At 40.6% G+C, this 41056-nt stretch carries 28 protein-coding genes, 1 tRNA gene and 4 pseudogenes; 27 read left to right on the top strand and 6 right to left on the bottom strand.

What is annotated here, in order from left to right:
* Both HMPREF9007_RS12955 and HMPREF9007_RS12960 read left to right on the top strand, forming a co-directional pair.
* Positions 1-611, top strand: a 611-nt coding sequence (locus HMPREF9007_RS12955; protein ID WP_008761589.1) for a response regulator transcription factor, incomplete at its 5' end; no start/stop codon positions are given.
* Positions 612-633: 22 nt separating this feature from the next.
* A complete protein-coding gene (locus tag HMPREF9007_RS12960) occupies positions 634-1917 on the top strand; it encodes a HAMP domain-containing sensor histidine kinase (RefSeq protein ID WP_008761588.1) in 1284 nt (427 codons plus the stop codon).
* Positions 1918-2036: 119 nt separating this feature from the next.
* Here the strand turns inward: HMPREF9007_RS12960 and HMPREF9007_RS12965 are convergent, their stop codons facing one another.
* The 3 genes and pseudogenes from HMPREF9007_RS12965 to HMPREF9007_RS12975 form a co-directional block, all read right to left on the bottom strand.
* Entirely contained in the window at positions 2037-2993 is a 957-nt protein-coding gene (locus HMPREF9007_RS12965; protein ID WP_008761587.1) for an ABC transporter permease, read from the bottom strand.
* Complete coding sequence (locus HMPREF9007_RS12970; protein WP_008761586.1) at positions 2986-3729, bottom strand: ABC transporter ATP-binding protein; 744 nt, start codon at positions 3727-3729, stop codon at positions 2986-2988. The genes HMPREF9007_RS12965 and HMPREF9007_RS12970 overlap by 8 nt, the downstream gene beginning before the upstream one ends.
* A 3-nt stretch (positions 3730-3732) precedes the next feature.
* Positions 3733-4885, bottom strand: a pseudogene (locus HMPREF9007_RS12975) (NEW3 domain-containing protein).
* A 230-nt stretch (positions 4886-5115) separates the two neighbouring features.
* Between HMPREF9007_RS12975 and HMPREF9007_RS12980 the strand changes: the two are divergent.
* Both HMPREF9007_RS12980 and HMPREF9007_RS12985 read left to right on the top strand, forming a co-directional pair.
* Positions 5116-5553: a PepSY-like domain-containing protein gene (locus HMPREF9007_RS12980; protein ID WP_008761585.1), complete on the top strand. Its 438-nt coding sequence runs from the start codon at positions 5116-5118 to the stop codon at positions 5551-5553.
* 23 nt (positions 5554-5576) lie between these two features.
* Complete coding sequence (locus HMPREF9007_RS12985; protein WP_008761584.1) at positions 5577-6458, top strand: PepSY-like domain-containing protein; 882 nt, start codon at positions 5577-5579, stop codon at positions 6456-6458.
* Positions 6459-6505: 47 nt separating this feature from the next.
* Here the strand turns inward: HMPREF9007_RS12985 and HMPREF9007_RS12990 are convergent, their stop codons facing one another.
* Positions 6506-10960: a translocation/assembly module TamB domain-containing protein gene (locus HMPREF9007_RS12990; RefSeq protein ID WP_008761583.1), complete on the bottom strand. Its 4455-nt coding sequence runs from the start codon at positions 10958-10960 to the stop codon at positions 6506-6508.
* A 200-nt stretch (positions 10961-11160) separates the two neighbouring features.
* Between HMPREF9007_RS12990 and tsaD the strand changes: the two genes are divergently transcribed.
* The 19 genes and pseudogenes from tsaD to HMPREF9007_RS13080 all read left to right on the top strand — a co-directional run bounded on the left by tsaD (position 11161) and on the right by HMPREF9007_RS13080 (position 29189).
* The gene (gene tsaD, locus HMPREF9007_RS12995; RefSeq protein WP_008761582.1) at positions 11161-12180 is read left to right on the top strand and encodes a tRNA (adenosine(37)-N6)-threonylcarbamoyltransferase complex transferase subunit TsaD; all 1020 of its coding nucleotides are present in this window, start codon (positions 11161-11163) and stop codon (positions 12178-12180) included.
* A 422-nt stretch (positions 12181-12602) separates the two neighbouring features.
* Positions 12603-13835 (top strand): competence/damage-inducible protein A, encoded by a 1233-nt coding sequence (locus tag HMPREF9007_RS13000; RefSeq protein ID WP_008761581.1) that lies wholly within the window; start codon positions 12603-12605, stop codon positions 13833-13835.
* Between the two features lie 122 nt (positions 13836-13957).
* A complete protein-coding gene (gene rpmB, locus HMPREF9007_RS13005; protein ID WP_008761580.1) occupies positions 13958-14218 on the top strand; it encodes a 50S ribosomal protein L28 in 261 nt (86 codons plus the stop codon).
* 21 nt (positions 14219-14239) lie between these two features.
* Positions 14240-14428, top strand: coding sequence for a 50S ribosomal protein L33 (gene rpmG, locus HMPREF9007_RS13010; RefSeq protein WP_008761579.1), 189 nt, complete (start codon positions 14240-14242; stop codon positions 14426-14428).
* A 14-nt stretch (positions 14429-14442) separates the two neighbouring features.
* Entirely contained in the window at positions 14443-14601 is a 159-nt protein-coding gene (locus tag HMPREF9007_RS26155; RefSeq protein WP_008761578.1) for a DUF4295 domain-containing protein, read from the top strand.
* A gap of 140 nt (positions 14602-14741) precedes the next feature.
* Complete coding sequence (ftsY, locus tag HMPREF9007_RS13015; protein WP_008761577.1) at positions 14742-15701, top strand: signal recognition particle-docking protein FtsY; 960 nt, start codon at positions 14742-14744, stop codon at positions 15699-15701.
* The gene (gene rimO, locus HMPREF9007_RS13020) at positions 15698-17008 is read left to right on the top strand and encodes a 30S ribosomal protein S12 methylthiotransferase RimO (protein ID WP_008761576.1); all 1311 of its coding nucleotides are present in this window, start codon (positions 15698-15700) and stop codon (positions 17006-17008) included. The genes ftsY and rimO overlap by 4 nt, the downstream gene beginning before the upstream one ends.
* Complete coding sequence (locus HMPREF9007_RS13025; RefSeq protein ID WP_008761575.1) at positions 17001-17273, top strand: HU family DNA-binding protein; 273 nt, start codon at positions 17001-17003, stop codon at positions 17271-17273. Before rimO ends, HMPREF9007_RS13025 begins: the two co-directional genes overlap by 8 nt.
* 15 nt (positions 17274-17288) lie before the next feature.
* Positions 17289-18746 carry an HU family DNA-binding protein gene (locus tag HMPREF9007_RS13030; protein ID WP_032850369.1) on the top strand — a complete coding sequence of 486 codons (1458 nt, stop codon included), beginning with the start codon at positions 17289-17291 and terminating at the stop codon, positions 18744-18746.
* Positions 18747-18983: 237 nt separating this feature from the next.
* Positions 18984-19979, top strand: coding sequence for an AAA family ATPase (locus HMPREF9007_RS13035; RefSeq protein WP_008761573.1), 996 nt, complete (start codon positions 18984-18986; stop codon positions 19977-19979).
* An 87-nt stretch (positions 19980-20066) separates the two neighbouring features.
* Complete coding sequence (locus HMPREF9007_RS13040) at positions 20067-20936, top strand: DUF58 domain-containing protein (RefSeq protein ID WP_008761572.1); 870 nt, start codon at positions 20067-20069, stop codon at positions 20934-20936.
* Positions 20936-22024 carry a BatD family protein gene (locus HMPREF9007_RS13045; RefSeq protein ID WP_008761571.1) on the top strand — a complete coding sequence of 363 codons (1089 nt, stop codon included), beginning with the start codon at positions 20936-20938 and terminating at the stop codon, positions 22022-22024. Before HMPREF9007_RS13040 ends, HMPREF9007_RS13045 begins: the two co-directional genes overlap by 1 nt.
* A gap of 44 nt (positions 22025-22068) precedes the next feature.
* Positions 22069-23052 (top strand): VWA domain-containing protein, encoded by a 984-nt coding sequence (locus tag HMPREF9007_RS13050; protein WP_008761570.1) that lies wholly within the window; start codon positions 22069-22071, stop codon positions 23050-23052.
* A gap of 44 nt (positions 23053-23096) precedes the next feature.
* A complete protein-coding gene (locus HMPREF9007_RS13055; RefSeq protein WP_008761569.1) occupies positions 23097-24125 on the top strand; it encodes a VWA domain-containing protein in 1029 nt (342 codons plus the stop codon).
* A gap of 9 nt (positions 24126-24134) precedes the next feature.
* Positions 24135-24857: a tetratricopeptide repeat protein gene (locus tag HMPREF9007_RS13060; protein WP_172685117.1), complete on the top strand. Its 723-nt coding sequence runs from the start codon at positions 24135-24137 to the stop codon at positions 24855-24857.
* A 34-nt stretch (positions 24858-24891) separates the two neighbouring features.
* The gene (locus HMPREF9007_RS13065; RefSeq protein WP_008761567.1) at positions 24892-26718 is read left to right on the top strand and encodes a BatD family protein; all 1827 of its coding nucleotides are present in this window, start codon (positions 24892-24894) and stop codon (positions 26716-26718) included.
* An 18-nt stretch (positions 26719-26736) separates the two neighbouring features.
* Positions 26737-27571, top strand: a pseudogene (locus HMPREF9007_RS13070) (tetratricopeptide repeat protein).
* Positions 27572-27703: 132 nt separating this feature from the next.
* Entirely contained in the window at positions 27704-27994 is a 291-nt protein-coding gene (locus HMPREF9007_RS13075; protein ID WP_008761566.1) for a hypothetical protein, read from the top strand.
* A gap of 73 nt (positions 27995-28067) precedes the next feature.
* A complete protein-coding gene (locus tag HMPREF9007_RS13080) occupies positions 28068-29189 on the top strand; it encodes a universal stress protein (protein ID WP_008761565.1) in 1122 nt (373 codons plus the stop codon).
* A gap of 296 nt (positions 29190-29485) precedes the next feature.
* Here HMPREF9007_RS13080 and HMPREF9007_RS13085 read toward each other — a convergent pair whose 3' ends face one another.
* A complete protein-coding gene (locus HMPREF9007_RS13085; RefSeq protein WP_008761564.1) occupies positions 29486-30703 on the bottom strand; it encodes a tetratricopeptide repeat protein in 1218 nt (405 codons plus the stop codon).
* Between the two features lie 32 nt (positions 30704-30735).
* Positions 30736-33312, bottom strand: coding sequence for a DNA gyrase subunit A (gyrA, locus tag HMPREF9007_RS13090; RefSeq protein WP_008761563.1), 2577 nt, complete (start codon positions 33310-33312; stop codon positions 30736-30738).
* Between the two features lie 406 nt (positions 33313-33718).
* Between gyrA and HMPREF9007_RS13095 the strand changes: the two are divergent.
* From HMPREF9007_RS13095 to HMPREF9007_RS13110, 4 genes and pseudogenes are all read left to right on the top strand, one after another.
* A pseudogene (locus HMPREF9007_RS13095) lies at positions 33719-36244 on the top strand (ATP-dependent Clp protease ATP-binding subunit).
* A gap of 138 nt (positions 36245-36382) precedes the next feature.
* On the top strand, positions 36383-38428 hold the full coding sequence (gene htpG / locus HMPREF9007_RS13100; protein ID WP_008761562.1) for a molecular chaperone HtpG: 2046 nt from the start codon (positions 36383-36385) through the stop codon (positions 38426-38428).
* A gap of 169 nt (positions 38429-38597) precedes the next feature.
* Positions 38598-40900 (top strand): annotated as a pseudogene (locus HMPREF9007_RS13105) (patatin-like phospholipase family protein).
* A gap of 78 nt (positions 40901-40978) precedes the next feature.
* Positions 40979-41052 (top strand) — tRNA-Arg (locus HMPREF9007_RS13110).
* Positions 41053-41056: the final 4 nt, after the last annotated feature.

The raw sequence follows: 41056 nt of genomic DNA, 5'->3' as shown, positions 1-41056 counted from the left end.
AACGTTATGTCGTAGAAACGGCTGGAGACTTCAACAGTGCATTATACAAAATAGAAGATTACGACTATGATTGTGTCTTACTGGATATTATGCTGCCGGACGGGAGCGGTCTTGACCTTCTCGAACGTTTGAAAGCTCTCCACAAACGGGAAAATGTGATTATTATCTCTGCCAAAGATTCGCTGGAAGACAAAGTACTGGGACTGGAATTAGGAGCTGACGATTATTTGCCGAAACCATTTCATCTGGCAGAATTAAATGCACGGATCAAAAGTGTGATCCGTCGGAATCAACATGATGGAGAAATCTATATCCGTCAGGGAAATGTAAGGATAGAACCCGACAAATACCGGGTGTTTGTCAACGAACAGGAGCTGGAACTGAACAGAAAAGAATATGATATCCTGCTTTATTTCATAAATCGTCCCGGCCGTCTGGTCAATAAAAACACACTGGCAGAATCGGTATGGGGAGACCACATCGATCAAGTGGATAACTTTGACTTCATTTATGCACAAATCAAAAATCTTCGCAAAAAATTGAAGGATGCAGAAGCAAATATTGAAATCAAAGCCGTTTACGGATTCGGCTATAAACTGATTGTAGAATAATAGAAACCAGAAAGGACCATCCATGAAACTTATATATTATATCATTCTTCGCATCACCATCGCCCTAACTCTTATCCTGACTGTCTGGGCAGTCTTTTTCTATGTTACGATGATTGACGAAGTCAACGATGAAGTGGATGATTCACTGGAAGATTATTCGGAAACAATCATTATCCGCGCATTGGCAGGAGAGGAGCTTCCTTCCCAAAATAATGGTTCCAATAATCAATATTACCTGAAAGAAATAACCAAAGAATATGCAAAGAGCCAGGAAGATATCCAATATAAAGACTCCATGGTATACATTGTAGAAAAAGAGGAAACAGAACCGGCACGTATCCTGACCACTATCTTTAAAGATGACGAAGACCGTTATTACGAATTGACCGTATCCACTCCCAGCATCGAAAAAGATGATTTGAAAAGTGCGATTCAAGTCTGGATTATTTTCCTGTATGTAGCTCTGTTACTTTGTATCATCATCATATCCGTATGGGTATTTTATCGTAATATGCGACCGCTGTATATACTACTTCATTGGTTGGACAGCTATCAGACCGGAAAGAAAAACAAACCTCTGAAAAACGATACACGGATCACGGAATTCCGCAAACTGAATGATGCGGCCACCCGTTACGTAGAGCGGACAGAACAAATGTTCGAACAGCAGAAGCAGTTCATTGGAAACGCCTCACATGAAATTCAGACACCGCTTGCCATCTGCCGCAATCGGTTGGAAATGCTGATGGAAGACGATTCTTTGTCCGAGAAACAGCTTGAAGAGTTGATGAAAACCCATCAGACACTAGAATATATCACCAAACTAAACAAATCCCTATTGCTACTATCAAAAATAGATAACGGTCAGTTCACTGACACCAAAGAGGTAGACTTAAACGTACTCCTCAGGCAATATCTGGAAGACTATAAAGAAGTCTACAGCTACAAGAACATAGAAGTAAGTATAACAGAACAGGCTAATTTCCATATAACCATGAACGAATCTCTGGCTATTGCTTTACTAACAAACCTGTTAAAGAACGCGTTTGTACATAACGTAGACGAAGGACATATCCGGATTATCATAACCAAACATAGCATCACCTTCCGAAATTCCGGAGAGAAGCAACCATTGGATGAGACTCACATCTTTGAACGTTTCTATCAAGGGCACAAGAAAGAAGGATCTACCGGATTAGGATTGGCAATAACCGATTCCATCTGTCGTCTGCAACAGCTGAACTTGCGATATTACTTCGAACAAGGAGAACATTGTTTCGAAATCTCCAGTAAGAACCAGAGATAAAACAATTAATAAAACATCTGCCATCCAGAGCAAGACAATGTGCTGGATGGCAGAATTAATAGGGTACTACCTAAGATTACACCTTATGACAGTACCTGATTTGGATTCCGCATATATGATTATCGGGATCGGATTTCCCTTCTCATAAACATAATATACGAGATTGCAAAGCAGATAACAGTCGCTGCAATCAGCCCCGTGAGCTGTGGCCAAACAACAAGCAGACTCTGTCCCAACGGCAGCGGACTCGGAATAGCCCCTTGTACCTGTTCCATCGTAAGCGGTCCGATACTTCTGACAGAAGGCATCAGCAGCGTTGTAGTAGCTTCATTAAACAATTCACTGGGTGCCAGACGCATTAATCCAAGAATAAATTTCTGATAACTGATAATCTGATAAGGAGACGCCATCTGCGACGGACTTAATCCTTTTGCCACCAAATTGACAATCATCGTATAGAATACGCTGAAAAACAGCCAAACGGCTACGGAAGCCAGCGCAGAAGTAGCAGCCTGACGGAAACGGAGTGAGAATAAGATGGCCAGGTTCAACCAAAAGGCTACATAAAAGATACTCGTTATAAGAAAGAAAACGATTCTCCAGAATTCTTCAGCCGTAGGAGGAATGCCAATGGCAATCAATCCGAATCCCATCACCAAAAAGCCCAGTACAAACAGCATAATACCTATCACGATCAAAGCAGCCACAAACTTCGCATTAATGATACAATCACGATGAATGGGCTGAGACAGCATACGGCTCAATGTCCCCTTATTCTGCTCCGAATTGACAGCATCGAATCCCAAAGCAATTCCTAATAAAGGACCTAAAAAGTTAATAAACAGTACAAAGGAGGGGAGAGTCCCATCCGAAGCTGTGAATAACTTCAAGAAGAGGAACGAACTGTCCGGATCATCCGGTTTGATAGCCGCACCGATATTAGTAAGCGCCGTGTATAGCGATCCCATACAAGTAAGCGCTATGATACCGATCAGAATAAGAAAACGCCAGCTTTTGACATGATCGGATATTTCCTTATGTACGATAACCCAAAAAGGATGATTGACTTTACTCATGTCTTTCGCCTCCTTCCTCAAAATAATGGTTATAAATATCAGACAATTCCTGTTTCTTTTCTTTCAGTTCTGCCATATCAATCAGAGCAAGTATTTTGCCGTTACTGAACAATCCCACTCTGTCGCATACTTTCTGTGCCTGGTCCAGATGGTGGGAAGAAAACAAAACCGTCAGCCCTTCCTCCTTGCTCAGCCAGCGAATCAGTTCGATAAATTCCTGAACACCCGCAGGGTCAATTCCCGAAGTCGGCTCATCCAGAATAATGATTTCGGGATTTTTAATAAGCACATCGGCCAGCCCAAGACGTTGTCTCATACCGCGGGAATACTTTCCGGTTTTCTTTTTCAGCTGATCTTCAAGCCCTACGCGCTTCATCAGCTCCAGTGCTTTTACTTTCGCCTCCTTGTCAGGGATACCATTCAGCCGTGCCGTATACATCAGATTTTCCGGACCTGTCATGTCATCATAGAATCCCACATCTTCGGGCAGATAGCCGATTTTCCTTTTCACTTCAATAGGATGAGTGGTAGAATTAATTCCACAAATCTCGACAATTCCCGATGTGGGCTCCGTTAATCCCAGCATCATCAAAATAGTAGTTGACTTTCCGGCACCGTTCGGACCCAGCAAACCGAAGATTTCTCCTTTCCGGATACTCAGGCGAATATGATCTACAGCAGTAAATTTACCGTATTGTTTGGTTAATTCGGTAAGTACGATCACTTGTTCGCCCATAATTTACCTCCTTCCATATTTACGGAACAGATAGTAGACAACACCGATAGTAGCCAGAATAATCAGAACACCTACCCATCCCCAAATCATCGGAGTCTTTACGGCAATTCTGAATTGAGCGTCCGCATTCACTTCCGGAGTTTTGGCCATCATCGTAGTTACATAATCACCCGGAAGCGCTTTCTTAGATGCTTTCAAGATGGCTACAGCAGTAGCCGTTTCTCCGGCTTTCAGCATTTCTATCTTTGACGGTTCGAAAGCTACATCCCAGTCGACCGGCTTGTTGGCAGACAGTTGGATATCTTTCAATAAGGAAGAACCTGTATTTTTAATTTCCAGTTCGATCCGTTTGGTATCACCGGCAGTCACGTCAGAACTTAATAATCCTCTCGGGGTGGTCAGTTCCATCTGATAAGAACCGGTGACAACTACTTCCAGTTCCAGTTCAGCCGAAGTATTGCCCGTAGCGGCACGTACGGGAATTTTATAACTGCCAGCTTCCACATTGGCAGGAGGAGTGATGTCTATACTTACATTCTGACTGCTGTTGGCTTCTACTTGCGCGGAAGTTGCCTGCTTATAATTAGGTTTGAAAAATAACATTCCAGCCTCTGGGTGCTTTAGCCATCAACGCATACAGCTGCTGATCGGCAGTCTGATTCTTTAGTGTGGCATTAAAGGTGAAAGTTGATTTGGAATTTCCCTGCATATTGGGCTGGTCGGTGGTAAACTCCGTCTGATAAGTACCTTGTTGTGCCACAACGACATTCAAAGGGAGTTGCGTTTCTCCGGCAGACACTACAAAATGGTAGCTGCCTCTGCTTACTTTTAAAGGAACATCTACTTTTAAATTAAAAGTCTTCTTTTCTTTAGGGAGTACGGCCAACTGACTGAGATTCCAACCACCGGATTTCATTTCATGTTTCCAGCTGCTTGATAGGCCACTGACGGAAAGATTGGCATTCACCAACTTGTCTGTGTTGTTAATCAGGTCGATGCTGTAGTCAATAGACGCCCCCGGTGAAACGGAGATTTTAGTGTAAGGTGTGTACAAAATCACGCTTTTAGGTATAGAGTCGTTAGCGTGTGTGTTACTCATGGGGAGTATTCCCAGCAAAACAGTTAATAATAAAAAACAATTTGTTCTCATAGTCATACGAAAGTTCTTATGGTTGATTTTAATATGAATATTGTCAAATTTGTGCCTGCAAAAATAAGCGATGAATTTATTAGTTGCTGTTAAAAGAAACAAAAGAATACAATAAGAAAGATTTCCTTTGTTTTTTCGGATTTTGCCCAAAATTCCCAAATCTTTTCAGATTCTCCTCTCATCTTTGCATTATAAATTAAATGATAACAGTAAAACCAATTAAAAAAACAATGATTATGAAAAAGTTAGTATTCTTATTAGTATGCTTGTTCACTTTACAGACAGTAGCACGTGCAGATGACGATAAACCTATCCAGGTGACTCAAATGCCACAATTAGCACAACAGTTTATCAAACAGCATTTCTCTGACAGCAAAGTGGCACTGGCAAAAATGGAAAGTGACTTCCTTTACAAAAGCTATGAAGTGATTTTTACGAATGGTAACAAAGTGGAATTTGACAAGAAGGGAAACTGGGAGGAAGTAGATTACAAGCACACCTCCGTACCTGTTGCCATTATTCCTGCCGCCATCCAGAAATATGTAACAACTAATTATCCGGATGCAAAAGTGCTGAAGATAGAACGTGATAAAAAAGATTACGAAGTAAAACTATCCAACCGTACAGAACTGAAATTTGACCTGAAGTTTAATCTGATTGATATTGATAATTAACTTTCTTAAAATCTATGACAACAATGAAACTCAAAATTTATACACTACTGATAGCATTCTGTGCAGCATGGAGCCTGCACAGCTGCGATAACGATGACGATGAATCAATCGCTGTTCCTACCGCATTGCAAGAAGCATTCTCGACCAAGTATCCTAACGTCAAGAACGTAAAGTGGGAAACAAAGGCAGGATATTATGTAGCGGACTTCTATGATGGATATGAGGCATCCGCATGGTTCACAACGGATGGCAACTGGCATATGACTGAAACGGATATCCCGTACACCGCATTGCCCGATCCGGTAAAGAGTGCATTCGAAGCAAGTGACTATAAGACATGGAGAAGAGACGATGTGGATAAACTTGAGCGGCAAGGCATCGAAACAGTCTACGTTATTGAGGTGGAAAACCAGAATCAGGAAGTCGATCTGTATTATTCTGTTGATGGAGTGCTGATTAAAAGCATTGCAGACACAGACGCTCATGAAAACGAGCACCTTCCGACCACTCAACTGCCCGCTGCCATGAAGACTTTCATTGATGGGAAATATGCAGGAGCAAGAATCGTGGAAGTAGACGTGGAAGATGACAAAAACGACTGGGATTTTGGATTTACGGAAGTAGATATCATCCATTTCGACAGTGGCCTGAACCGCAACGTTTCCAAAGAAGTCCTGTTTGATAAAGGCGGAGAGTGGTATTCTACCTCATGGGAGGTACGGAGAAACGAACTGCCTGCCGCAGTGACCAATACCATCAGCGTTGAGTATGCAGGGTATCAGATGGATGATGCCGAATACTTTGAGATGGCAACGGGAACATCCTATTATCAAATTGAAATGGAAGGAAATAATTCTCTGGATATAAAAATTAAAGTAACCACAGACGGTACGATTCTCAAATAAAATAAAATAGTGACACTATACCATAACCGATAGTGTCACTATTTTTTTTATTCCTGCGTCCGCTTTCTCTTTAGTTCCGACTTAGCTTTATCATCGGCAATGCTGTCTGTTTGCTGCTGTTGCACCTTTTCGGCTTCTTCACGTTTCCGCTTGCTGCGCAGTTTCCATTTATTCCAGAAGAAAAGGTCACTCCATTTATTGAAATCCTTCTTATACATGATACCGACTCCCTGCGTAGTAAGGTTTGTCTTTGTGTAGTAACGGTCATTTGTTTCATTATAAGCCTTCAGACGAATATCTCCCGAACGGTTGATCAGCCATTCAGCTTCGAAGTCGCCTATAAAGTTGGTATTCGCCATCGGATTGTCCCGATAGCCGAAATTACCATTAACCAACAGGCGGTTGTTCAGCAACTGACCGGACAGGATACCTTCTACTTCCATATCCGTCCATCCCTTATCACCCGTGCTCAGATTGGTACCGATATTCCAGTTATTAGTCTCAAAAACCTGAGACAAGGCATTATTCAACTGACCGGATAGGGTAGAAGAGAGTACTGATGACATCACGTTCGAGTTCTGATTGTTCCGTGCAGCATCTTCCGTATAGAACTTACCGATACCCAGCAGATAAAGAATCTGCATATTCATCTGCTCTTCCGTACTGATATAATTGCGCACCAACGTCTGAATTTCATCTCTTTCATTCGGAAGCTCGATACCCAGCTTAATGGTCGGCCGCAGTAAAATCCCGCTCAGATTCATGATACAGTTTACCCGTACATTAGTCTGTTGGGCAATGGAGGAAACATCCGGATTCAAGTCGTTCAATGAAGCGGAATTTACCGTGTATGAAGCCTGAATATCCATATTCGCATCCAAAGGAGCACCGTTGAAAGTAATCGTACTTCCATCTTTGATGATAAAATCTTTGCGAATCACTTCCTGCAAACTGAACTTATATATTCCCTGACTGATCCGGTAATTACCGAACATCTTCACATCCCCTTTATTATAAAACTCCGTGCGTATGTTTCCTGTTCCCTTCGCACTGATGTAGTCTCCGGCTATAGGGTCCATAATAATTTTCATGGTGGCATCGGGTGTAGCATCTACTAGAATATTCAAACGAATATCTGTCTGATGCTCTTCTTCGTCCGCCTGACGCTTCTGTTGCATCTGCTCAAAATAGGAATTTACCCGAATGGAATCCTGAATGTTTCGACGGGGCGTTTTATCTACAAACTTTATAAACTGGGTGCTGGCAGCCGACGCCACATTTCCGTTGATATAGGTGAATACCGTATTCCGGTTGGTCGTCATGGCGAGATTTACGTCCAGTCCCTGTATCGCATTCCCTGCAAGCAACGCATTTCCCGTAGCATATACCGTTCCAAAGAATGGCATATCCGTCGATTCCTTCGTATTCATCAAGAGCATATTATTAGCCTGTATCTCAAAACGGTAATTTATATTCTTGAAATGCTGGAAACGCAGATACCCGTTCAAGGTTCCCGAATGCCCTTCCATATCGGCAATATGCATATTATTGAATTTCAATCCGGTAGGAGCCAAATGAATCGTATCTCTAACGGCAAAGTGGGTATTCAGAATATCAAACTTCATGGAAGCATCCGTCATAACAGCCCCATCCAGATTCAATCCCTTGAACTTTCCGTAAAAATGTACTTTTCCTGTTCCCCGTCCTTTTATATCCTGTGCTATTGATTTCATATAAAATTCGAGGAACTTCAAGTTCAGTTCATGGGCATCGATATTCAGATCGAGTCCGCTTTCCGGTTTCAACGGGTAGATCATACCGATGACTCGCGATGGTGACGGTGATATATCCTGAATGGAAGCATCCAGATAGATTCCTCTTTTCTCATTATCCCAGGCGCCATATACGTTCAAATCACCTAAACGGCCCTGATTGAGCGAGAAGTTCTTGACGAAGAGGCGGGTATTCATCACAGGTTTCTTGAACACGCTGCTGGCATATGCTGTTCCCGTAGCATCTCCTTCAAAGTTTACGTCATCGGATATGTTTGCGATATCAAATACGTATCCCATATTGATGTCTTTCAGGTCCACTTTTACGGTATCTGCCGGATTGTCGGAAAGCCGCCCATTGATACGCACATAACGGTCATGATGGCTGAAATAGAAATTATTCACATCCACCTTGCCCGAGTCCACCACTACCTGCGAAGGATGTATCTGCCAAAGTGTATCATTCAAGATAACGTCTGTCTGTTTCACATCCACCATCGCTTTCAGCAAAGGCTTTTCACCTGCTGTACGCAGGAATTGTGCAACAGCCGCCAACTTTCCGCTATAAGTTGCTATGGCATTATTTCCCCAGTTCAGAGTCGTGCTGACTTTATCTTCTTTGGCCTGTGCTTCCAGAGAAAGATTCACGGCTCCATTCTTTTTCAGACTGGTCAGCCGCACCTTCGCACTGATATGGTCCGAAGGATTCTCGCACAGGATCATACCCGACTCGATAAAGTTGTTCTTGTATTGCAGACGGGGGAAGTATCCTTCCACACGTAGCCGCTGCAAGGCATCATTAAAATACCCTTTCAACGTAGAATGTGTATATACAGTCAACGGAACATCAAATATCGTAGATAAAATGTCCGTATTATATATATGTACATCAAACGCAAAATTATTGTTCGTCTCTATCGGTTTCTTCGGAGGCAATATCAAAGACGGCACATACCGACGCATGATATTGAAAATACTTGCCGGTAAAGTATGGTACTGGAATTTTCCCGCTATGTTTGCCGTCAGAAATTCAGAAGTCAGTTTAAGCTGATTTTCATTATCCTGCCGGGTAGCCCGTACATTCATGTTCTTCATGAAATATTCCTTGTCCGGTGCCCTGAACTCCAGACTGTCCACATTGATTTCTCCAATCATCTCGTCAATGGAACCTCCGGTAAAATTAGCTTTTACCTTCAGAGAGAACTCCGCATCCTGGTAGTCAGGTGTAAGATTTAAATCATTAGGACGGAACTTGTCGACAACGGCAAGGAAATTGAAAGTAGGAACCTTGGATGTCACATTTACATCTCCGTTCAGATAAATAGACCCATTCGGATCATCCAGCGCTATCTTTCCGTTAAATCCGCCTTGCTTGTATTCGCCGTCCAGCGTAATATTCTCATATTTATATCTGCTATATTCCACAGATGCGATCAATCCCTTCAACTCTACAGCAGGAAGCTGTTTTTCGATATGCCGTCCATGTACATCAAGATTAAAGGTGATTTCCCCAAATTTCTCATTATTCAATAACTTGCCCAGTTCAAACTCTTCTGTTTTGACAGCACCGGAATAAGCAAACAGCCCCTTAGCCTTATCGGAACTTAACTTTAAGTCGGTTTTTACATTACCAAGCCCGGTACGAAGCTGTCCGTAAGTAACCAGATCGGTGAAGTATCCGGAAATCTCTCCACGGAAATCAATATCCCCCAAACGTTCCAGAAGGGGAGGTACACCATTGTAATTGCTGCTCAGATTACGCACCAAAAAACCGACACCACGATTGTTGGCGGAAAGTTCGGAAAGCTTCCCGTACACATACGCATCCTGCGGACTCGATAGTTCCTGAAGCGATACATCCCCCGATAGCCGGAACTGGCGGTCGTCGGCCGTAATCTCCAGATGAGAGCAGGTAAGCTGGTCGACCGTTCCTTTTACCTGCATATCCAGCGTTATCGGTTCCTTGAAATGCGCCAATACAGGTACAAAAGGGGAAATATCTTTCAGAGTAATCTGCGAGGGTAACGTACGGAAAGAAAAGTGGACCTTCTCCGAGAACTGATCAAAAGCCTTCAGACTGTCATACACCAAATGAATAGTATCCATCTTCAGTGAAGTTTCGGGCAACTCAATGGCAAAATTCTCTATATTAGTCCGTTTATCATTGGCAACCAATTTCAGACTCATCTTCTTTAAAGAGAATCCGGAAGCCTTTTCATCGAAGCTCAGACGCTTGATACCAAGATTCAAAGAATCCCTGCTCATCGCCTTCAATGAAATATTGGCTATAATATTCTGAAGCTGGACATGCTTGGCATTAAACTTTCCGGGAGTCTTTTCCTCTGACAATACATGATAAGCCATCCTTCCCCGACGAATCAAAACGGAATTGATACGCAAATCCAGCGAACTTTCCTTTTTTACAGTGTCCTTGGAAGCAAAAGCATCCAATACGAACTTAAAATTCGGAGGAGAGTCGGGAGTCTCTTTATTCAGATTGATGGTAAAGCCGAATAACTGGACACTGCTAATGGAAATCTTTCCCTTAAAGAAAGGAAGGATATCAAACTTAGCCGATAAGCGGGTTACTTTGAGCATTTCCTTGCCGCTCTGGTCGTCAAGCAGCACATCATCAATGATAATACGGTTTAATAGACCGATATTAATTTTGCCGATAGTCAGGCGTGTATTCAGCACCTCGGACAATTCCTTGGCGATAAACACACTCATTGCTCGCTGAACATTTGGAATATTCAGCAAAACAATAGTTCCGATATATACTCCCAGTACAATACCAACTACCCAGCGTACAGTCTTTTTCAGCGTTCTGATAAGCGATAACTTTTATTTAGCGAACAAAAATATAAAATAGTTCGTTATGAATCGTAGTTTTATCATTACTTTTGCACCGTTTAATAGTTTAAAAACATATGAGTGCAATAATATTAGGAATTGAATCCTCCTGTGATGATACGTCGGCAGCCGTAATCAAGGATGGTTATCTGCTGTCAAATGTGGTATCAAGTCAAGCCGTACATGAAGCATACGGCGGAGTAGTACCCGAATTAGCTTCACGGGCACATCAACAAAATATCGTTCCTGTGGTACACGAAGCACTGAAACGGGCAGGGGTTACCAAAGAAGAACTGAGCGCGGTAGCTTTCACACGTGGACCGGGATTGATGGGATCTTTACTTGTAGGCGTCTCTTTCGCCAAAGGATTCGCACGTTCACTCGGTATTCCTTTGATAGATGTTAATCATCTGACAGGGCATGTCTTAGCTCATTTTATTAAAGCAGAAGGAGAAGATAATATCCAACCGAAATTCCCGTTCCTTTGCCTGTTGGTATCCGGAGGAAACTCACAGATTATATTGGTAAAAGCCTATAATGATATGGAAATTCTCGGTCAGACGATTGATGACGCTGCCGGAGAAGCAATCGATAAATGTTCTAAAGTGATGGGTCTCGGATATCCGGGCGGACCGATCATTGACAAACTGGCACGTCAAGGCAATCCGAAAGCGTTTACTTTCAGCAAACCGCATATTCCGGGGCTGGACTACAGCTTCAGCGGACTGAAAACTTCTTTCCTATATTCCTTGCGTGACTGGATGAAAGACGATCCCGATTTCATCGAGCATCATAAAGTGGATTTGGCCGCCTCTCTGGAAGCAACTGTTGTAGACATTCTGATGGACAAACTGCGGAAAGCTGCCAAAGAATATAAAATAAAAGAAGTAGCCGTAGCCGGAGGAGTCTCTGCCAATAACGGATTGCGTAACTCTTTCCGAGAACACGCTGAAAAGTATGGCTGGAATATCTTTATTCCAAAATTCAGCTACACGACCGACAATGCAGCCATGATTGCCATTACCGGATACTTCAAGTATCTGGATAAAGACTTCTGCTCCATCGATCTTCCGGCTTATTCCCGTGTTACATTATAAAACAGTTTTTTACCGCCATCGTTACTTTATTTAATAACTAATTGAAGTATAACAAATTAAACAGTGACATTTAAAGTGACGGCAACAACAATAGTGACGGCAAACGCCGAAAAAATGTCACCGCCCCAATAGGCGGCGACATAAAGAAGCCTTGCTGAAAACAAAATGCACCTATATATAATAGGGAGACAAAGGAGGATTAATGATATAAGAAGCCTTCATTAAGAATCTTTGTTTATAGCACTCCTTCGTTCCACGTGCGTGAACCGTCCGGTTCACATACATGATCCATTCAGCTCACGCACATGAACCGAATGGATCACGTATGTGGAACGAAAAAATGAAGTAAACCAATGACTTAACATAGTGTATATACCTTATTAATATAGGTAGCATATTCTATTAACTAATGCAGGAAAAAAATGTTTGCTGAGATTATTACCATTGGCGACGAACTGCTGATAGGGCAGGTAGTCGATACAAATTCTGCCTGGATGGGGCAGGAATTAAATAAGATAGGTATCGAAGTTCTACGCATTGTTTCGATCCGTGATCGGGAAGAAGAGATCATGGAAGCAGTAGATAACGCGATGAAAAGGGTGAATATTGTTCTGGTAACCGGAGGACTCGGCCCCACAAAAGACGATATCACCAAACAAACTCTCTGCAAATACTTCCATACCGAACTGATATTCAGCGAAGAAGTATTTGAGAACGTGAAGCGGGTGCTTGCCGGAAAAATACCGATGAATGCGCTGAATAAGAGTCAGGCAATGGTTCCCAAAGATTGCACAGTCATCAACAATCCGGTAGGAAGCGCTTCTGTCAGCTGGTTTGAGAAAGACAATAAAGTGCTCGTATCCATGCCGGGCGTTCCACAGGAAATGACTGCCGTCATGGCTGAGTCCGTACTGCCCAAGCTACGTGAAAAGTTTCAGACGGATGTAATCATGCACCGGACCTTTCTGGTACAACATTACCCCGAATCCATACTTGCTGAAAAGCTGGAACCGTGGGAGACAGCCTTGCCGGAAAGCATCAAATTGGCATATCTGCCCAAACTTGGAATCATCCACCTGCGGCTGACCGGACGGGGACAGAACAAGATAGAAGTAGAAAGCGCACTAAACGGCGAGCAGGCTAAGCTGGAAGCGATACTGGGCGATGATATTTTCAGCGAAGAAGATATCCCACTGGAGGTAATCGTAGGCGAACTGCTGAAAAAGAAGAATTTAACCGTTTCCACCGCAGAAAGTTGCACCGGAGGAAGCATTGCGGCACGTCTGACGTCCATTGCCGGAAGTTCGGAATACTTTAACGGAGGAATAGTGGCATATTCTAACGAAGTAAAGATGAATCTGCTCCATGTTTCGCTGGAAACATTGGAAGCGTATGGCGCTGTCAGTGAACAGACTGTGATCGAGATGGTAAAAGGAGCGATGAAAGCGCTGAAAACCGACTGCGCTGTCGCAACTTCGGGAATTGCCGGTCCCGGGGGCGGAACACCGGAGAAGCCGGTAGGCACTGTCTGGATCGCTGCTGGTTATAAAAATGAAATTCGCACTTACAGGCAGGAAACGAACCGCGGAAGAGCCATGAATATTGAAAGAGCGGGCAATAATGCGCTATTAATTCTTCGTGATTTGCTCAAATAAGGAAAAATTGGTGCCTGGAAGTGAATTATTTTAAGATATTCTTGTTTTTTACGGATAAAAGTGCTTACTTTGCGTCCTGTTTGAAATAAGTATAGATATAAAACTATAAAAATAAGATAGAAATGTCGAAGATTTGTCAAATTACCGGAAAGAAAGCCATGATTGGCAACAATGTTTCACACTCAAAGAGAAGAACAAAAAGAAACTTTGATTTGAACTTGTTTAACAAAAAGTTCTATTATGTAGAACAAGACTGTTGGATCAGCCTTAGCCTTTGTGCTAACGGTCTGCGTATCATCAACAAAAAAGGACTGGACGCTGCACTGAACGATGCAGTAGCTAAAGGTTTCTGTGATTGGAAAAGCATTAAAGTAATCGGCTAAACGTAGAGGAGAAAACTTACAATGGCAAAGAAAGCAAAAGGTAACAGAGTACAGGTGATTCTGGAATGTACAGAACACAAAGAGAGTGGAATGCCGGGAACATCTCGCTATATCACAACTAAGAACAGAAAGAATACAACTGAAAGACTTGAGTTGAAGAAATACAACCCGATTCTGAAGAGAGTAACAGTACATAAGGAAATTAAATAATAATAGTATAACCCATGGCAAAGAAAACAGTAGCAAGTTTGCACGAAGGTTCTAAAGAAGGTCGTGCTTATACCAAGGTTATCAAAATGGTGAAATCTCCGAAAACTGGAGCTTACGTTTTTGATGAACAAATGGTTGCAAACGAAAAAGTACAAGACTTTTTCAAAAAATAATCAGAATAGCATAAAACGCTATAAACACAAAATCCCCTCATTGGCAAACAGTGAGGGGATTTTTTATTGCTTCTTTTTTTACTTTTCCAATCCTTTGTTATATCTTTGTAGCATAATGTATTATACAAATAACTGTTGATATGGGATTTTTTAGTTTTTTTTCAAAGGAAAAGAAGGAAACTTTAGATAAAGGATTATCTAAAACCAAAGAGAGCGTATTCAGTAAAATCGCTCGTGCCGTGGCTGGTAAGTCGAAAGTAGACGACGAAGTATTGGATAATCTGGAAGAAGTTTTGATCACATCTGACGTGGGGGTAGAGACAACTTTGAATATTATCAAACGCATCGAAAAACGTGCAGCTGCAGACAAATATGTGAATACTCAGGAGTTGAATCACATACTGCGTGATGAAATTGCAGCCCTTTTGACCGAGAATAATTCGGATGACGTAGCAGACTTTGATGTACCTATCGAGAAAAAGCCTTATGTAATGATGGTAGTGGGAGTAAACGGGGTAGGTAAAACAACAACAATCGGGAAATTAGCTTATCAATTCAAGAAAGCGGGCAAATCTGTTTATCTGGGTGCCGCCGATACATTCCGCGCAGCTGCCGTAGAGCAGTTGATGATCTGGGGTGAACGCGTAGGTGTACCTGTTGTCAAACAAAAAATGGGTACGGACCCTGCATCTGTCGCTTTCGATACACTGAGTTCTGCTGTTGCCAACAATGCGGATGTAGTGATTATCGATACGGCCGGCCGCTTGCACAATAAAGTAGGCTTGATGAATGAGCTTACCAAGATAAAGAACGTCATGAAGAAGGTAGTACCCAATGCACCGGATGAAGTGCTGCTGGTATTGGATGGTTCTACCGGACAGAATGCTTTCGAACAGGCCAAGCAGTTTACATTGGCTACGGAAGTGACCGCAATGGCTATCACCAAGTTGGACGGAACCGCCAAAGGCGGAGTAGTGATCGGCATCTCCGATCAGTTCAAGATTCCTGTAAAATACATTGGATTGGGTGAAGGCATGGAAGATTTGCAAGTCTTCCGCAAAAACGAATTTGTTGATTCCCTGTTTGGAGAGAATGCATGAAAAGAAAGAGAATAGATATTATAACTTTAGGTTGTTCTAAAAATTTAGTAGACTCGGAGCAGTTGATGCGTCAGCTGGAAGAAGCAGGATACAGCGTAACTCATGATACAGAAAACCCGGAAGGGGAGATAGCGGTAATCAATACCTGCGGTTTCATCGGTGACGCGAAAGAAGAGTCTATCAATATGATTCTGGAATTTGCAGAAAGAAAAGAAGAAGGAGACCTGAAGAAACTGTTTGTAATGGGCTGTCTTTCTGAGCGTTATTTGCAAGAACTGGCCATTGAAATACCACAGGTAGACAAGTTCTACGGTAAATTCAACTGGAAAGAACTCTTGCAGGACTTGGGAAAAACGTACCATGAGGAATTGTATATTGAGCGTACTTTGACCACTCCCAAGCATTATGCTTATCTGAAGATTTCAGAAGGATGTGACCGCAAGTGCTCTTATTGTGCTATTCCCATTATTACAGGACGCCATATATCCAAGCCGATGGAAGAAATAGTGGATGAAGTCCGGTATCTGGTATCGCAAGGGGTAAAAGAGTTCCAGGTGATTGCTCAGGAATTGACGTATTACGGAGTCGATCTGTATAAAAAGCAAATGCTGCCTGAATTGATCGAACGTATCTCGGAAATTCCGGGTGTAGAGTGGATTCGTCTGCATTATGCGTATCCGGCACATTTTCCAACGGATTTATTTCGTGTGATGCGGGAACGCGATAATGTCTGCAAATATATGGATATTGCCTTGCAGCATATCAGTGACAATATGTTGAAACTGATGCGTCGGCAGGTAAGCAAAGAAGATACGTACAAGCTGATCGAACAGTTCCGTAAAGAAGTACCGGGCATCCATCTGCGCACTACGCTGATGGTAGGACATCCTGGAGAAACGGAAGAAGACTTTGAAGAATTGAAAGAATTTGTACGCAAGGCGCGTTTCGACAGGATGGGAGCTTTCGCTTATTCTGAAGAAGAGGGAACTTATGCTGCCCAACAATATGAAGACTCTATACCACAGGAGATTAAACAAGCCCGACTGGACGAACTAATGGACATCCAGCAAGGCATTTCAGCAGAATTGAGCGCTGCAAAAATTGGTCAGCAGATGAAAGTCATCATCGACCGGATCGAGGGAGATTATTATATCGGACGTACGGAATTTGATTCACCGGAGGTAGACCCGGAAGTATTGATCAGTGTTTCCGGAGAAGAACTTGAAATCGGACAATTCTATCAGGTAGAAGTAACCGATGCGGACGATTTTGATTTATATGCAAAGATATTAAACAAGTATGAATAATAAGGAATTTACATCGGAACTGGCAGACAGACTGGGATATACTATCAAAGACACTTCTGAACTGATAAGTTCTTTATTGTCTGACATGACACAGGAACTGGAAGACGGGAATGCGATTGCAATACAGGGCTTCGGTTCTTTTGAAGTGAAGAAAAAAGCGGAGCGCATTTCGATCAATCCGTCCACGAAGCAGCGTATGCTGGTTCCTCCTAAATTGGTATTGACGTACAGACCCAGCAATACACTGAAAGACAAGTTTAAATAATATATATTTCCCATTATGAATGAAAGACTGACAATTCAAGACCTTATCGACTTATTGGCGGCTAAACATAGCATGACCAAGAAGGATGCCGAAGCATTCGTCAAAGAGTTTTTTCTCTTGATAGAACAAGCCCTGGAGAATGAGAAGACTGTGAAAATCAAAGGATTGGGGACTTTCAAACTTGTGGATGTGGATAGCCGGGAAAGCGTTAATGTCAACACAGGGGAACGTTTTCAGATAAAAGGCCATACCAAAGTATCGTTTACTCCGGACACCAATCTGAGAGATACGATAAATAAGCCTTTTGCACATTTTGAAACGGTAGTATTAAATGAAGGTACGGTATTGGAAGATACCCCGATGGAAGAATCCGATGAGGAGGAAGGTGCGGTTTCTGATACTGAGACCGAAATGATCGACTCCGAAATAGCAGGAAATGAAAATGTCGATGGAGATATTCAGAAAGAAATACAACCGGAAGAACCTGTAATCGAAGAGCAGCCGACTGCTGAAGAAGTAGCTGTGGCTGAAGTTCCTGAGACTGACGCGAATGAAACCAGTCAAACTGAAACGGAAACGGAACCAGTTGCAACAGAAGAACCTGAAGCCGAAGAATTGCCGGAAGTGGAAACTGAACCGGAAGCTGTATCTGAGGAAGCCCCGGAAGAAGAGTCTGTAGAGGAATCTTCGGAAGCTGTTTTGGAACCTGACTTCAGTCCGGCGACAGAAGAACCTGCTGAGGAGCAATCGGAAGAAACAATTATAGAAGAGCAGAAACCGGAGACTGAAACAACGGAGGCAGAAGAAGAGAAAACGGTTATTGCAGAAAAAGCGGAAGTTACCGCAGAGCAAATTATAGCCCAAGAGCTTCATAAAGCAAATATGGAGCCTGTAACTCCCAAAATGCAACCGGAAATAGAACAACCGAAAGCTACCTATACTGATAAAGACAGTAATAAAAAGGAAAAATCAGCTATTCCTTATTTAATAGCAACTATTATTATAGTCTTACTACTGTGCGGAGGAGCTATCCTGTTTATTTATTATCCGGATTTGTTCTCATCTTCGTCTGATAAGAATGTGGTTGATATGCCGGAGGTTACTCAACCTATGCAGCCGGAAACGCAACTTTCAGATACAATTGCACACAAGGATACTGTGGTGGAAGCAGTCCAACCGCAACCTGTTGTCAAGAAGGAACCGACAGCGGAACCTGTCAAAGCAGAAAGTAAACCTGCCCAACAACAACCAGCTGCTTCGGCATATTCGGATTCCGCATCCTACAAGATAACCGGTACCAAAACAAAATACACAATTAAAGAAGGAGAGACTTTAACGAAAGTTTCATTACGCTTTTACGGTACAAAAGCCATGTGGCCATACATCGTAAAACATAACCCGAAAGTAATCAAGAACCCCGATAACGTACCATACGGTACGACAATCGAGATACCGGAACTTACAAAAGAATAAAAACAAAAACACCCATTCACCCGGCTCATACAGCAATGTATAGCCGGGTGAAATGTTACGTAAGTACAAAAGCGTATGAAAGTACCTTAATCTAAAGATTTCGCATTGTTTTTTAATAAAAATTAGTTGCAATCGTTAATTATATGGCGTACTTTTGGGAGCGAATTTAGAAGCCTTACACACTGGTAAGTCTTACACCTTATTAATGAGAATTAAATAATAAAATATTAAGTATTTATGGCTGAATCAATTGATATCCGCGAACTGAATGAGCGGATTGAAAGACAAAGTGCTTTCGTTACCAATCTTACGACAGGTATGGACCAAATCATTGTTGGTCAGAAACATTTGGTTGAATCACTGCTTATCGGATTGCTTTCCGACGGACATGTTCTTTTAGAAGGTGTACCCGGTCTGGCAAAAACTTTGGCTATCAAAACACTCGCTTCCCTGATCGATGCGAAATATAGCCGTATTCAGTTCACTCCCGACTTATTGCCTGCCGATGTTATTGGTACCATGGTTTACAGTCAGAAAGATGAATCTTTCAAAGTACAAAGAGGACCTATCTTTGCCAACTTCGTATTGGCGGATGAAATAAACCGTGCTCCGGCCAAAGTACAGAGTGCCTTGCTGGAAGCCATGCAGGAACGTCAGGTTACTATCGGTAAGGAAACATTCATGTTGCCGGAACCTTTCTTAGTATTGGCCACTCAGAACCCGATTGAACAAGAAGGTACTTACCCGCTTCCTGAAGCACAGGTAGACCGTTTCATGCTGAAAGTAGTGATTGACTATCCGAAGCTGGAAGAAGAAAAACTGATTATCCGTCAGAATATCAACGGCGAGAAGTTCAATGTGAAACCTATCCTGAAAGCGGAAGAAATTATCGAAGCCCGCAAGGTGGTTCGCCAGGTTTATCTGGATGAGAAAATAGAACGTTATATTGTAGATATTGTATTTGCTACTCGTTTCCCCGAGAAATACGATCTCAAAGAACTGAAAGACATGATCGGATTTGGTGGTTCACCTCGTGCTTCTATCAATCTGGCACTGGCTGCCCGCACATACGCTTTCATCAAACGCCGCGGCTATGTAATCCCGGAAGATGTACGTGCTGTTGCGCATGATGTTCTTCGTCACCGTATCGGACTGACATACGAGGCGGAAGCCAACAACATGACTTCGGACGAAATCATCAGCAAGATTCTGAACAAGGTTGAAGTGCCCTAATCTGCCGTAATATTACAATGCGGTAAAAGGTAGTCAAGTGTATTTTACTTAACTACCTGACTACTTACTACTTTAACTACTGTATAAATGGAAACAAGTGAAATATTAAAAAAAGTTCGTCAGATTGAAATCAAGACACGAGGACTGTCTAACAATATCTTTGCAGGCCAATACCATTCGGCTTTCAAAGGTAGAGGTATGTCGTTCTCTGAAGTCCGTGAGTATCAGTTCGGCGACGATATACGCGACATTGACTGGAATGTGACGGCACGATTCAACAAACCTTATGTGAAGGTGTTTGAAGAAGAGCGCGAACTGACAGTGATGTTGATGGTCGATGTTTCCGGAAGTTTGGAATTTGGTACGGTTAAACAACTGAAGAAGGATATGGTAACGGAAATTGCAGCTACTCTTGCATTTTCCGCTATACAAAACAACGATAAAATTGGTGTGATCTTCTTTTCAGACCGGATAGAAAAGTTTATTCCTCCTAAAAAGGGACGTAAACACATTCTATATATTATCCGCGAACTGATTGACTTCCAACCGGAAAGCCGTCGTACCAATATTCGTCTCGCATTGGAGTATCTGACCAATGTAATGAAAAGACGTTGTACAGCGTTTATTCTATCTGACTTCATCGATCAGGATAACTTTAAGAACGCTCTGACTATTGCCAACCGAAAGCATGACGTAGTGGCATTGCAGGTTTACGATAGGAGAGTGAGTGATCTTCCTCCGGTGGGACTGATGCGAATAAAAGATGCGGAAACCGGCCATGAACAATGGATCGATACTTCTTCCAAAGCTGTACGCCGGGCACACCGTGACTGGTGGATAAACAAACAGACCGAACTGAACGACACATTTACCAAAAGTAATGTTGACTCCGTATCTGTGAGAACCGACCAGGATTACGTAAAGGCATTGCTGAATTTATTTGCCAAACGAAATTAATGGAATCAAAGATGAATAGAAATATTATTCTGATAGCATTGTTATGTCTGCTTTCTATGGGTAGAGCTGTGGCACAGTCTGTTACGGTGGAAGCCAAGATAGATTCGTTGCAGATATTAATTGGCGAACAGGCGAAAGTACAATTACAAGTAGCGATGGACGCCAAACAACGTGCTGTCTTTCCTGCTTATACCGATACGCTGGTGCGCGGGGTGGAAATTATAGAAACCGTCAAACCGGATACACAATTTCTGAATGATCGCCAACGAATGCTGATTACTCAGGAATACATCGTTACCTCGTTTGACTCAGCTCTCTATTATCTTCCGCCAATGCCCGTCACAGTGGATGGCAAAGAATATAGATCGAAAGCTCTGGCATTGAAAGTATATTCGATGCCAGTTGACACATTGCATCCGGACCAGTTCTTCGGACAGAAAACGGTGATGAAAGCACCTTTCGCATGGGAAGACTGGTATGGGCTGATCGGTTGCTCATTCCTTGCATTGCCTTTACTCGGCTTATTGATCTATCTGATCATTCGTATACGTGATAACAAACCGATTATCCGCAAGATAAAAGTAGAACCTAAGTTGCCGCCACATCAGGCTGCAATGAAGGAGATCGAACGTATCAAGAATGAGAAAGTATGGCAGAAAGGACAGCCGAAGGCATATTATACGGAATTGACAGATACTCTTCGTACTTATATTAAAGATCGTTTCGGATTCAATGCACTAGAGATGACTTCTTCTGAAATCATCGATAAGTTATTGGAAATGAATGATAAAGAGGCTATATCAGATTTAAAGGAACTCTTCCAGACAGCTGATTTAGTAAAATTTGCCAAGCATGATCCGCAAATGAATGAAAATGATGCGAATTTGATTAATGCAATCGACTTTATCAATGAAACAAAGCAACCGGAAGAGGAGAATCAGAAACCGCAACCAACGGAAATCACAATTATCGAGAAACGTTCTCTGCGTACCAAAATATTATTAATCTGCGGTATTGTATTCTTGTCAGCAGCATTAATAGGTACTTTTGTATATATAGGTATGCAGCTTTATGATCTCTTTGCATAATGTGGTGTGAATACTAAATAGTAAACTGTTAAATCGAAAATAAAATGGTTTTTGCCAATATTGAATATCTGTTTTTGCTATTATTGCTTATACCTTATATTGTATGGTATATCTTGAAGCGAAAGAAAACTGAAGCTACCCTTCAGATTTCGGATGCACGGGTATACGCACATACTCCTAAAAGTTATAAGAATTATTTGCTACATGCTCCATTTATACTGCGCGTCATTGCATTGGCTTTGATTATTGTGGTATTAGCGCGTCCGCAAAGCACTAATAAGTGGCAAAACAGCGAAATAGAGGGAATTGATATTATGCTGGCTATCGACGTGTCTACCAGTATGCTGGCGGAAGACTTGAAGCCAAACAGACTGGAAGCAGCCAAAGATGTAGCTGCCGAATTTATTAACGGACGCCCGAATGATAATATTGGTATCACTCTGTTTGCCGGAGAAACATTCACTCAATGCCCGCTGACTGTGGACCATGCCGTATTGCTGGATATGATTCATAATATCAAATGTGGTCTTATTGAAGATGGTACAGCTGTTGGTATGGGAGTTGCAAATGCTGTAACCCGCCTGAAAGACAGTAAAGCGAAATCAAAAGTTATCATCTTATTGACGGATGGTACCAATAATAAAGGAGATATTTCGCCATTGACAGCCGCTGAGATTGCCAAAAGTTTCGGTATCCGTGTGTATACCATCGGAGTGGGTACGAATGGAATGGCTCCATATCCTTATCCGGTCGGTAATACAGTACAGTATATCAATATGCCGGTGGAAATCGATGAGAAAACACTGACTCAGATTGCCGGTACTACCGACGGTAACTATTTCAGAGCTACGAGTAACTCGAAACTGAAAGAGGTATATGAAGAAATTGACAAGTTGGAGAAAACAAAATTGAATGTAAAAGAGTATAGCAAACGGGAAGAAGACTATCGCTGGTTTGCACTGGCTGCTTTCCTTTGTGTACTACTGGAAGTTTTATTGCGTAATTCAATACTCAAGAAAATTCCGTAGGAATGTTTCGTCAATCGTGATTTGTAACGTAAAATAGGAAGAAGATGTTTCGATTTGAAGAACCTGCATATTTATATTTATTGCTGCTATTACCGTTTTTAGCAGCTTTCTACTTGTATTCCAATTACAGGAGACGGAGAAATATCCGACGTTTTGGAGATCCGGAATTGTTAGCGCAATTAATGCCGGATGTATCTAAATATCGACCGGATGTGAAATTTTGGCTCATCTTTGCCGCTATCGGCTTATTCTCAGTATTGCTGGCTCGTCCGCAATTTGGTTCCAAGCAGGAAACGGTGAAACGTAAAGGGGTGGAAGTGATTATAGCTCTGGATATATCTAATTCTATGCTGGCGCAGGATGTGCAGCCCAGCCGTTTGGAAAAAGCCAAGAGATTAATATCCAGATTGGTAGATGAATTAGATAACGACAAAGTCGGTATGATCGTATTTGCCGGAGATGCTTTTACCCAGCTACCGATCACGAGCGATTATATTTCTGCCAAAATGTTTTTGGAATCTATCAGCCCATCGCTGATTTCCAAGCAGGGTACAGCAATCGGAGAAGCAATCAACCTGGCAACCCGCAGTTTTACTCCGCAAGAAGGAGTGGGACGTGCTATCATTGTCATCACGGATGGTGAGAATCATGAAGGTGGCGCTGTAGAAGCTGCTAAAGCTGCTGCCGAAAAAGGGATTCAGGTAAGTGTGCTGGGAGTAGGTATGCCCGAAGGTGCTCCTATTCCTGTAGAAGGTACCAATGATTATCGCCGTGACCGCGAAGGTAATGTAATTGTAACCCGTCTGAATGAGGGCATGTGTCAAGAAATAGCCAAAGACGGAAAGGGTATCTATGTACGGGTAGATAATTCTAATTCTGCTCAAAAGGCTATCAGTCAGGAAATAAGTAAGATGGCTAAGTCTGATGTGGAATCGAAAATATATACAGATTTCAACGAACAGTTTCAGGCTATTGCATGGATCATTTTACTATTGTTACTAGCTGAGATGTTAATTTTGGATCGTAAGAATCCATTATTCAAAAACGTTCATCTGTTCTCTAATAAGAAGTAAGCTATGCGTATGTTAAAAATGAAATATATCCTGTTTGCTGCTTTTCTGTTATCGGCTGCCGGTGTTTCGGCACAGAAAGCAGAGCGTGACTATATCCGCAAAGGAAATCGTCTGTTCAATGATAGTGTATTCGTAGATGCAGAGGTTAATTACCGCAAGGCTTTGGAAGTTAATCCTAAATCTGCTGTATCCATGTACAATTTGGGAAATACGCTCTCACAGCAACAAAAGTTTCAGGAAGCCATGGAGCAATATGATTCTGCCAGCAAAATAGAAAAGGATAAAATGAAATTGGCACACATTTACCATAATATGGGAGTGCTTTTTCAAGCTGGTAAAGATTATGCAAAAGCAGTGGATGCCTACAAAATGTCGCTGCGCAACAATCCTGCAGATCATGAAACACGGTATAACCTGGCACTCGCTCAAAAGATGTTGAAAGACCAACAAAATCAGCAGGATCAAGATCAAAATCAAGACCAGAATAAAGATCAGCAGCAGAAACAAGACCAGAAACAGGATCAAAACAAAGATAAACAGAACGATCAGAAGAAAGACGACCAAAAGGATCAGCAACAACCGCCGAAGCCTGAAAAACAAGATAATCAGATGTCAAAGGAAAATGCTGAGCAGTTACTTAATTCTGTGATGCAGGATGAGAAAGACGTACAGGACAAAGTGAAGAAACAACAGAAAGTTATTCAGGGCGGTCGTCTGGAAAAAGATTGGTAATAATAAAAAGTTGATGATATAAATTTCATAAGCAATGAAAAAACTGATTGTTATATTGATGGCATTGATAGCATATAGCACCCAGGCGTTTGCCGACAAGGTGTCATTCACTGCTTCCGCTCCTGATGTAGTGGTAGTAGGGGATCAATTCAGGCTATCTTATACAGTAACTACAAAAAAAGTAAAAGACTTTCAGACACCGTCTATCAAAGGATTCGATGTTCTGATGGGACCAAGTCGTTCAGAACAAAGCAGTACACAGATAATGAATGGTAATGTCACCTCTACAAGTAGTATTACATTCACTTATATATTGATGGCAAATACTGCTGGTGAATATACAATCCCCGGAGCTTCTATTGTAGCTGATGGCAACCAGATGGTTTCAAACTCCGTAAAGGTGAAGGTTTTGCCACAAGACCAGGCTAGTAATGGAGGACAAAATGACGGTAGCTCATCTGCACGCTCTTCATCCGGTACAAGTGTATCTAATCAGGATTTGTTTATCACAGCAACTGCCAGTAAAACGAATGTATACGAGCAGGAAGCATTTGTCCTGACCTATAAAATATACACCAGAGAACATGACTTGCAATTGAATAATGCCAAACTGCCTGACTTTAAAGGATTTCATTCTCAAGAAATTGAAATGAATGCAAATGCAAGATGGACACAGGAACATTATAAAGGACGTAACTATAATACGACAATCTATCGCCAATTCGTATTATTTCCCCAGCAACCGGGTAAGTTATTTATAGAACCGGCACAGTTCCAGATGACGGTAGGTAAAGCTGTACAATCTGACGATCCTTTTGATGCATTTTTCAATGGTGGAAGCAATGTAGTTAAAGTACCGAAATCTATCGTTACTCCTAAAATAGCAATTAATGTCAATCCGCTTCCTGCTGGTAAACCTGCAAACTTTTCAGGTGGAGTGGGAGAGTTCAACATTTCTTCTTCCATCAATAGCAAGGAGCTGAAAACTAATGATGCTATCACTATCAAGTTAGTCATCTCCGGAACCGGAAACCTAAAGCTGATTTCTAATCCGGAAATTAAGTTCCCGGATGACTTTGAAGTATATGATCCGAAAGTGGACAACCAAGTCAGATTAACTCAGGAAGGTCTTACAGGAAACAAAGTCATTGAATATCTGGCTATTCCAAGACATGCAGGCAATTATAAAATCCCGGGAGTATCTTTCAGCTACTTCGATATCCGTTCAAAATCTTACAAAACGTTGAAAACGGAAGACTACGTAATCAATGTTGAGAAAGGTGCAGGAAATGCTGATCAGGTGATTGCCAATTTCACCAATAAAGAAGACTTGAAAGTATTGGGTGAAGATATCCGTTACATTAAGCAAAATGAAGTTACTCTCCAACCTAAGGGTAGTTTCTTCTATGGCTCAATGACCTATTGGCTGTTCTATATCATTCCTGCTCTAGCCTTCATCATCTTCTTTATCATCTACCGCAAGCAAGCCGCTGCAAATGCCAATGTTGCCAAGATGAAGACTAAGAAAGCTAATAAAGTAGCAACCAAACGCATGAAACTAGCCGGTAAGCTACTCTCTGAAAACAAGAAAGATGCCTTCTATGATGAAGTACTGAAAGCATTATGGGGATATATCAGTGACAAACTTAGTATTCCGGTTTCCCGTTTGTCGAAAGACAATATTGAAGAGAAGCTGAGAAACCATGGAGTAAGTGAAGAACTAATTAAAGAATTCCTGAATGCATTGAATGATTGTGAATTTGCCCGTTTCGCTCCGGGTGATGAAAATCAGGCAATGGATAAAGTCTACTCTTCTTCAATAGAAGTGATAAGCAGAATGGAAAATTCAATAAAACATTAACCCAGAAGAGATTGTGTCATGAAAAAAATATTGTTTTTTATATTATTATCAATGTCAGTTACTTGCTTCGGACAGGGAACTCAGAGCATTGATTCTATACAAACAACTGAAGCTGATTCTATCCATGCGGGTTCACATACATTTTCTGATACGAAATTGGAAGATGTAACAAAAGCCGAAGGAGATTCCGCATATATAAAAGATGATTATGCAACTGCTATCCAAATATATGAATCCTTATTAAAAAAATGGGGAATCTGCGGATGTGTACTATAATTTAGGAAACAGTTACTACAAAGCTGGAGAAATTGCAAAAGCCGTACTCAACTACGAACGTGCTTTGCTTATGAAACCAGGAAACAGCGACATCCGTGCCAATCTGGAAGTGGCACGCGCTAAAACAATAGATAAAGTAGAACCTGTTCCGGAAGTTTTCTTTGTATCATGGACCAAAGCCTTGATAAACAGTATGAGTGTAGACGCATGGGCTACATGGGGAATTGTCTCCTTTATTCTATTTATCATCGCTCTTTACTTCTTTATTTTCTCCAAGCAGATTATACTGAAAAAAACAGGATTTATATCAGGTATCGTTTTCTTAATCGTTGTGATATGCTCTAATCTTTTTGCTTCAGAGCAAAAAGAACGTTTAGTAAATAGAAGCGAAGCGATCGTCATGAATCCTAGTGTAACAGTTCGCAGCACTCCGAGTGAAAGTGGAACAAGTTTGTTCATCCTTCATGAGGGACGTAAGGTCAGTATCAAAGATAACTCAATGAAAGAATGGAAAGAAATTCGCTTGGAAGACGGCAAAGTAGGATGGGTACCGGCTTCCGCTATTGAAGTGATATAAAATTCGTAAACAGAATTTAGGAATTTAGGAAAAAAGATAAGCAAATAATTTGTTTTATCTTTTTTTTGCTTAAGTTTATAGCGTGATAAAAAATTAAATACAATATAGTATTAACCATTAAATTTATGAGACATGAGAACAATAACATTTAATGAACTTCGCAAGATTAAAGATTCATTGCCTAGCGGTAGCATGCATAGAATAGCAGACGAACTTGGTTTGCACGTAGATACAGTGCGCAACTTCTTCGGAGGCCACAATTTCAAGGAAGGAAAAAGTGTCGGAATACATCTTGAGCCCGGTCCGGATGGCGGGCTTGTAATGCTAGATGACACAACTGTTCTCGACCGGGCTCTAAAAATTTTAGATGAAATAAACATGAGTATGCAAAAAGAACAAGCTACCGAACCTATGCAAATTTAAAATATAAAACAAGAATCCCAATTGCCCAAACAATTGGGATTTCTTATTTGTTTACCTTCAAAAACAGATTATTATGGAAGATAAATTAGTAACCTTAGCTATTCTGACTTATACAAAAGCTCAGATTCTAAAGAATGTCCTCGAAAATGAAGGAATAGAAACATACATTCATAACGTAAATCAAATACAACCTGTTGTATCTTCAGGAGTACGTCTGCGAATTAAAGAAAGTGATCTACCACGTGCATTAAAAATAACGGAAAGTTCTACCTGGTTATCTGAAAGTATAGTGGGAGAGAAGACACCTAAGGTAGATAATAAATCGAACAAAATTTTAATACCTGTCGACTTCTCCAGTTATTCGATGAAAGCGTGTGAATTTGGCTTTAATTTGGCTAAAACTGAGAATTCTGAAGTGATTCTATTACATGTTTACTTTACACCGATATACGCTTCGTCATTACCATATGGCGATGTATTCAATTATCAGATCGGAGATGAAGAATCTGTTAAAACAATCATCCAACAGGTCCATTCAGATCTCAACGCACTATCTGATAAGATAAAGGAAAAAGTTGCATCTGGAGAATTTCCGGATATCAAATATAGTTGCATTTTGCGAGAAGGAATTCCAGAAGAAGAAATTTTAAGATATGCCAAGGAGCAGCGTCCTAAGGTTATCATTATGGGAACGCGTGGAAAAAGCCAGAAAGACATTGACTTAATTGGCAGTGTAACAGCTGAAATTATTGATCGAAGCCGCACAGCAGTATTAGCAATTCCGGAAAATACTCCATTCAAAGAATTCAATGAAGTAAAACGTATTGCTTTCTTAACCAATTTTGATCAGAGAGACTTGATTGCTTTTGAAGCATTTTTCAACACTTGGAAATCTTTCCATTTTTCAGTCTCATTAATACATCTGGCTGAATCCAAAGATACTTGGAATGAAATTAAACTTGCAGGTATCAAAGACTATTTCCAAAAACAATATCCCGGGCTTGAAATTCATTATGATGTGGTAATGAATGATAATCTATTAAAAGGACTTGATCAATATATCAAAGATAATCAAATTGATATAATAACATTAACTTCCTATAAGAGAAATATATTTGCACGATTATTTAACCCAAGTATCGCTCGTAAGATGATTTTCCATTCCGATACGCCATTGCTTGTTATTAACGGATGATGGAGAAAGAACGAAAATAAACTGTTTACGTTCAGGGAATAATTATCATTATGTTTAATAGAAAAATAGATAATACTTATAACTAATTTCTCTCTCTTCTCTCTCTAAAACCAAAAGAGGCATTCCAAATGAATTGGTTATAGCCTCTTTTTCATTTTCTCACAAAAAGAAATTCATCATTATATATTTTGATAAAAAAAATCAGAATCATCATTCAAGCTTCTTTATTTGTAAAAACAAAAAAGACTATCCTAATTTAAATTTTGGGATAGTCTTTTTATAAAAACTGAATATAATTATTTCATCATCTTATCGATTTCTTCAAATTCAGGACCCATGTTCAGATTATAGTAAACACGGTAAAGACCCTGTAACCACAAATCTTTCTGATCAGGTTTCAAAGCTCTGGCTTTTTCGTAGAATGGCTTAGCTTCTTCATAGAATTTCTTCACTGTAGCTTGTGCCTCTGCATATTTCGGATCATTGATATCTGTTGTAGCTTTATCAGCATAATCCTGAGCCTTCATCAAATACACTAATCCTACATTAGAATATGCCTCTGCATATTCAGGATCTGCAGCAATAGCTTTCTTGTAGAACTCAATAGCTTTATCATATTCTTTCATATTATGATAAAGATACGCTTTCACATAAAGATACAACTTGTTATTAGCATCAGTAGACAACATTCTATCAGCAAATTCCATTGCTTTAGAAGCTTGGTTAGAGCTAGTATAGTAATCTACCAAATTCGCAAAGAAATAATCATTTCCAGGGAATTTTAAAATACCTTCTTCCAATGATTTAACCCATGCTGCAGTATCACCTTTAGCTTTATATGCATCTGCCATCAATTGCATTGCAAACTTACCGCCATCTTTGTCATCCAAAGCAGCAGGAGCATATTTAATAATTGCATCTTTATCTCCTACTCTGTCAGCAGCCAATGTTGCGTAATATGCTATTTGTGCCAAAAGAGTATCTGTTTTAGCCAAATTTTGCTCTGCCAACATAGGATAAGAAGCTGATTCTACGTATGTTGCAAAGAATTGCAAAGCTTCCTTATTCTTATCAAGGTTAAAGAATTGAATACCACCGTTAATTAAGTTAGGACGTTCAACCAATATAGTTGAAGCATTTGCTTTTCTATATTTGTTTTTAATTTTACCTTTTTCATTAGGTACTTGAGCTAGATCATCACATTTAGTATAATACTCAAACATTTTTAAAATGCTGTTGTATGCCTTCAATGTGTCAAACGGCTGTTTCAGAACACCTTTCTTATCACGTTCTTCTTCAATAAAACGTTTCTGAATAAATCCAGCAACGTCCCATGTGTCAGGAAGATCCTTGGTCTCAGGGTTCTTAATGGCTTCATTAATCAGCTTTTCAGCTTGATTAAAATTCGGTTTTACATCACTGGCAATGCTTTTGGCTTCTTTTACATTCTTCATTTGAGCGAATGATAAGCTTACGGCCATCAATAAAACCATTGAAAATAATACTCTTTTCATGATTGTTGTTTGATTAATTATTAATATTATGTCTATTCCTCAATTTCGTTGTTATTTTCATTAACATCTGTAGCAGTATCTGCATTGTCAACATCCTGATCAGTAGTCAGATCACTGACAATAGTACCTTCTGCTTCTTCTGTGGGAACTTCATCCTCAAGACTTTCTGTCATTACTTTACATACAGAACCAATCTGATCGTTACGTTTTTCAAGATTAATCAGACGAACACCTTGAGTAGCACGTCCCATAATACGGACATCAGCAACTTTCAGACGGATAGTTATTCCGGATTTATTGATAATCATTAAGTCGTTCTCATCAGTCACTGACTTAATTGTTACCAACTTACCTGTTTTTTCAGTAATATTCATGGTCTTTACACCCTTACCACCGCGATTAGTCTTACGATAATCTTCAATTTCAGAGCGTTTACCATATCCCTGTTCAGAAACAACCATTACGGATTCTGTTTCCAAATCTTTTATACATATCATTCCTATTACTTCATCCTGACCATCATTATCCAATGTAATACCACGTACACCTGTAGCCGTACGTCCCATTACACGAACTGCAGCTTCATGGAAACGAATAGCCCGACCATTACGATTAGCAATAATGATTTCATTATTACCATTCGTCATTCGAACTTCAATTACACTGTCATCCTCACGAATTGTAATAGCATTTACACCATTCTGACGCGGGCGTGAATATTGTTCAAGCAATGTCTTCTTGATAACACCTTTCTTCGTACAGAATAATACGTAATGACTATTGATATATTCAGTGTCATCCAGGCTCTTAACACGCAAATATGCAGTAACACTGTCATCAGAGTCAATATTTAACAGGTTTTGTATAGCACGTCCTTTGGAATTCTTCGTTCCTTCCGGTATCTCATAAACTTTCAGCCAATAACATTTACCTTTTTGTGTAAAGAACATCATGGTATTGTGCATAGTAGCCGGATATATATGCTCTACAAAGTCCGCATCACGAGTTTCTGTTCCCTTAGAGCCTACCCCACCACGATTCTGCGCACGGAATTCTGTTAATGGCGTACGTTTGATATATCCCATATGAGATATTGTGATAATCATCTGATCATCAGCATAGAAGTCCTCCGGATTAAACTCTTCGGAAGAATAAACGATTTCAGAACGACGTTCGTCACCATATTTCGCTTTAACTTCCAATAATTCATCTTTCATCACCTTACGACATACCTCATCATCAGCCAAAATGCTTTCCAAATAAGCAATCTGTTTCATGATTTCTTCGTATTCAGCATGAAGCTGATCCTGCATCAGACCAGTCAACTGACGCAAACGCATCTCTACAATTGCACGTGACTGTATTTCTGTCAGATTAAAACGTTCTATCAAACCTGCAATAGCATCATTTGGAGTCTTAGCTGCACGAATAATACGAATAACTTCATCAATATTATCAGAAGCAATGATTAAACCTTCAAGGATATGTGCACGTTCCTTTGCTTTACGCAGATCGAACTGAGTACGGCGGATAACTACTTCGTGCCTGTGCTCTACGAAGTATTTAATCATATCTCTCAGATTCAATGTCTTAGGACGTCCGTGAACCAATGCAACATTATTCACACCGAAGGAAGTCTGCAAGGCTGTCATCTTATACAGCTTATTCAGCACTACGCTTGCATTAGCATCACGTTTTACATCAATAACGATACGCATACCGTCACGATCAGACTCGTCGTTTGCATTCGAGATACCTTCTATTCTCTTATCATTAACAAGATCAGCAATATATTTGATCAGTTCAGCCTTATTAACATTATAAGGGATCTCAGTCACTACGATTTTATCATGTGTCTGTCCGGTTTCAATTTCCGCTTTTGCACGCATTACTACACGTCCACGACCTGTCAGATATCCTTCACGTACTCCGCTGATACCATATATATAACCACCTGTAGGGAAATCCGGAGCTTTGACATAAGTCATCAGTTCCTCTACTGTGATTTCCTGATTATCAATATATGCTTCACAAGCATCAATTACTTCCGAAAGATTATGAGGAGGCATATTAGTTGCCATACCTACCGCAATACCAGAAGCACCATTAACCAAAAGATTAGGAATACGGGTCGGCATCACCTTCGGCTCTGTCAACGTATTATCAAAGTTAGGTTCGAAGTCTACAGTTTCCTTATACAGGTCATCCATCATCGCTTCACCCAACTTGTTTAGACGAGCCTCCGTATAACGCATGGCAGCGGGGCTATCACCATCTACAGAACCAAAGTTACCTTGGCCATCTACTAAAGGATAACGCATTGCCCATTCCTGAGCCATACGCACCATAGCATAATATACTGAAGAGTCTCCATGCGGATGGTACTTACCCAGTACTTCACCCACAATTCTTGCAGATTTTTTATAAGGTTTGTCTGAAGTATTACCCAATTCCATCATTCCGTATAAAATTCTACGGTGAACGGGCTTAAATCCATCTCTAACATCCGGAAGGGCACGTGAAACAATGACCGACATGGAGTAGTCAATGTACGATGACTTCATTTCCTCCTCGATGTTAATCTTTATAATTCTGTCTTGTTCAAGCATTTAAAATGATTATTAATTATACATTGTATGGTCTGTGAAAAACCACGCTAAAGTACTACTTTTCCACGATATACGAAAGTTTTTCCGAAGAAAGTTTTTTTCTGCTTGAAGGACAGTCTGTTTGTCTATATTTAGTTATTAAAATTAAAAATTTCAAGGAACGGATTGACTTCTAACCATTAATATTAGAAAAAGAAATGAGAAAAAGAATAAATACTACCATTAAGGAGACTATATCTGTGAAAAACAGGGAGTGGTATTTGTTATACCTTATATATATAATACAAAGCATTGTTTTTATGGCACGCCATTTGTAGATATAAGAAATAAAGCAAATATGCAATACAAACTTGATTAAATGCGTATATTTGCCAGTAAATAACCCCTTAGAAGAAAAGGAAAAAGTATGAATAATCAATTCTCACAAAGAGTTTCCGACATTATCGTCTATAGCAAGGAAGAAGCTAACCGGTTGAGGAGTAGGCATATCGGACCTGAGCACCTACTTCTGGGATTGCTTCGTGACGGTGAAGGAAAAGCTATCGAGATATTGTCAAAACTCAACACCAATTTAGCTGCAGTAAAGCAGCAGATTGAAGCTCGGCTGAAGACAGAAGCTGATGATATGCTATTGCCTGATGCAGAGATACCGTTGTCTAATGACGCGGCAAAAAATATTAAAAATGTGTATTTTAGAAGCACGTGGAATGAGAAGTAATATAGCTGATACAGAGCATGTTTTGTTAGCGATCCTAAGAGAAAGAAACAATATGGCTGCTTCCGTGCTCGAAGCTAATGACGTTAATTACGTGAAAGTGTTGGAACAAGCCACATTGCAACCGGATGTAAATTCCGGCATGGGATTCCCGGAAGACGATGATGATGAAGAAATGTCTTCTCCCCGATCTGGTGGAAGCGGTTCTGAAGAACGCCAGCAACAGGCGCAAACAGCTTCAAAAAAACCGGCTAATGACACGCCTGTACTTGACAATTTCGGTACAGATATGACAAAAGCGGCAGAAGAAGGACGTTTGGACCCTGTAGTAGGCAGAGAAAAGGAAATTGAACGCTTGGCTCAAATCCTGAGTCGCCGTAAAAAGAACAATCCGATTCTGATCGGTGAACCTGGTGTAGGAAAATCAGCAATCGTTGAAGGACTTGCTTTGAGAATTATTCAAAAGAAAGTCTCACGCATCTTGTTTGATAAGCGAGTAGTAGCTCTTGACATGACCGCAGTTGTGGCAGGAACAAAATATCGTGGTCAGTTTGAAGAGCGTATTCGTTCCATTCTCAACGAGTTACAAAGGAATCCGAATGTAATCCTGTTCATTGATGAGATCCATACAATTGTAGGTGCAGGTTCTGCAGCCGGTTCAATGGATGCAGCCAATATGCTGAAACCTGCATTGGCACGCGGCGAAATACAATGTATTGGTGCTACTACCCTTGATGAATACCGTAAGAATATAGAAAAAGACGGCGCTTTGGAACGTCGTTTCCAAAAAGTTATGGTGGAACCCACTACTGCTGCCGAAACTCTTCAGATTCTGCGTAACATCAAGGATAAATATGAAGATCATCATAACGTGAACTATACAGATGAAGCATTGGAAGCTTGTGTCAAGTTGACAGACCGTTATATTACGGACCGTAACTTCCCCGATAAAGCTATTGACGCTTTGGATGAAGCAGGATCACGTGTACATCTGACCAACGTCAATGTACCCAAGGAAATCGAAGAGCAGGAAAAACTCATCGAAGAAGCTAAAAGCAAGAAAAATGAAGCTGTGAAATCGCAGAATTTGAACTCGCTGCCAGTTTCCGAGATAAGGAAAAAGAGCTCACGCTTCAGTTGGACGAAATGAAACGAGAATGGGAAAACAGTCTGAAAGAGAATAGACAGACTGTTGATGCAGAGGAAATTGCCAATGTTATTTCTATGATGTCCGGCATTCCGGTACAGCGTATGGCACAAGCCGAAGGAATCAAGCTGGCTGGCATGAAGGAGGATCTGCAATCGAAAGTAATCGCACAGGATCCGGCGATAGAGAAACTGGTCAAGGCTATTTTAAGAAGCCGTGTGGGATTGAAGGACCCCAATAAGCCCATTGGAACCTTTATGTTCTTAGGTCCGACTGGTGTAGGTAAAACCCATTTAGCCAAAGAATTGGCAAAATATATGTTCGGGTCTTCCGATGCACTGATTCGTATAGACATGAGCGAATTTATGGAAAAATTCACAGTCTCACGTCTGGTCGGAGCTCCTCCGGGATATGTAGGATATGAAGAAGGCGGACAATTAACTGAAAAAGTACGTCGCAAACCTTATTCTATCGTCTTGCTTGATGAGATCGAAAAAGCACATCCGGATGTATTCAATCTCCTTCTTCAAGTGATGGACGAAGGCCGTCTGACTGACAGTTATGGCAGAATGGTTGATTTTAAAAATACAGTTGTTATCATGACTTCCAATATTGGTACCCGCCAGTTAAAGGAGTTTGGACGTGGTGTAGGCTTTGCTACACAAAGCCGTCTGGATGATAAAGAGTTCTCGCGAAGTGTTATACAAAAAGCATTAAATAAATCATTCGCGCCCGAATTTATCAACCGTGTCGATGAAATCATAACATTTGACCAACTCTCTTTGGAAGCTATCACGAAAATCATTGATATTGAGCTAAAAGGACTATATGATCGTATTGAATCTATTGGATATAAGCTAGTTATTGATGATGAAGCTAAAAGATTCGTGGCCGAAAAAGGATACGATGTGCAATTCGGAGCCCGCCCTTTAAAACGAGCTATTCAAACCCATTTGGAGGATGGACTGTCAGAACTCATTATAACTTCTTCTCTGAAAGAAAAAGATGTCATTCAAGTCTCTCTGAATAAAGAGAAAGGTGAATTGGAGATGAAAGTTATTGCATCTTGAAAGAAGATTACTTAAATAAGATAAGTCATAAAATATGCCAGAATGTCAGACCTTAGGGTCTGGCATTTTTTTTGTCTCTATCTGAACAAATATCAATTAAAAACATTCTAATAAATAAACCAAAAAATATACGTTATTATGCAAAAAGGTAATATTGGGGTTACAACAGAGAACATTTTCCCTATCATCAAAAAGTTCTTGTACAGTGACCATGAAATTTTTCTTCGCGAATTAGTGTCTAATGCAGTAGATGCCACTCAGAAACTAAATACCCTTGCTTCCATTGGGGAGTTTAAAGGTGAACTGGGCGATCTGACAATTCACGTTGAATTAGGTAAAGACACTATTACTATCTCCGACCGTGGTATTGGCCTGACTGCAGAAGAAATAGAAAAGTACATCAATCAGATTGCATTTTCAGGAGCGAATGATTTTCTGGAAAAATACAAAGATGATGCAAATGCAATCATCGGACATTTCGGTTTAGGCTTCTATTCTGCCTTTATGGTTGCAAAAAAGGTTGAAATTATCACCAAATCCTACAGAGACGAAGCACAAGCTATAAAATGGACTTGCGATGGTAGCCCTGAATTCACTATTGAAGAAGTAGATAAGGCAGATCGTGGTTCAGATATCATCTTATATATCGATGACGATTGCAAAGAATTCCTCGAAGAAGCACGTGTTTCTGAGCTTCTGAAGAAATATTGCAGCTTCCTTCCTGTCCCCATTGCATTCGGGAAGAAGAAAGAATGGAAAGATGGAAAACAGGTAGAAACCACTGAAGACAATATTATTAACGACACCACTCCTTTGTGGACTCGTAAGCCGAGCGAACTGTCGGACGAGGATTATAAGTCGTTCTATACCAAGTTGTACCCGATGTCAGACGAGCCATTATTTTGGATTCATCTGAATGTGGATTATCCGTTCCATCTGACTGGTATCCTCTACTTCCCGAAAGTAAAGAGCAATATTGAGCTGAATAAAAATAAGATTCAGTTATATTGCAACCAAGTATATGTAACGGATTCCGTAGAAGGAATTGTACCGGACTTCCTGACTTTATTACATGGAGTTATTGATTCCCCGGATATTCCATTGAATGTATCCCGTTCTTATTTGCAAAGCGACTCGAATGTGAAGAAGATTTCTACCTATATCACGAAGAAAGTTTCCGACCGCCTGCAATCGATTTTCAAGAACGACCGTAAACAGTTTGAAGAGAAGTGGAATGATTTGAAAATATTTATCAATTACGGCATGCTTACTCAAGAGGATTTCTATGAGAAAGCGCAAAAATTCGCCCTTTTCACCGATACAGATAACAAACATTATACATTTGAAGAGTATCAGACCCTTATTAAAGATAATCAGACAGACAAAGATGGAAATCTGATCTATTTGTATGCTAATAATAAGGATGAACAATTCAGTTATATCGAGGCTGCCACCAACAAGGGATACAATGTTCTGCTTATGGATGGTCAATTAGATGTAGCTATGGTAAGTATGCTGGAACAGAAGTTTGAGAAATCTCGCTTCACCCGTGTAGACAGCGATGTGATCGACAACCTTATCATCAAAGAAGACAAGAAAAACGAGACACTGGAAGGAGAAAAGCAAGAAGCTATCACAACTGCTTTCAAGAGCCAGTTACCCAAAATGGATAAAGTTGAGTTCAATGTAATGACACAGGCATTGGGAGACAATTCAGCTCCGGTGATGATTACTCAAAGCGAGTATATGCGTCGTATGAAGGAAATGGCAAATATTCAGGCCGGAATGAGCTTCTATGGGGAGATGCCGGATATGTTCAATCTGGTTCTGAACTCCGACCATAAGCTTATCAAGCAAGTGCTTGACGAAGAAGAAGCAGCTTGTCACCCTGAAATAGCTCCTATACAAACAGAGATGAATAGTGTCAGCAAGCGTCGCAACGAACTAAAAGACAGCCAAAAGGACAAGAAGGAAGAAGATATTCCTACTGCGGAGAAAGATGAACTGAATGAGCTGGATAAAAAATGGGATGAACTGAAAAATAAAAAAGAAGGCATCTTTGCAGGATATGCCAGCAACAACAAGGTAATCCGTCAACTCATCGACCTGGCTTTATTGCAGAACAATATGCTAAAAGGTGAAGCTCTGAACAACTTCGTGAAGCGCAGTATTGAGCTGATTTAATACCGCCCCTTTATTTATAACATAAATCAATGAAAGAGCATTCAACACTAAAACGTGTTGCAATGCTCTTTTTTCATCATAAAACGAACGCTAAAATATCGATAAATTGGAAAGTATTGCATATATTTGAACACTAAATGATAAATACTTCAATTGTTTGATTTGGGTTATGAGAAAAATACTTTTAGTGTTAATTGCTATATGGTTATTCATGCCGACTGTCTGCGCCCAAAAAGTAGGTCTTGTCTTAAGTGGTGGCGGTGCCAAAGGATTGACACACATCGGCATCATTCGCGCCTTAGAAGAAAATAACATTCCTATCGATTATATTACAGGAACTTCCATGGGGGCCATTATCGGCTCTCTTTATGCGATGGGGTATTCTCCTGATGATATGGAAGAATTATTGAAGTCAGAGGACTTTAAAAGATGGTATTCAGGACAAATAGAAGAGAAATACGTATACCACTTCAAGAAAAATGTCCCGACACCGGAGTTTTTTAATATCCGTTTCTCATTCAAAGACTCATTAAAAAACTTCAAACCACAATTTCTGCCCACAAGCGTAGTAAATCCCATACAGATGAATCTGGTTTTTGTAGATTTGTATGCACGCGCTACAGCTTCGTGTAAAGGCGATTTCGACAAATTATTCGTTCCTTTCCGTTGCATAGCTTCTGATGTATACAATAAAAAGCAACTCGTAATGAGAAACGGAGATTTGGGAGATGCCGTCCGAGCTTCCATGAGCTTTCCCTTTATGTTTAAGCCTATAGAGATTGACAATGTGCTGGCATATGACGGAGGAATCTACAATAATTTCCCAACAGACGTTATGAGAGACGATTTTCATCCGGATATTATAATTGGTAGTGTGGTATCTACAAACCCCACCAAACCCAAGGAAAATGACCTCATGAGCCAGATAGAAAACATGGTCATGACAAAAAACCGATTATTCTATTCCGGATTCAATGGGTATTCTGATGACATTCAAATATGACAATGTCAGCTTGATGGATTTCCAGCGAATAGATGAATTGCATGATATCGGATATAACCGAACCATAAGCATGATAGATTCTATAAAAAGCCGTATACAAAGGAGGGTTAATTTGGATAATATACGTTTGAGAAGAATGGTATACCGAAGCAACTATCCGGAATTACGCTTTAAAAACATCATTATTGATGGAGCCAATCCCCAACAACAGGCATATATTAAAAAAGAATTTCATAGCTCTGACAATAAGGAATTCACTTACGAAAACTTGAAAGAAGGCTATTTCCGGCTGCTTTCAGACAACATGATTTCCGAGATCATCCCGCATGCCGTATACAATCCGGAGGATGAAACATATGACCTGCATTTAAAAGTCAAACTGGAGAATAATTTTGCCGTACGATTAGGTGGGAATATTTCCACATCCAACTCGAACCAAATTTATCTCGGTCTCAGCTATCAGGATTTAAATTACTATGCGAAAGAATTTCTTTTTGACGGTCAACTCGGGAAAGTCTATAATAATGCGCAATTCATGGCTAAGATCGACTTTTCTACTGCGATCCCGACCTCTTACCGCTTTATCGCATCTATTACTACTTTCGACTATTTTAAGAAAGACAAGTTATTTTCCAGGAATGACAAGCCAGCATTTAATCAGAAAGACGAACGCTTCCTTAAACTTCAGGTCGGACTACCTTTTCTTTTAAGCAAACGAGCTGAGTTTGGAATAGGGATCGCCAGAATAGAAGACAAATATTTCCAGAGAAATATCATCGATTTTGAGAAAGACAGATTCGACAGAAGCCGTTATGATTTATTCGGCGGCTCTATCAGCTTCAATGGAAGTACGCTTAATTCACGGCAATACCCGACACAAGGCTACAAAGAAGCTCTTGTTGCACAGATATTCATGGGACGGGAAAGATTCTATCCCGGTGAAGAGACCAAAGGAGTTCAAATAAATAAAGAACACCATTCCCTGGCTGCAATTATCATATATGAAAGAAAAATACCATACAATGAGCGAACACTGGGTTTTGGGATGGTATTTAAAAGCTTTGTACGCTTCCAAGAACTTTTCCGAGAATTATACGGCGACTATGATGCAAGCAGGTGAGTTTTCACCTACTCTACATAGCAAACTCACCTATAATGAAGCTTTCCGCGCCAATCAATTTGTGGGAGCCGGCATTCGTCCCATCTATCGCCTCAATCAAATGTTCCATCTGCGAGGTGAATTTTATGGTTTTATGCCTATATATCCGATTGAAAGAAACTCATTAAATAAGGCATATTATGGAAAAGCCTTCTCTAAATTCGAATATTTAGGAGAAATTTCTGTTGTGTGTCAATTACCGTTCGGAGACATCTCTGCTTATGTAAATCATTATAGCTCACCGAGAAGGGAGTGGGATGTCGGGTTAAGTATCGGTTTCCAACTGTTTAATTACCGTTTCATCGAATAATTTTCTACAAAAAAAGTCGCCGAATGCTTGCTAATTCGGGAAAAGTACGTATCTTTGCACCCGTTAAAACGAAACAATGGTCGCGTAGCTCAACTGAATAGAGTAGCTGACTACGGATCAGCCGGTTACAGGTTTGAATCCTGTCGCGATCACTTT

It is taken from the genome of Bacteroides sp. 1_1_14, assembly GCF_000162515.1.
GTDB classification, from domain to species: domain Bacteria; phylum Bacteroidota; class Bacteroidia; order Bacteroidales; family Bacteroidaceae; genus Bacteroides; species Bacteroides thetaiotaomicron.
Note: the sequence above shows the minus strand (reverse complement) of the source record. Positions and strands in the feature narration are given on the sequence as shown.

Coding starts and splice junctions, on each gene's coding strand:
- HMPREF9007_RS12960 (WP_008761588.1), top strand. CDS start 634: ATGAAACTTATATATTATATCATTCTTCGCATCACCATCGCCCTAACT.
- HMPREF9007_RS12965 (WP_008761587.1), bottom strand. CDS start 2,993: ATGAGTAAAGTCAATCATCCTTTTTGGGTTATCGTACATAAGGAAATA.
- HMPREF9007_RS12970 (WP_008761586.1), bottom strand. CDS start 3,729: ATGGGCGAACAAGTGATCGTACTTACCGAATTAACCAAACAATACGGT.
- HMPREF9007_RS12980 (WP_008761585.1), top strand. CDS start 5,116: ATGAAAAAGTTAGTATTCTTATTAGTATGCTTGTTCACTTTACAGACA.
- HMPREF9007_RS12985 (WP_008761584.1), top strand. CDS start 5,577: ATGAAACTCAAAATTTATACACTACTGATAGCATTCTGTGCAGCATGG.
- HMPREF9007_RS12990 (WP_008761583.1), bottom strand. CDS start 10,960: ATGAGTGTGTTTATCGCCAAGGAATTGTCCGAGGTGCTGAATACACGC.
- tsaD (WP_008761582.1), top strand. CDS start 11,161: ATGAGTGCAATAATATTAGGAATTGAATCCTCCTGTGATGATACGTCG.
- HMPREF9007_RS13000 (WP_008761581.1), top strand. CDS start 12,603: ATGTTTGCTGAGATTATTACCATTGGCGACGAACTGCTGATAGGGCAG.
- rpmB (WP_008761580.1), top strand. CDS start 13,958: ATGTCGAAGATTTGTCAAATTACCGGAAAGAAAGCCATGATTGGCAAC.
- rpmG (WP_008761579.1), top strand. CDS start 14,240: ATGGCAAAGAAAGCAAAAGGTAACAGAGTACAGGTGATTCTGGAATGT.
- HMPREF9007_RS26155 (WP_008761578.1), top strand. CDS start 14,443: ATGGCAAAGAAAACAGTAGCAAGTTTGCACGAAGGTTCTAAAGAAGGT.
- ftsY (WP_008761577.1), top strand. CDS start 14,742: ATGGGATTTTTTAGTTTTTTTTCAAAGGAAAAGAAGGAAACTTTAGAT.
- rimO (WP_008761576.1), top strand. CDS start 15,698: ATGAAAAGAAAGAGAATAGATATTATAACTTTAGGTTGTTCTAAAAAT.
- HMPREF9007_RS13025 (WP_008761575.1), top strand. CDS start 17,001: ATGAATAATAAGGAATTTACATCGGAACTGGCAGACAGACTGGGATAT.
- HMPREF9007_RS13030 (WP_032850369.1), top strand. CDS start 17,289: ATGAATGAAAGACTGACAATTCAAGACCTTATCGACTTATTGGCGGCT.
- HMPREF9007_RS13035 (WP_008761573.1), top strand. CDS start 18,984: ATGGCTGAATCAATTGATATCCGCGAACTGAATGAGCGGATTGAAAGA.
- HMPREF9007_RS13040 (WP_008761572.1), top strand. CDS start 20,067: ATGGAAACAAGTGAAATATTAAAAAAAGTTCGTCAGATTGAAATCAAG.
- HMPREF9007_RS13045 (WP_008761571.1), top strand. CDS start 20,936: ATGGAATCAAAGATGAATAGAAATATTATTCTGATAGCATTGTTATGT.
- HMPREF9007_RS13050 (WP_008761570.1), top strand. CDS start 22,069: ATGGTTTTTGCCAATATTGAATATCTGTTTTTGCTATTATTGCTTATA.
- HMPREF9007_RS13055 (WP_008761569.1), top strand. CDS start 23,097: ATGTTTCGATTTGAAGAACCTGCATATTTATATTTATTGCTGCTATTA.
- HMPREF9007_RS13060 (WP_172685117.1), top strand. CDS start 24,135: ATGTTAAAAATGAAATATATCCTGTTTGCTGCTTTTCTGTTATCGGCT.
- HMPREF9007_RS13065 (WP_008761567.1), top strand. CDS start 24,892: ATGAAAAAACTGATTGTTATATTGATGGCATTGATAGCATATAGCACC.
- HMPREF9007_RS13075 (WP_008761566.1), top strand. CDS start 27,704: ATGAGAACAATAACATTTAATGAACTTCGCAAGATTAAAGATTCATTG.
- HMPREF9007_RS13080 (WP_008761565.1), top strand. CDS start 28,068: ATGGAAGATAAATTAGTAACCTTAGCTATTCTGACTTATACAAAAGCT.
- HMPREF9007_RS13085 (WP_008761564.1), bottom strand. CDS start 30,703: ATGAAAAGAGTATTATTTTCAATGGTTTTATTGATGGCCGTAAGCTTA.
- gyrA (WP_008761563.1), bottom strand. CDS start 33,312: ATGCTTGAACAAGACAGAATTATAAAGATTAACATCGAGGAGGAAATG.
- htpG (WP_008761562.1), top strand. CDS start 36,383: ATGCAAAAAGGTAATATTGGGGTTACAACAGAGAACATTTTCCCTATC.